The following is a 55,850-nucleotide window of genomic DNA, read 5'->3' as shown; positions in this document are numbered from 1 at the left end:
TAGCCATGCACGAGAATACAGCAGAGAAAACAGACTTAACTCACTCATCCGCAACCACTAGCCGCGCTCACTTTCAACGGCATTTCCGCCACGCTTGCCTTATACGTCTACAAGACGCCAAGACGGATTTCGTGGCTATCTGCTTACTGTTTGGGGCGTTAGGCTTGTAGCTCACGAATCGACTCCCCCACCCAGGGGATTACCCCCAGGATAGCTTAAGGGATTGGTTGGGACATAGCCCGACGGGTTATCTCCGCCGCAATTCCCAGATGAACTTCCTCCGCAACTCGCCGGGTTGGTCTACCGGTTACTCTCCTGCTAGCTTTCCCGGTTAGTCTGCCCGTTGCTCCACCGGTTCTCCTCCGGGTTGGTCGGACCGTTGCGGTCTGGCTAACTCCGCGGGTTGCCGTCCTCGTTGCTCTCCCGGTAGTTTCCCGGGTTGTCTCGGCCGTTGTCTTCTCGGTTGCTCTGGAGGTTGCTCCCTCTATTGCTCGGCCGACTCCGCTGTAAACGAGGGGTGGACCGCCAAGGTCTCCAAGTACGCCAAGGGTTCTGGAACCGGAAGAACGGGAATTGTCTTGAGCGATGGCCAATAGGGACAGTCCGCCGGAGCACTTCCGTCAAACTCAACGCCGTGCAGTCCCCGTCTTTCGCCTGGCTCGATCGGCAAGGCGGGCGGGGCTTCGCTGCAGGCCCCGCCCGCAGTTTCGTGAGGGTAAGCGCTAGTGTTTCCCGCAGCAACGATGTTGCCGCGTGCCGCGGAAGTCGTAGGTTATTCCTTCGCACAGGCTGCGCGCCAGGTCGCCGTAGGCCTCTTCTTTGTCCTGGGCGTTGAATGAGAAGTCGTCGCCGGATTTGTCGACGCCGGCAACCGTGCGTTCGTCCCGCGCGGAGTTGCTCCAGAGGGTTGCGCCGGTCGCGGTTTCGACCAGCTTGGCGGTCAGCCGGGCGTTGACCTTGGCCGCGACGCTGGCGTAGCCGGGGCCGAAGGCGCAGCTCGGGTTGACGCCGGATACGTCGAGTTCACCGGTGAAGACCGTCTTGAGGTTGTACTTGTCGCCGATAGCCTTGAATGCTTCCGGGCCGAGGCGGCTCTGACTGACCGCGGCGAGCACGGTCGCCTCGTCACCGAGTTCAACTATCTTGATGTCGGTCTGGTCCTCAGTGACCGCCTCGATGAATTTCTGGGTGACGAGTCCGGCCAGTTCGCCCTTGGTGCTGGTGGCGAACTGGATGAGGCCGATTACTTCACGCGGGTGCAGGTCGATGGCGGGCTGTACGTAGACCCGGGCGCACGCGGCGAAGAGCAGTACGGCGATGCAGACCAGCAAGCCGGAATGGAACCGTCCGGAGAGGATTAACCGCAGATTACGCAGATGACGCAGATGGTGTCCAGTCACGGAGAAAGCAGACATCCACAGATTACGCAGATTGGCCCCAGACGTAGAGCGGAAGGACAACCGTAGATTAGGCAGAATCGGTTTCATCTCAATCCTCCTTACTTCGGACAATACGGAGTTCACCATAAAGTCACCAAGGCGCCGAGAGCAGACCGCAGGAGGCGCTCCTCACCCCATACCCTCTCCTCGTCGAGGAGAGGGAGAGCGAAGCGAAGGTGAGGTGGTTCGCTGTTCTCAAGGCCTCGTTGCTTTCTCATCAACCGTGATGATTTGGTCGAGCTTCACGTTCTTGAGCACGACTGTGCTCTTTGGGCCGAATCGCACTTCGACCGTAACCGGCGATGCAACATTGGCGAAGCCGAAGTGTTGGACCAGCGAGTTTTCGCTCATGGTCCCTTTACCGCCTTCGACCTCGCGAATCTGACGGTTCTTGCCCTGTGTGACCGTCACCCGCGCGCCGATGCCGGCCCGGTTTGCCTTGTGTCCAATCACGCGCACTTCCAGCCAGTGGTTTCCATTCTGGGTGTCGTTGCGGAAGAGGCGGACGCCGGAGCCGGAGCCGACTACGAGGTCCATCTTGCCATCGTTGTTGAAGTCGGCAAAAGCGCAGCCCCAGCCGTTGAACACGCGCGTGCCGGAGTTCCAAGTCACGTCCGTGAAGTGAGGAGGGGAGTCGGGCTTGGCAGGAGTAGAGTCAGAAGAGGGTGAGTGAAGCTGGTTGAGGTAGAGGAACGAGCGGCGGCCTTCGTAGATTGAGGTGATGTACAGGTCAAGGTCGCCGTCGTTGTCCACGTCGGCCCACGCCGGGTCGGAGTGGGTCTCCTCGTAGCGGATGCCGGAGGCGGCGCGGACGTCCGTGAAGGGAGGAGAGAGGAGGGAGTGGAGAGGAGTTGAGGATCCCGAACCGGGGCCAGGGGCGGACGATCCGAGCTGGTTGTGGTATAGCATCGAGCGGTTGGAGAATTCGATGTAGCGCGGGTGGGCGAGGTTGCCGCAGAAGAGGTCGAGCCAGCCGTCGTTGTCGTAGTCGCCCCATTCCGAGCCGATGGTGTGGCCGTAAGCGCCGTTCACTTCGTCTCCGGCCACGCCGAGTTGGGCCGCGTCATCGGTGAAGGTGGAGTCGTGGTGGTTGACCCAGAGCAGGTTCTCGCAGAGCCGGTAGTCCGAGACGTAGCAATCCGGGTAGCCGTCGTTATTGTAGTCGCCCCAGTTGACGCCACGTCCGGCAAGGTCAATGCCGTAGGGCGGGATAATGCCTGCCTTCTTGGTGACGTCGGCGAAGTATCCGTGCTGGTTCTGGAATAGCTGGTCCGGATAGTACGTGTGCTTCTCCCAGTTTTCGTAATTGGCGCAGTAGAGGTCAACCCAGCCGTCGTTGTCGAAGTCGGCAAACCCGGCGCCTTCGGTCGGGTACATGTTGTCAGGTCCTCCCGCACGGTCGGAGAGTTCGACGAACTTGCCCGAGTCGTTCTTGTAGAACCGGGCACCGCCTTCTGCACCGGCTACGTAGAGGTCAAGCCAGCCGTCGTTGTTGAAGTCGGCGAACAGCCCGCCACGGCCGTTTGCTTTGCTTAGGCCCACGGAGTCGGTGACATTTGTGAACCCGCGGCCCGAGTCGTTGCGGAACAGGACGCAGCCGTTGAGGAGCAGGTCCTGATAGCCGTCGCTGTTGTAGTCGCCCCAAGCCACGCGCGACTCGTGGCGGTCTTTGAGCCCGAACGAGTCGGTAACGTCGGTGAATGATGGCCCCGTGAAGCGACAACCAACGAGGCGCCATTTCATGCGGCCGCGCCCGGAGTCAGCGCGCAGGGACCAGTAGTTGCGTGAGTCGCCGGCGTCCTGTGCTCTCGCGTAGGCGACCGAGGCCTCTGAACTGTCGCCTTGCGCTTCCTTGATTTCGCCTAGCAGGCAGTAGAACGGGCCGGGTGTGGCTTCCTGCTGAGGGTCCCAGCGAAACTCGCTTATGGCCTGTGTGACCGAGGTTTCGGCTTCAGCCAGCCTGCCCTGAAGCTTGAGGGCCTCGGCCAGCGCGAGCAGAGCGGAGCCGCGCAGGGGTGGGTATTCGATGTCCCACTGTTGCTGAGGCTTGTTGGGCGACTTGGTGGCTCTCGGTTGCCACTCGATGGCCTTGCGTGCACAGGATTCGGCTGCCTTGGGATCGAATCTGAGGCGGTCGAAGAGGGCAGCAGCGTAGCGGTAGCGGAACGGGTCAGTAGGGTCGTCTTGAATCATCTCATCGGCGTCGGCGCGGAGCCCGGCAGTGTCCTTGAGTCCGAACCGGGAGCTGAGCAGGAAGGTGTAGAAGGTCTGACGCCATTCGGTTCTGGGCAGCCGGTCAAGGAATCGGCGGATGATAGGGATCTTGAGCGTGTCGTTGGTCCAGACCGGTTCCAGCGAGTCGTAGAAGGCGTTGCCCGTAACTTCGTAGGCGCGCGGTGAGAAGGGAAACTGCTCCATCATGAGCCAGCCGACCTTCGGGGCAAGCGACGTGTCGGACAGGCTGAAGCCGTCCCACGCAAGGGTCAGCGAGCGAGCGGTGGTCTCGGCGAGGAACGCGGAAGCCTCTTGGGCGATTTGCCTCTTCGTGGCGGCGAGTTTGAGCGAGTCCTTCTGGTCTCGGTTGTACAGCGCGCCCCAGCGACCGTCAATGGCCGAGTCGCAATTCGGACTCTGCACAAGTACCCGGTTCCACCAGGCAAGGCTGGAGTCGAACTTGTGCCAGTGGTCGTACACCCGGGCGAGGTTGATCTCGTCCTCGACATCGGCCGGGTCGCGTGACAGACGTCGGTGATAGTACTGCACTGCCGAGTCGTAGTCGCGGCGAGCGAGGAATGCGTGCAGGTCCGGCTGCGGGACCACGCTCATTATCGCGGAGAGAAGCAGAATCGCGTTCATTTGTGCCTCCTGTCGATCCGGCTATCTCAGACTTGGTACGGAATGGGCCGATGAGTCGGCCGGCCTCAACGGGTATCCAAGCACGCTGTCGACCTCGCCGAACCAATCCGGTTCCTGCCGCTCAGCCGCGAGCCGCTCGATGCGGCGTTGCCGGGACAGGGAGTTGAAGTCGTCGGCAAAGGCAGCCGCGTTGGAACGCGAACCGTTGTAGAACCGCCAGAACAGCACGCCGATAATCACCGACGCGCTCACCCAGTCGCCGCTCTTGGCCGCGGCGGTGGCCCAGGCGAGCGAACCGGCGTTCACAGCGAAGGCCAGGAGCCCTTTCGCCGGTTGCCCGGCGTATACCTCACCGGAACCGGGCAGGAGCGTGGACATCGCTGCGGCGAGCGTGGAGTTGCGGCTCGGGCCATGGTCGGAGGACCGGATTACGCCGGCCACGTCCTGCATGCCGGCAAGGTCGTAGCTTCTTGCCGCGGATGCGACATCGCCTTCGTGCAATTGGAGCCAGCCCATTGCCGACTCAAGCTTAGCCCGCCGGGCCGAGTCGCGCGTGAAGACAAGGATGTCGGAGAGTTCGAAGGCGGCAAGGTCGTACCGCTTCGCGCGGGCGTAGTAGCCGGTCATTGCGGCATGGGTCGGTTCGGACAGTTCCGGGCTGCTGCGCGCCGCCTCCTGCAGTTCCTCGGCCGCGTCCGCCAGTTGAGACGCGGCTGCGAGGCTGAGTCCGAGCTTGAAATGCACTCGGCCGGCAAGGGCACTGTCGGATTCGTTGAGCCATGATAGGCGTTTGAACTCCTGCACGGCCACGTCGTTGAAGCCATGCTTGAGCAGCGAGTCTCCCAGGGCCATTTCAGCGATTGGCGATTGGTGATTGGCGATCGGCGATTGGGAGAAGAGGACGAGAAGCAGTATCATTGGCGGCCGGCGGTGGCTGTGTCACGAGGCACCGAGTCGAGTAGCGCCCGATAGTCCGGCTCCAGCGGGATGAGGCCAAACAGAGAGTCGGCGCGCTGGACGTAGCGGCGCTCCTGAAGCCGGTTGTAGTCGCGGGCCGCGATGTTTGCCCCGTAGACATTGCCCGCATAGAACAGAGCGGTGATGGCGCCGATGATGGATACCTTGACGTACGTCGGGTCATACTTGCCGTGTTCCTCAGCGAACCACCAGGTGACGATGCCGGCCCCGGCAACGGTCAGGAACGAGTATCCTCCGTCGCCGGCTCGGCCCGAGTAGATTTGTCCCACGCCCGGGATGACCGCAGAGAGCAGGGTGCTTACGAGTCGGGAGCGTCGTCGAATGGCGCGTCCATCCATTGAGGACAGTTCGTCCTCGGCCGCGGTCGATTGCCCCGCGCCACCAGCCGGCTTGAGCAGAGACGCGCCGTCGGCGAATCGGTGTTGCCGGAAGTATGTCCAGCCGGATAGGTCCCGGGCCTGTCGCGAGAGGGGAGAGGAAGTGATTGAATCGAGAACAGCGCGTGCTCCGGCATAGTCGGCCTCGGCGAAGCAGGCCCGGCCGAGCCCGTAGTACTTGAAGTCGTGTGATGATGGATATTCCAGGTCCTTGAAAGCGTGACGCGCCGCCGGAATGTCCCCGTCCCGCAGGTACGACTCAGCCGCCATGAGCCCGGCATAGGCGCTTACGCCGGGCGAGCCCGACGCGAATCTCACTCTCAGGTACTCTGCCGCAGCCAGCTGATAATCGCTTGAAGAGTACAGAAAGTCGGCGAAACTCAGGTTCGGAATCGGGGGCGTGTTTCTGCCTCCGGTGCTCTCTTGAGCGGAACCCGGCGACGCCGCCACCAGGAGCCCCGGCTCGTCGGCCGGCTTGCGCCATGCGAGGTGGTTCTCCACCGGGTCAGGGATTCTGCCGTTCACAACGCCGCCCGTGTAGTAATTCCCGTAGTACGCCCAGACTTCCGGGTTGTCGCGCATCAGGCGGTCGGCGCCTATGAATACGCCCGGAAAGAATCCCTGTGATTTGATTGCGGCTTTCATGAACTGCGAGCACGTGGGTTGGAAGTTGCAGACGTTCTGGCCCTGCAGCGGCGAGAGCACCGCCTTGTAGGCATTGATCATCCACTCGCCGGAGACCGATAGCGGGTCATAACGGGCGGCGCCGGTGCAGACCAGCCAGAGAACGACGAAGATGGTTCTTGCCAACTTGCGTCAGTATAGTCCCATGCCGCAACTAGTCAAACCCATGGCGACTTGATTCCGTGGCCGCCGGGGATACACTCAGACAGATGCGTCTCCTGCCGGGCCGGCTTCACCGAGTCATATGCGCTGCCTAGTCACCGGTGCCAACGGGATGCTTGGGACTGATCTGGTGCAATTTCTTCGCCACCAGAATGAGGAGGTCATCGGCTGGGATCTGCCCGAGCATGACGTCACCGACGTTGAGAAGACCATCAATGGCATTCACCAGGTTGGCCCCGACGTCGTGTTCCACCTCGCTGCACGGACTGACGTGGACGGCTGCGAGGACGATGCGGGCGGAGCGACCAGCGTCAACCTTCAAGGCACCTGGGCTGTGGCGCTTGGCGTTGAGGAGCTCAGCCGGAAAATGGTCTACCTTTCGACCGACTACGTCTTCGACGGCCGATCCAGGCGACCCTACCGCGAGAACGACGCCACCAACCCGCTCTCCATCTACGGCCGGACCAAGCTGATGGGCGAGAACGCGGTCACGCGGAGCTGTCGCCGCCATTTCATCGTACGCACGAGCTGGCTCTACGGCAGGTACGGCCGAAACTTCGTTGACACTATACGTGAGAAGTCGCAGCAAGTTCCAAGAATAGAAGTGGTTAGCGACCAAGTTGGGTCGCCGACCTATGCGCGTGACCTGTGCCGGCCATTGTGGGATCTTGCCCGTTCCAAGCACTTCGGTCTCTACCACGTGACAAACTCCGGCCAATGTTCCTGGTTCGAACTCGCGACGGAAGTGGTGAAGCTCTCGGGCGCAAAGTGTGAAGTCGTACCGATTGACACCGCCACGGCTGCCAGACGGGCGCCGCGGCCGGCATTCTCCGTGTTGGAGAATCGCAACTTCAAGCGCCGATTCGGGAGGGAACTGAGACCTTGGCAGGAGGCATTGGCAAACTACATCCAGGGCAAGGACGCAATCCCTTCTGCTTCCTTGCTTGCACCATCCGGTAGCTCGGGTCACAATGAAGGGTAAGTAGCCTGAGCTCGCGGACGACTGCATTTTCCCCGGTTGATGACAGTCCCTACTGGCGTATTCCGATGTTGGCGGAGGAGCACCGTAACATATCCGCCTCAGAGATCGAGTCACCATTCGCTTGACGTACCGGCCACTCGATGGGGTCGGACGCGCTGCATCGCGGAATTGACTGAGTTTCCTGACAACGTATAATTAGGCAAGATGGCTGAGCTAGTTCTATCGGTACCGTCAAGTAGTATCGGCGTCTCCGGTCCGTTGACATGAACTTGTCGTTCCTGCCAATACGCTGAACACGGCGAACATATGGGGCGCATATACGCTGTATGCGGTTGTTCTGGAGCCGGAAAGACGGCGTTCCTCCGGGCTCTTCAGAAGATGCGTCCACAGCGTCTACAACTCTTGTGCAGGACCACGTCTAGACCCAGACGGCCGAGAGAACGGGACGGAGTCGATTACCACTTCGTACCTAAGGCGGGCTTCCTGCGCAAGATACTGGCGGGCGACTTCGTACACATCGAGGAATATGAAGGGTACTACTTCGGGATCGATGCCCGCCACATCATAGAAGCCATACACTCGGTTGATGACGGGATCATCATGTCTGGCACATTCGGTGCCTCGAAGCTCAAGGCCACCTACGGCGCGAATATCGCGACGGTGTTTGTTCACACGGGGACGGTGGATGAGCTCTTTGATCCGAGATGCTTGGAGAGTGACTTCGCTCCGAACGTCGAACTCCGGCGAAGACTCCGAATGAAGGTGGCTGACCGGACGTTCAGCAGCCAAGAGTACGGAAGCGCGACTCCGTTGCAGTTCATCCGACGCCGGATGCAGCTGAACGTGCTCGACTTGGCCTTCATTAACGGTCGGCACAGGTCGGGTGAGCCGCTGACAGTAATCGAGAACACGCGTGATTGTTTGGACAGCGCGGTCGCGCAGTTTCTAGAGATGCGCGGTTCGTCACCGGTTTTTGTACCGCATCCATACGTCAATCCGAACCTGTGCTTTGTACTCATGCCCTTTCGACCGCAACTCAAGCCAGTCTACGACCACATGCGCAACGCGCTCCGGGAGGTCGGACTGGACGTGCTGAGGGCGGACGGCATATTCTCAAACAGGCCGGTCATGGATGACATTGTGCTCGCCCTGCGTAATGCAAGAATCGTCGTTGCGGATCTGACGCGTGGCAACCCGAACGTCTTCTACGAGACAGGAATATGCGTCGCGATGGGCAAGGAAGTAGTTCTCATCACGCAGGACGATGAGGTTCCGTTCGATCTCATGCACCTTCGGCACGTACTCTACAAGTCCACGCCCCAGGGCATGAGCGTGTTTGAGCGCAGGCTTGTTCAGACCGTCCTGACTGCGTTGGGCTTGGCTCATGACAAGGGCGGGGCAGCCGGGCAAGGTCCGCTGTGATGCCACATGCAGGATAAGCCTCGGCAACCAAGGCTGGCGGTTGACTGCATAGTCCTTGTGGACGGCAAGGCGCTCGTGATTCAGCGCAAGTATACGCCTCTTGGTTGGGCCCTTCCCGGTGGGTTTGTGGAATCTGGCGAGAGCGTCGAAGCCGCAGTTAGGCGGGAGGTCAAGGAGGAAACTGAGCTGGATCTTGAGAATCTGCGGCAGTTCCGTGTCTACTCAGCCCCGGGACGGGATCCGCGTGGGCATGTGGTGTCGGTCGTGTTCACAGCCCGCGGAATCGGGAAGCCCAGGGCTGGGGACGATGCCGACCGCTACCGCTTGATTGATCTAGACGCAATAACCGAAACCGAATTGGTCTTCGACCACGCGGAAATACTGAGAGACTTCCGGGAATCCGGCGCGCGATCCATGCCGGGACAGAAGGACATGACCGATTCCGCCGAGGAGTCGGACCGTGTCCCAGCCCCAAGCGTCGTCGCGATTCCTCGCCGATAGATGCCCCGCTAGGTCTCTCGTCTCGTAGCGGCGGGCTCGCCTGGACAGACACGGCCGACGGCCCGGCGACAAAGCACGCCTCCGAGCGCCCTTGGCATCGACCCGCAAGAAGTCATCGAAGTCGCCACGGAAGTTCTCCTGCAAGTCCCCTTACAGGTGGCGTCGCAAGTTGACCTGCGAGCCGTGATGCGATCCGGCTGGGAAGTCGTATTTGCAGTCGTGGAAAGGGCCTGACCGCAATTCGCCTTCCGAAGAGACTCGGTAGTCGCGGCGCAGACCGGCCGCGGAAACGCCGAGGAATTCCACCCGCCAGCCTCCATCAGAACCCCGCCGGGTGTCGCCCTGGTAACCACTCCGGGGACGGTTCCCAGGTTGATCGGCAGGACGTCTTCTTCGGTCTGCTTCCTTAGTGTTTCGTCCCCAACGTGTGGCGTTACATTGAGTCATGAGGTCAACACGGAGGAAGGGAGGATGCCACGGCAAATCGCACTTGGATAACCATGCTGCTCTGCGGAAGCCCGTGCCTTTGGCCGTGTCTGCGATGGCTGCCCATGGCGCGGCTGCCTCGCAGACACGGCTACAACCTTCTTCCACATCTTTCGATGATACTCTCGGCTGCCTCTGTGTACTATCTGCTGTCTGCTGTGTACCGAATGCTGTATGCCTTGTGCTTGCCTTCAAGCCATCCCGCTCGAATCTTCGTGAGTGCACTTGCCGCAGTCGCAAGAGCGGACACGAAGGGATGGGAGGAGAGATGGAAGGAGATCTGGTAGCTGTCCGGTTCCGGCCTCACGGTCCATTCCGCCGTGTCAGGTCTCCGGTTCTGCTCGGCAAGCTGCCATGTGGCACCGGCAAACCGAGGCCGGGTCGTTTCGGGAAATCGGCGAGTCGAATGGGCACGTGTTGTCGCTGGATACTCGCGCAGCCGACGCGCGTTCTCCCGCCGGCGACTGGTACCGCCACGGCTTCGCTCACGCGCGATTCTGGCAGCGCTTGACATGCGGTTCTGCGGGCGTATAGTCACTGCCGAAGGTGAATCAATTCCGTCATGACTTGAGGATTTGGAGTTTGGTAATGTGGAGCTTGTCTGAAAACCAGCCCGTCGCACGCAGACACTAGCGTCTGTTGTGATACTGTCTCGCGCTACACCCAAACAATTGTGGCCCGAAGCCCGTGTGAGCGAGTTTCGGGACTAGCTCTGTGTGCCCAGAAACCCCGAGGCTCTTGGGGACTGAGGGCCGGCTCCGGTCTAGCAGAGTCGATGAGAGGATTATGTTCCTCATGTCATCAATACAGATCGCTAGGATGAGTCTGTGCTGATCAAGGACATCCTACGGGACCCGATTGCGGCGAGGCGGTACATGGAACGATACGTGAATGATGGGTCGCCCAGCGGGTTTACATGGATGTACAACACGTCGGTTATGACTAATCCAAGGGGTCCGGCCACAGCCTTCAACCTCTACGCCGCGAAGTTCGCCAAGGACATGCTTTCCGATTACGGGGACATTCCCGGCTTCTTCGGCGACGCTGAAATCCTATTGCACCCCGACATGGCGGAGAACGAGTTGGTCACGTCCTGCTGTGAATCAATCCGTGTTTCAGATTTCTGCGTCTTGCCGACCTCCAGTTCAAGAACTGTCGAGATCCTCAACCCAGATCGGCCCGGGTACGTCAAGCTGAACTACAAGGGTCTGATAGGCAGGATTGACCGGCAGATCACGCGCAACCATGCGATTTCCAGTGTGGAACTTACAGAGATCATCAGGAAAGCCGTCCAGGCCAGCAAGCTGCCAAGGCAGTTTCTGTTCCTAGAAGAGCCCGGAGCCAGAGTCGTGTCATTGCCAACCAAGACAGGCAAGTATGAGTGGGGGATGGTGTACCGTGAGGCCACACCTTTCCCGCGTCCGAATAAGCTACACGTCGGCGTGCCTGCTTTCTCTCTGTTCTCAAAGGACATCAAGCACGAAGAGGACCCTCCGCTGCTGGTCCAACTCGTGAATTCGCAGAACAAGGCGCCCGACGATTACCTATTCGAGTCCATTATCTCACCACTCATTGTTTGCCACTTTGAGCTTCTCCTTAACTGCGCCTTGGAGCTCGAGTTCCACGCCCAGAATGCCCTGATAGGACTGAATTCAGACTGCATGGTGGTGGGGATAGTAATCCGTGATTTGGAGTCGGTCGACAAGGACCTGTCTTTGGCTGAGGACTTGCACATCAATGCTGAATTTCGCAGCGCTCCCTACAAGTGCATCCAGCGAGGGCAGTACAACTACAACATCAAGCACAGCTTCATGTTCGATTTCAAGCTAGGCGAGTACTTCATCACACCGTTGATCGAGGTCATTAGACAGCACTTCGGTGTGGACTCCAGCGCAATCATTGAGAGGACAAGAGAGCTCAGTCGCAGCTATATCAGCAGACTGCCGCCTTTCTTCTTTCCTGCAGACGGCAACTGGTACTGCTACGAGAACATCGTCTTGGATAGGACCAAGAAGCGGCCATATCTCGCAAGGGCAAACCCGAAGTACAGGTGACAAGTGATCATCCGCCCAAGATGAACGCAAAGGGTACGCGGTCAATGCCTGTCACCAGGCATGGCTGCGATCCGGACCGGATTTGACGGACTGGAGGGCCAAACATGCAGAGTCAGAGGCTTGTACTAAGGAACGGACTCGTTCGCGCCAGCGGAGATGTCCTAGGTCGTCGCTCGGTTGTATGCGAGAACGGTATCATCTCGGCCATTGTCGAGTCCAGCGATCCCTGCAAAACCTCGGGCTCAACAATTGACTGCTCTGATCTTGTCGTCATGCCCGGCTTCATCGAGCTTCACGTACACGGAGGCGGCGGAAGGGATTCGCGTGAGGGGACTGCGGACGCGATCAGGGTGATGGCGAGCACGTACGCGAGATTCGGCGTGACGTCACTGCTGATCACTCTCACGAACCTCGGCGATGAGAACCTAAGACTCAGTTGTCATTCGATAAATGAGGTCATGCAGGCCCCCACCACAGGCGCGAACATCCTCGGCATCCACATGGAGGGCCCGTTCCTGAATCTGAAGTACAAAGGAGGAATATACGGGAACGGCCTTTCTCTTCCTTCAACACAGGTCGTTGACAGATGCCTCGACTTTGCTGGTGGAGCCCTTAGGATAATGACCCTGGCGCCGGAGCTCAAAGGGAGCAACAAGGTTATCGACCGTCTTCTCCGCGCAGGCGTAGTCGTGTCTCTAGGGCACAGCGGTGCCACGTACGATCAGGCCGTGAATGCGATGGCCACGGGATGCAGACATGTGGCGCACCTATTCAATGGTATGGCGTCTATTACCGGAAGAGACCCGGGGCTCGCTGGAGCGGCACTTTGTGATGACAGATGCAGCGTCGAGGTCATCGCCGACGGCCATCATGTAGCAGCCGCCAACGTGCTTGGCATTATGCGTCTGAAACCACGTAGCAAGGTCTGCCTTGTGACGGACGCGTGCAAGGCGGCGGGCACTGACATGGATGGGTTCGACAACCCCAGCGGTTTCAGGGTGGAGATACGGGACGGGAGAACGTGGGGGCCCAAAGGAAAGCTCGTCGGCAGCGTGTTGACGCTCGACCAGGCAATCCGCAATGTTCTCTCATGGTCGAGCTTGAGCATGACTGACGTTCTTCCAATGGTGACAGCAAATCCGGCCAAAGAGCTGAATCTGTACCCCCAAAAGGGGGAGATCGCCGTTGGCTCTGATGCGGATATCGCAATCGTGGATGCTGACGGCCGAGTGGCCTATACTATCATCGGGGGAAGCGTGGCGTACGCAAGGGGAGGGGGGCAGGTAGAGAGGGGCTGTTGAGCGACCCCTGTTTGGGGCTGACCTGAGGCCGCATGCAGAAGCGGCCGTCAGCAACCGCTGCAGTAGCGTCACTTGCACCGGTGTCATTCTGACGGCTTCGTTGATGAAATGCGGAGAGCCGTTTCTACGACGGCCCACAGTCACTTCTTGGCGGCCGGACTCAGGACGGGATTCGCCGGTCGCGTGGGCTGACCGCTGGCGGCCTGCGGCCATACATTGCAGAATCAGGCCCGTGGACTGCGAATTGCTGGACTCTAGCCTCGGTCGTCGTCCCATTACAGTTTGACGAGTGTCAATTGCTCCGACTGGTCTGTGGTCAGCGGTTGGTTGCTAGCGGTCTGCGGTCGACTGTCTGTGTTCCGGAGAAATCACGCCGGATACGCGTCGAGCTGCATCGCCCACTTGCGGAGAGCTTCCATTCGCGTCTTGTCGTCCTCGGCCAGAACCAGAGGTCTCCCACGGCAGTCGATGATGACCCCCACGAGACCGCCCTCGACCTTCGCTTCATGTGCCTTGCCGGCCCCGGCACCGACGTCGAATCCGCGCTCGGGGCTGATGGTTGCCTGAGCGGATTCTCCCACACCCAACGGCAGGATGGCGATGTTGCCGAACTCAACCCGGGCCTCCATCTCTTTCCCATCCGCCTTGACCACCTTGACATGCACGCAACGGCCGCCGTCCTTGCCCTCACCGACCGGCGCGATGCAAGTGCCGAGGTGAATCAGGCAGTCCTTCTCGAAGACTTCGTAGGCCGCCTCAGGATGGACTTCGGTCAGTACGCCAAGGTGCGGCATCATGAAGATGGAGTCGACCGTCAGGCGCGTCACGCCCTCAGGCTGGAATGCGTCCATCGTCATCATCGCTGACTGGACCCGGCGCGGTGCGTGGGAGAGCGCGCCGCCGGAACCGACGACGAGGTTCAGGTCCATCATGCTTACGAGTGTCTCGCCGGTACGCGACTGCGCGAAGGCGTCGGAAATCGTTCGTTCCTGCTGCACGCCCTTGAGTCCGACCGCCATCGACTTGTGATGGACCAGGGCCAGCCTCAGCGCTTCGCGGGCAATGGCCTGCTCCAACTTCAGGTCTTCGAGGGTTGAAGGGATGGTGGTCGGTCGAATCATCTTGTTGCGGATGCGGTTGCGGACCTCGGCGGCCGACATTTCCATCGGCAGCCAGCGCATGATGTTCTTCTCGCCGGCCTCAGCCAGCACATTGGATATCGAATACGACATGCCGAGGTTGGCGGAAACCGTGCGATTGAATACGCCCTGGAACACGCTGAACACGTCGGTCGTGGCCCCGCCGATATCGACGCCGAGAACGGCGATGCCCTGGGACTTGCCGATGTTCTCAATCAGGAGCCCGACCGCGCCCGGGGTGGGCATGATGGGCACATCGGTCCATTCCATCAGCTTCCGGTAGCCGGGGGCGTGCGCCATGACGTGTTCCATGAACAGGTCGTGGATCTTGTTGCGCGCCGGCCGCAGGTTCTCCCGCTCGAGCACCGGCCGGATGTTCTCGACCACCTCGATGGCACTCTTGTCGCGCAGAGTCTTGAGCACCAACTCGCGTGCGTCCGTGTTGCCGGCGAAGATGACCGGCAGGTTGTAGCCGACGCCGAACCTCGGTTTGGGGTCGGCGGCAGCGATGAGCTCTGCCAGCTCGACGACGTGTGAGATGGTCCCGCCGTCGATGCCGCCGGAAAGGAGAATCATGTCCGGACGCAAGGTGCGGATGCGTTCAATCTTCTCGTGCGGGAGTCGACCGTCGTTCGACGCGATGACGTCCATCACGATGGCGCCCGCGCCTAGCGCAGCCCGCGCCGCACTCTCGCCGCTCATTGTCAAGACTACCCCGGCAACCATCATCTGCAGGCCGCCGCCGGCCGATGAGGTCGAGATGTAGACGTCGGTGCCTTCCTTGTCGCCCTTCTTCGGTTTGATGATGGTCTCGCCGTCCAGCAGCTTCACGCCGGAGAGCTCTTCGACTTCCATCACGGAGTTCAGCACGCCGCGGGTCACGTCCTCAAACGGCGCCTCCACCGTGGTCGGCGCCTCGCCGCGCGTACTGAGGCGGTACTCGGTGCCGCGCTTCTCAATCAGGATGGCTTTGGTGGTAGTCGATCCGCAGTCGGTAGCAAGAATCCTGGTAATCTTATCCTTTTCGATCACTTCTGCCATCCTCCAATTTCTCTATCTTCTGAATCAGCGCTTCGACATTCGCCCGGTCTTCCAGCAGGGCCGATACCTCATCGTACTGCCGGAACGGGAAGATTGTGGTTACTATCGGCTGAAGGAAGACCATCAACTGTGATCCGACGAACGACAGTGGTTTGCTGGATTCAAGCATCACCACCGCGACCGGCGTCAGCCTCAGGTCCACGACCTTCTGCGCTATCTTGGTCAGGATCTCATCACTTCGTTCGGCGGATATGTCGGAAGCGAACATAAGGCCTAAGCTCTCCAATTGACGTCCAGTTCGCGTGACGCCCTGGCTTCGTCCAGACGGCGCACCGGCGTGGTGACCGGGGCGTCGTGCAGGATAGCCGGATTGGTCCTGGCCTCGTCCGCAATCTGTTTCATCGCGGCGATGAAGCCATCGAGCGATTCCCGCGACTCGGTTTCGGTCGGCTCGATCATCAGGGCCTCGGGCACGATCAGCGGGAAGTAGATGGTCGGCGCGTGCATCCCATAGTCGAGCAGGCGCTTGGCAACGTCGAGCGTCTTGACACCATACTCGCGCAGGTTCGTGCCGGAGAAGACTACTTCGTGCAGGCTCCGATCCTTGTAGGGCAGGTCGTAGACGCCTTCCAGCTCCGCCCGGACGTAGTTGGCGTTCAAGACGGCGCTCTCGGCTGCATCCTTGAGCCCGGGAGCCCCGAGCATGCGGATGTAGGTGTAGGCACGCACGAGGACCGCGAACTGCCCGTTGAAACCCATGACGCGGCCGATGGAATCGGGCCGGTCATGGTCGAGGTAGAAGAGGGGTTCGGGTTCCGAACTAGAACCCTTGGACCCTTGAACCCCTGAACCCTTCCTTACCACTGGTTTGGGCAGGAACGGCTCGAGCGCCTTGGTGACCGCAACCGGGCCGGAGCCGGGGCCGCCGCCGCCGTGCGGGGTCGAAAACGTCTTGTGCAGGTTGATGTGCATCACGTCGAACCCGGCGTCGGCCGGACGGTGCACGCCGACATAGGCGTTGAGGTTGGCGCCGTCCAGGTAGACGAGCGAGCCCTGCTTGTGCATGATGTCGCAGATTCTCTTCGCCTGAGGCTCGAAGATGCCGAGTGTGTTCGGGTTGGTGACCATCAGGCAGGCGACGCAGCTGGAGCAGGCGCGCTCCAGCTCATCCGGGTCGATCTCGCCTTTGTCGTTCGACTTGATCTGGACCGCCTTGAATCCGGACAGGGTCACCGAGGCCGGATTGGTGCCGTGAGCCGAATCCGGCACGAGAACGACGTCGCGCGGTTCCCCCCGCTTCTCGAAGTACTTCCGCACCATCATGATGCCGGTCAACTCGCCGTGAGCGCCGGCCGCCGGCTGAAGGGTGACGGCATCGAATCCGGTAATCTCCTCAAGCATCCGGGCCAGCTCGTACATCAGGCGCAGCGCGCCCTGCGTGAGGGTCTCCGGTTCGAGCGGGTGAAGCCCGGTGAAGCCGGGCATGCGGGACGTCAGCTCGTTCACTTTCGGGTTGTACTTCATGGTGCACGAGCCGAGCGGGTAGAACCCCTTGTCCACGTGATGGTTCATGATTGACAACCGCGTGAAGTGCCGGGCAACGTCGACCTCGCTCAGCTCCGGCAGGTCGTTGTCCTTGCGGGCCGCGTCGCCGGCATCTACCGCCGGTACGTCAAGGCTGGGCAGGGACCATGCCTGCCGGCCCGGGCGTGATAGTTCGAACAGCGTCTTCTCGGGCATCAGTTCTTCCTCGCCGCGACAAACCGTGCGGCAGAACGGTCGTAAGTGCGTTCCACCTCCGGAGAGAACAGACATCCCGGGAGCTCGTCACTGACCCGGTGGAATGATATGCATTCGCAGCACTTCCCCTTGCGCGAACAGGGCTCGTAGGTGCAGGTGCAGCTCTGCCGGTTGGCCTTCAGGTTGCATTCCATCACTACCTCGCGAAATCCTGCCTGAGGAATTGGCAATAGGCGTCCATCTCAGCCTTGGTCCGCTTCTCGGTGACCGCCACGAGCAGCCGGTTCTTCCACTCGGGGTTGAACCGGTCGAGCGCAATCCCCGCGAGGAGCCCGCGTTTGACCCCGGCCTCGACCACGTCACAGGCCGGAACCGGCGTACGCACCACGAACTCCTTGAAGAATGGGCCAGAGGTTTCGGTGTCGAACCCGGGAACGTCGGCAATGCCCCGGGCAAGATAGTGCGCCTTCGCCATACACTGCCGCGCTACTTCGGCGATTCCGGTCTTGCCCATCGTGGCCAGGTAGACGTTCGCGGCCAGGGCACAGAGCGCCTGGTTCGTGCAGATGTTCGATGTTGCCCGCTCGCGCCGGATGTGCTGCTCGCGCGTCTGCAGCGCCAGAACGAAGCCGGGCTTGCCCTCGGTGTCCACCGTCCGCGCAACTATCCTGCCGGGCAGGTTACGGATGAGCTTCTTCTTCGCGCTCATCATGCCGAGGTTGGGGCCGCCGAAGCTCAACGGGATGCCGAGCGGCTGGCCCTCGCCGACGGCGATGTCGGCGCCATACGTCCCGGGCGGCTCCAGCGCCCCCAGCGATATCGGGTCAGCGGAAACGACCAGCAAGGCGCCCGCCTTATGTACGATCTCGGCGGCGCGTCGGACCGGCTCGAGATTGCCGAAGAAGTTCGGATGCTGGACTACCAGCGCGGCCACGTCCGGAGTGCACATCCGGGCCAGTGCGTCGAGGTCGGTCGTATTGCCGGACAGGGGCACAACGTCAATCGGGATGTTCAGGCCATGGGCATAGGTTCTGACCACCTCGACGTGGGTGGGATTGATGCCTGCCGCCACCAGGATTCTGGCCCGGTGGCTGATGTCACGCGCCATGTGAGCCGACTCCGCCAGCGCCGTCGCGCAGTCGTACATCGAGGCGTTGGCGACGTCCATGCCATAGAGACGGCAGACGAGCGACTGGAACTCGTAGATTGCCTGGAGCGTGCCCTGGCTGACCTCAGCCTGATAGGGCGTGTAGGCGGTGTAGAACTCGGCTCTCGACAGGACGGTGTCGATGATAGCCGGGATGTAGTGGTCGTAGGCCCCGCCGCCGGCGAAGCAGGTCAGTTGTCCGGAACCGACATTGGCCGCGGCAAGGCTGGAAAGCACGCAGACAGCCTCGGGCTCGGACAGGGGTTCGGGCAGATTGAGCGGCTGCTTGAGACGGATGTCCGCCGGGATGCCAGCAAAGAGCTCTTCGACCGAGCCGACGCCGATCCGGTCCAGCATCAGCTTGCGGTCTTCCTCGGTGTGGGGAGTGTAACGCACGGGCGGGATTTAGGATTCTAGATTTGAGACTCTAGATTCTCCGAACCGGAGCCCGTAAATCTGCAATCTGCAATCTAGAATCATCAATGGTTCTAGTGGTGCGCGGACTTCCGGGCCAGCTCTTCGTAGGCTGCGACGTCGAGCATGTTCTTCAGCTCGCTCGGGTCGGAGAGCTTGATCTTGGCCATCCAGCCGGCGCCGTACGGGTCCTGGTTCACGGTTGCCGGGGAGTCTTTCAAAGACTCGTTGGCCTCCAGGACCTGCCCGGAGACCGGCGAGTAGAGGTCGGAAACCGCTTTCACGGCCTCGATGGTGCCGATCGGCTCATCGCGCTTGATGGCCTTGCCGAGGGCGGTTATCTCGACGTAGACGATATCCGACAGCTCGCCCTGGGCGAAGTCGGTTATGCCGATGGTCGCTATATCGCCATCCAGCTTCAGCCACTCGTGGGTCTTGGCATACTTAAGATCGTTAGGGAAACTGGCCATCTATCCTCCTCTAATTGCGGAGACGGAAGGGACTAACCACCAAGGCACAAAGGCACAAAGAGGTCCCGAAATCCGGGTGGCTTCGTGTCTTGGTGTCTTTGTGGTAATCATCCTGTCTTAGTTCGGTTTCCGGGAGCCCTGCTTGTAGAACGGCGGCTTTACGATGAGCGCGGCGGCGTTGCGGCCGCGGATGTCAATCTGAACTTCGGTCCCTGCCTTGGTCAACTGGCGCTTCACATAGCCCAGAGCGATGCCCTTGTTCAGCGAAGGCGAGAGGGTGCCGCTGGTTACGGAGCCGACCGTCTGTCCCTGGGCCGTGATGTTGTAGTGCGGCCGGGCAATCGAGCGGTCCTGCATTTCCAGGCAGACCAGCCTGCGTGCCGGTTTCTCCTCTTCTATTCTCTTGAGCACATCGGAGCCGACAAAGCCCTCCGGCTTGTCCAAGGCTACGACCCAGCTCAAACCTGCCTCAATCGGGTTCGTGGTCTTGTCGATATCGTTGCCGTACAAGGCCATCTTCATCTCCATCCGGAGCGTATCGCGGGCGCCGAGCCCGATGGGTTCGATGGCGAACTCCTTGCCGGCCTCGAATATCGAGTCCCAAACCTCCAGCGCGCTCGCGGCCGGGAAGTACGCCTCGAATCCGTCCTCGCCCGTGTAGCCGGTCCGGGAAACGAGCGCCTTCACACCTGCGACCTCGCAGTGTGCGGCCCAGTAGAACCCGATGGGTGAGAGCGGGATGGAACATATCTTCTGCATGACCGCCTCGGCCTTAGGGCCCTGGATGGCCAGTTGGGCCTGGGTGTCGGTTATGTTGTCCATCCGGACATCGCCCGACAGATGCTCACGCAGCCAGGCAGTGTCCTTCTCGTTGTTCGCGCCGTTCACGACTAGAAAGTAGCAATCCGGCAACCGGTAAACCACCAGGTCGTCGACGATGCCTCCGTCCGGATAACAGAGGACCGAGTATTGAGCCTGGTAGACCGCCAGCTTGCTCGCGTCGTTCGTCGTCACCCGGTTGACGAAGGCGAGCGCGTCCTTGCCGCGGACTTCTATCCGGCCCATGTGGGAAACGTCGAACACACCGACAGTCGTGCGCACCCGGATGTGCTCTGGTATGATTCCGTGGAACTGGACCGGCAGGTCATACCCGGCAAAGTCGACCATCTTGCCGCCTGCCGCCAGATGCCGGTCATGGAACGGTGTCAATTTGAGCATGGGCGGCTATCTTATCCGAAGCAGCACCAGAGTCAAGAATCGTGGGCCGAAGCCGGCAGTTCGGACACTGTTTGCGGCCACGAGGCCGGGAGATTCCGGGGCCGGGACATCCCTGAATCCGAGATAGATGGCCACGAAGACACGAAAACGGAGTGAAGCGGACTCGTGGCATCCTGCACCCGTTCGTTTCGTGTCTTTCGTGCTTTCGTGGCTTCAATATCGGCTCTGTGGACATTCCGCCGCTTGACCCGAGGTCCAAGCGTGTTACACTGACCCTATGAACAGACCGGTGGCTGTTCTATTCGGTGCGCTCCTGGCCGCCGTCGCTCTGGCCGGAGTGCCGGGGTTCCAGGAGAGTCCCGCCGTGCAGGAGTCGCTGGCGCGGATGCCGGCGAGGTTCAGGGCGGAGTGGCTGCAGAAGCGTGGGCTGGATGCTTCGCGCTACACCGAGTATCACAAGCCGGAGTCGGCATCCACGGGGTTACGGCTTGTGGGCAAGTACGGCCGCGGCGAGTCGAATGAGGTGACCGGCAGAGGAAACCTCGTGGCGCTGACGCTCGGCAGCGAGGTCGCACTCCTCAACTTCGCCAAGCCTGACAGCCCGATTGTGCTTTCCGAGATACAACTCAACTTCATTCCAAGGCAGACAGCGCTGCATGACTCGTTCCTCTTGACCTGCGGGAACGGCATCGAGATATGGAACATCGCCGACTCGACGCATCCGGTCTACCGCAACGTCATTCCGTACGGGGTCGGTGACTTTGCCGTCTACGATACCTTTCTCTACTTTGCCAGTTACGGTACGTTCTATTCCTACAGCATCGGCAACACCGTGAATCCTCGCCTGCTCGGCACGTGCCAGGACAGCGGTTACGTCGCGACGGCGACGGCGACGGTTGCGGTAGCGAGAGAACTCAATGACGTGCTGGGGTTCATCGACGTGTCGAACCCGGCGGTTCCGAAGCGGGTCGGCACGTACGCGAATTATGCCCTTGCGGCTGATGCGCGGGGCAACATCTGCGTTGCCTCCATCTATTGGAGCACGCTCGACGACCACTTCCGATTCGATGTCCTAGACATCTCGGACCCGGCCAACGTCACGAGAATAGGCTCCATAGATAGCGTCGGCGGCTGGGGCGTTCACCTCAGCGGGCCGTTCGCGTTTGTTTCCGGGTATCAGAATCCGGCCTATGAGTTCACGATTGTGGACATTCAAGACTCAGCACATCCGCGCGTTGTCTCGTCCTGCGCGACGCCGGGCGACAACTATGCGGTATGGGCAGATTGGGCTTCCAACTGGGCCTACGTTGCTGACATGAAGGGGCTGGCGACAATAGACATGGCCAACATCAATGCCCCAGTCTACGATACGAGCGTCCTGAAGGCTGATGTTGCACAGGATGTCTCGCTGGATGGAGACAGGGCATACGTAGCTGACTATCAGGGCGGACTCAGAATCCTAGATGTGACTGACCCGGCGCGACCAGTCGAACTTGGGGGAATCGATTCCACAGTTTCGACCTGCTGGTCGGCGGCTGGTCGAGACAGCTTTGTGTTCGTTGGCTGGAATCCCAGTCCGTTCTTTCGTAGCATGCTCGTTAGCGACCCAACACGGCCCACGCAAGTCGGCAGCGGAGTTGTTCAAACCATCCCAGAGGACATGGTCTTGCGTGACACGTTTGTCTACCTGGTGGGCTACCTACGATTCAATGTCGTCAATGTCGCCCGCCCGCGCCAGCCGGTGCTGGTGGGGAGCTGCGTGTTGGGAGATGATTCCTACGGACTGAGTCTAGTCGACTCGCTTGCGTACGTTGCTAGTTACCCGTTTGCTATTATCAACGTAGCCGACCCGACTAACCCGGTTGTGGTCGACAGCATCTTGCATGGAGCGAACGGGGTGTTCGTGAAGGACACGCTGGCGTACTTGGCGGACGGTGGCCTCTACGTTTACAACGTTGCCAGGCCGACCATGCCCTTCCCAGTCGATTCGCTGTGCGGGGTGTTCAACGCATATGACGTCGTAGTGACGGACAGCCTGGCGTACGTCGCGTGTCAGGATGCTGTGCTTCTGCTAGACGTGTCGAGCCCGCACAACATGCGGGTCTTGGCGACTAGCCCTGTGGCGGATGTCGCGATGCGTCTGACCTATTCCGCGCCCTATGTGTATGCGTCGTGCTATGGCGCTGGCGTCTGGGTCTTCGAGTCCACGCAGGTCGCAGTCGCCGAGCCGAAGCAACTCGGATTGGCGCAGGCGCGGAAGGGGGCGAGCGTTGTGAGGGGAGTGCTGAATCTGGAAGTAGGCAGTAGACAGCATACAGCATACAGGGCCGAACTGCTGGACGTCAGCGGGCGGAAGGTGATGAACCTGAGAGCCGGCGCGAATGATGTGCGGGCGCTGGCTCCGGGCGTGTACTTTGTCCGTCAGGCGTCGGGCGTGAGGCGTCAAGCGTCCAGCGTCTCCAAGGTTGTCCTGACCAAGTAGGACAAACAGCTTCTCTCTTTCAGCCTGCCCGCACCCACGCGGGCAGCCTTCATGTTTGCGTGAGACTGAACGCGGACGATAGAAGGATACAACTGTCCCAAGTATTCATCGAGGTTTCGAAGAGCTCAGCCTACACGTCAGAAAGCTTCCAAGGACTGTCCCGCGGTCAAGCCGAGTGCCGCAGGGCCGTTGCGGCTGAAATCCGGCGCCGTGATAAGCACCCTCAGAAGCGTCGGGATAAGCACTCCCATGAGCGCCGGGATAAGCACCGTCATAAGCGTCTGGATAAGCGCCCCCATAAGCGTCGTGATAAGCGCTGTCACAAGCATCGTGACAAGCGCTGTCACAAGCATCGTGACAAGCGCTGTCATAAGCATCGTGACAAGCGCTGTCATAAGCGTCGTGACAAGCGCCGTCATAAGCATCGGGATAAGCGCCGACATAAGCATCGGGATAAGCGTCGGGATAAGCACCGCCATAAGCGCCGGGACAAGGTCCGGGGTAGACCTCCCCCCAACGACCCCTGGACGGGAAATGCGTGACTTACGTGATGTCATTCTGGCCGGAAATACCTGTCTTCCGGTCATCTTGGGCCGGATTTGGCGAGCCGAGGTGCGCATTTGGGGGTCTGGGAGGTCCACAATATGTGGTGAGGGCCGGACACCTGACCACAATTCTGCCGTCCACGCCTCGGCCCGGAGACTGCCTAAGGGGCTGCAGTAGCCGACACGTTGCCAGACACGTTTGAGCCCACAATCAGTCGAACTTTGACGCGAACATTGAGTCGAAGAATGTCGCGGATAATGACGGGGACAATGTCGCGAGCAGTTTCTCGGAGGATGCGCGATAGAATGCCGCGAACAATTCCCTATTCAGTTCCGGACGCAATTCGCTACGCAGTTGACGACATACTGACTGACGTAGTTCACCATACAGTTGACGATACCTTGGACGGAACTTTGGCCGGCACTTTCTGACCTGCAATGAGAGGTACGATGCGAGGCAGAGTCAGAGATACGTGTCGTCACAATCGAACCGTACGATTTGAGATTAGAAACCGCGGTGCAGGAAGCCGCGCCGCCGAGCGCCGGGGCGCGTCAATGACCACCTGCGATTGACTTGCCTGAAGGTTTCGGTATGATACCGCTCAGCTTTTAGACAATACTTCAGGAGGACCCCTTGAAAGAGTACACTGCGGAAAAGATCCGCAATCTAGGCTTCTTCGGCCATGCCAGTTCGGGCAAGACCTCGCTCTGCGAGGCGCTGCTGCTCGCAATGAAGCAGAACACCCGGCTCGGCTCGGTGGCCGAGGGGTCATCACTCCTGGACTACGACGAGGACGAGATCAGCCGCAAGATATCCATCAATCTGTCGCTCGGACACGGCGACTGGAAGGATACGCTCGTAAACCTCGTAGACACTCCGGGTTACGCGGACTTCTTCGGCAGTGTCGTATCCGGCGTGAGGGCGATAGATAACGGCATCGTTGTCGTCGACGCTTCTTCCGGAGTCGAGGTCGGCACCGAGATGACATGGCGCCGGCTCGACGATGCCAAGTTGCCCCGCGCGGTCTTCCTCAACAAGCTTACGAAGGAACACGCCAGCTTCGACACCTCGGCCGAGGACCTGCGCAAGGCCTTCGGTACGCGCGTCACGCCGGTATTCCTGCCGATCGGCAAGGAAGCCGGGCTGAGCGGCGTCGTCGACCTGTTGAACGACAAGGCGTACAGCTACAGCAACGGTGTGCGCAAGGAGATTCCCGTGCCGGCGGACATGGCCGACGCCATCAGCCAGTGGAAGGAGAAGCTGGTTGAGGCCGCGGCCGAGGTCGATGAAACCCTGATGGAGAAGTTCATCGAGGGCGGCAGCATCGCGCCGGATGAAATGCGCGCCGCGGTCCGGAAGGGCATCAAGGCCGGCGTCGTCTATCCGCTGGTCTGCGGAGACGCGCTTGCCCAGATCGGCGCCGACGTGCTGCTCGACCTGGCGGTGGACGTGCTGCCCGGCCCGCTCGACATGCCGCCTCAGGCCGCGACCAAGCCCGAGTCGGGCGAGGCGCTCGAGATTAAGCCGGATGAGAACGGACCGGTTTGCGCCTTCATATTCAAGACCATTTCCGAGGCCCACGTCGGCGACATGAGCCTGGTCCGCGTGTTCCGCGGCAGGCTGGAAACCGGCGGCGTTGTCCTGAATGCCACGACCGAGCGTGAGGAGAAGGTCAACCAGATGTACGTGGTGAAGGGCAAGGAGCGGATCGAGGTCAACAAACTGACTACCGGTATGATCGGCGCGCTGGTAAAGCTGAAGGAAACTCACACCGGCGACACGCTCTGTGACCGGCGCCAGCCGGCGAAGCTTCCGCCCGTCGCCTTCCCCAAGCCTTGCATTTCCGTCGCTATCGTCCCGCACACCAAGGGCGACGAGGAGCGCGTGTCGACCGGCCTCTCCCGGCTGCGCGAGGAGGACCCGACGTTCTCGTACGAGTTCAACGCCGAGATCGCGCAGCAGCTCATCAACGGCATGGGCGAGCTGCACCTCGACGTACTGGTCGCCCGGCTCAAGCGCCGGTTCGACGTCACGGTCGACCTGGTTAAGCCCCGCATTCCCTACCGCGAGACCATCACCAAGAAGTGCGAGGCCCAGGGACGGCATAAGAAGCAGACCGGAGGCCGCGGCCAGTTCGGCGACTGCTGGCTCAGGCTGGAGCCGGTGACGCGCGGTACCGGGTTCGAGTTCGTGAGCGAGATCAAGGGCGGCTCGATTCCGACCAAGTTCATCCCGCCGATTGAAAAGGGCATCGTCGAGACGATGGAGAAGGGCGTGCTGGCCGGGTACCACATGATGGACATCCGGGCGGTCGTCTTCGACGGCTCCTACCACGACGTTGACTCCTCCGATATCGCCTTCAAGCTGGCCGGCTCGCTTGCATTCCGGAACTGCTGCGAAAAGGCCGGGCTCGTGCTGCTGGAACCGATCATGAACGTCGAGGTGACGGTCCCCGACCAGTTCACCGGCGACGTGATGGGCGACATGAACGCCCGGCGCGGCCGCATCATGGGCATGGAAGTGCAGGGCAACCTGCAGGTCATCAAGGCCCAGGCCCCAATGGCCGAGATGTACAAGTACTCGAACAGCCTCCGCTCGATGACCCAGGGGCGCGGATTCTTCACGATGGAGTTCTCGCACTACGAAGAGGCTCCGCGCGAGACGACGCAGAAGGTAATCGAAGAGTCCAAGCGCGAAAAAGAAGCCGCTCAGAAATAGCCAAGTCGAGGTGTTCTCTTGAGTACGACAAACAGCAAGCGGTTGGTGGTCTATTATTCCCGAGGCGGTACGACGCGACAAGTGGCGGAGTTAATAGCCGCCAAGTTGAAGTGCGACATCGAGGGCATCCAGGACGTGCGCAGCCGCAAGGGACTCTTTGGCTGGTTGCGCTCCGGGCGCGAGGCCATGCGCAAGACCCTGCCTGAAATCCGGCCGACCGCCAAAGACCCGGGGCAGTACGACGTGGTAGTGCTGGGCACGCCGGTCTGGGCGAGTTCGATGGCGAGCCCGCTGAGGACTTACCTCACGCAGAACAAGGGTAAGTTCAAGCGGGTTGCGTTCTTCGTGACCTTTGGCGGCAGCGGCACAGAGGGCACTCTGCAGGGAATGACTGAGCTGTGCGGACAGCAGCCGGTGGCGACGCAGGCCCTCAGGAATGCCGAGGTCAAAGGCGGGCGTCACACGGCCGCGGTCGAAACGTTCGTCTCCGGAATCTAGCCCCCGCCTCAAAACCGCCTGACGCATTTGCCCGCCGGGCTCCATGCCCGGCGGGTTCCGCTTGTCGTGCCGGCAGCGGACATCAACGACTGGCTGATCGGTACGGAGTTGCAGAAGTCACTTGCGCGGGGCCGGACCCCTTGTGTCTGCGGGGCGGACATGGGGTCATTCCACTGCGCTTGTGGCGCGGTTGACACGCGGCGAGCGGTGCCTAAAATATCAATGATGGCCAACGGCGCAGATGGGTCCGGCCGGGTCCGGAACCTCGTCGCGCATGGCCTTTTTCTGTTGATGCCCTTCCTGCTGCTGTGGGTACCTTGCGTCCGAGGGCAGGAGGTCGACCCGTGGCGGTTCGCGGAAGAGGACATGGATGGCCCCGAGTTGACATGGTGGGCCGCCACACTGGAGTGGGGTGCAGGGACCGCGGTCGGGACCGGCGTCGGCGTCCTGAAGGACCACGTCGGCAATCTCCAGATTCCCCTTACTCACACCGGCCTCGACGCTCTCATCGGCTCCGTGAATCTCGTCACCTTGATAGCTGTCAGTACTCCGTTTGCCTGCGCGGCGGGGTGCGATGCCGTCGGCCTGGCTGTGGGGCAGGAACGTGTCCTCTGGTTCGGGTTTGCCGTGGGGGGCATCGCGGAGGTCGCGGCCGAGCCCCTTGGTGAATACACATATGCCCGGACCGGGAATACGGTGTTGCGACGGCTGGTGCCGGCCGCAGTTGGCAGCGTCGGGGCAGTGCTTGGATACAATGGACTGGTCTGGCTGCAGGGCTGGCGGTGGCCGTCGATGTCGCTATCGGTCGGGAACAGCGAAGTCACGAACGAAGCGCTCTCAACTGGTGACATGTCGGAGAGGCGGTCAACCCGGTGGCGAACGATGCCGATTGAAGCGGCCTGCGGCACTGCGTTGGGTGCTGCCGGAGGTCTGATCCTGCCCCGTTGGTTGCACCACAAGGCCGATTCCCTCGGTCAGAAATCCTCCGACGACCGGACGGCCGACCGACTCATGGATATCGGTGTTATCTATCCGGTTGCGTGCATGATCGGCATAGATGCCTCCGCCCTGATAATGCACCGCCAGAACGAGTTCTGGATCGGCTACCTCGGCGCGGCCCTGGGAACTGCCGCCGTGGTCGGCGTCGGCGCTCTCACCGGGTTCAGCAAGCAACTGGATGACAATCCGTTCGCGCGGCTCATCCCGGCGGTTGCCGCCGGCGTCGTCGGGACAATCGGCTACAACTACACCGACTTTGACGACGAGTTGTCGGATGGACGTCAACGGTTCGCGGGCCCGGCCCTGGCCTACATCGGTCCGGACTGCGCCGGCGGCGGGACGGGCGTCAACTTCAACCTGCGTCTCCTCACAGTCCGATTCTAGCATCACGGACAGGCGGCCTGAGCCGCCGACCGCCTTGCTGCGACACCGGCGCTACTTGATTACGACGAGTTTCGCGGGCTTGCTGTTCTGCGTCTGGGGCAGTGCGAAGTAGACGCCGGCGGCGAGACCGGTGATGTCGTTGCTGCCGGGAACGAGTGTCCGGACGCAGCGGCCGGCCGAGTTCACGATTCGAGTCGGGTCGCCGCCTCGCAGGTAGACGGTGCCTTTGAACAACGCCCCGCCGGTCTTCGCGGTCATCGGACTCGCGGGCAACTGGTCACCGACCACGGTGATGAAGTTACACTGCGAGTTTACAAAGACCAGTTCGCCGGTGTGAGAAGCAGAGAAGCCGCAGGGCCAGGCGCGGATCGGGATTTCCGCCACGACCGACTCACGTATCGGGTCGATGGCCGCGATGGAACCGGCCTCGCTCATGGTACAGAAGATGTGGCCGCTGGCGGCATTGTACCAGAGATTGTCCGGTTGGTAGCCTACCTGGATGGTTGCCACGACCTTCCGCGTCGCGCAGTCCACGGCCGCGACTTTGTCAGTCCCCACCGCGCAGTAGACGCGGTCGTCGGCCGGGTCGAGACAGAAGCTGCCAAGGTGCCCGCTGCCTGCCACGATAGCTGCCACGACGCTATCCTTGATTCCATCGAATACCATGAGCTTGTCTCCCAGCGAAACATAAACCTCAGAGCGGCCGGGATTAGTGCACATGGCAGCCGCAGGGCACGGCAGACTGATATTCGCCACAATCGAGTCGCGATAGCAGTCGATTACCGACAGTATGCAATCCCACCGTGTGTTTGACACGTAGAGCCGTCCGGCGGCCGAGTCGAGGCAGGCACATCCCGGCGAGCCGGCCAGGATGACATGACCCTTGACCGTGCAGTTGGTCTGGTCGACAATGGCGACCGCCGAGTCACAGTCGTTCAGGCAGTAGATTCTGGCGCGCTCCTCGTCGACCACGAGGTGGGTCAGGCCCCCCTGTCCAACCGGTCCGAGTGAAAGTCGTCCGACCAGCGAATCGGTCTTGGTGTCGAAGACCAGCAGCGATTCCTGGTCGCTTTCCGGACTGGCGTACAGCCTGCTGCCCCCGAGGCCGAAGCAGAGCGACCAGAGCGTATTGAAGGTACCAAGGCGTGACACCAGGGCCCCGCTCAGCGGGTCGAGGGCCAACAGCCCGCCGCGGAAACAACTGACGTAGAGCTTGTTCGTTCTTGGCGAGGCAGCGACAGCGGTCGACCAGTCAGTGAGCGCGACCGTCGCCAGGAGGCTGTCACTTGCCGTACTCAGCACCAAGACGTCCAGATTGACGTCGTCGGCGCACATGAGTTTGCGCTCGCGCGTGCTCGCGGCGAGCGCGACCGGGTCATCACCCGCGCGCACGTGGTCGAGTGTTCTTGCCCTGACGTCGCACGAGGTCACGAGGCCGCCCTCTTCGTCCCAGTCAACGCAATAGACCTTGCCGACAAACGGGTCGGCACACAGTCCGCAGGCGTACGAAGGAGCCTGTGAAACCATCGGTATCCGGTCGACAAGGGAATCTCTGCCGCAGTCAAATACCATCAGGTCGCCGCTCTCGGCGTCGAGCGTATACACCTGGTCGAGCGACGGGTTGTAGACCAGTGCGCCCGCGCAGCACCCCTCGGTGTCCGGCACCAGACGCTTGCGCACGGAGTCGCCGGCCACGTCGATGACCCAGAGCGTCTCATCCGAGCCGACGTATACCCGGTTCTCCTTCGGGCTCCATTCGACCCCCAGCGATCCCAACTCAGACGAGCCGGAAGCCGGCATGATAACGCTGTCTCTTCTCGAGTCGATTATCGCGGGGCCGCAGTCGGTGCAGCAATAGATTCGCGAGGCACCTGGGACGCAGCAGAAAGCCCCGGTGCCTGCCCCGCCAACGTCGATGGTCGTAAGCTCCTTGTCGGTGCTGCCGTCCAGCACCGTGATGCCGTTGTCGCCGCCGCAGTAGACCTTGTTCAGCAGCGTGTCGAAGCCGAAGCAGCAGGGGTCCCCTCCACACCCGACGTAGGTCAATATCCGATTGGTATGTCCATCAATCACGGCGACGCTGTCCTTGAACGTGCCGATGTAGACCTTGCCCGTCTTCGGGTTGCAGCCGACCGCGGTGACATCGAAGTCGAGGTGCAACAGCGCAACCTTCGCGAAGGTCGTCCCGTCGATTGCGAGGACCATTGAATCGCCGTCGCTGGCAAAGTAGAACTGGTTGTTGACCGGGTTGTAGGTCACCATGTTCGCGCCGCCGTCGTTGAAGAACGTATCCGGCAGCGGAATGACCTTGTGCAGCGACTGGCCGATACAGGGTGAGGACACGACCAGTGCCAGGCAGATAGCTGTGACCAGAACGGGTATTCGCATTACTCTTCCTCCTGTGACTGATCTGTGGACCTCATGAGACGCGAACATGATAAGTTCGCGGACGGAGGTGTCAAGGGACGGGAGGGGCGAGGTACGGCCGGGATATCGCTTGAAAGACGCGTTCCGCGAAGACAGTCGCCCCGGTGTCGGCAGCGGGTTATGCGGTGGGGCGGATTCCGGGCTGGGCGAGGCCGACTGAGCAACTCCCTTCGTCGAGATTCGCGGTCCTCCGCACCGGCTGGGCCTGGGTACGGGAAGGAGCCGGCCGCGGAGGCCGAATGAGCGCGACCGCGGCGAAGAAGCAGAGGAGGGGCTCGATTGGGGCGCGGAATCGGGCGTCACCGACCGTGCCGGTCACAAGCGTGAAGTAGAGAATCGGCAGGAGGAGCCAGAGCAGGCCGCGGGTGCGCCGCAGGAAGAGGCTTACAAGCCCGAACATGATGAGAATGAAGTTGAACAAGGCCGCAAGTGCCAGGACCGCGAGGATGAACGTCGAGGCACCGCTTAGCCGCACCTGCCATGCGGTCCGGAACGCCTGAATGACCTTCCCTTTGGCAAGCAGGCCGAGCGACGACTGAAACAGGTTGGCGCTGCCCTGCGCGGGCAGACCCCCGGCGTGAATCAGCAGCGGGCCCATGCTGATCGGACTCACGAAATCTTCGGCCACTCCCATCAGCCACACCGAAGCCGCGAGCGCGGGTCTGCGGAGCAGATGCGGCCGGGCAACCGCGGCCAGCTTCTGCCACATGGTCGCCTCGTCGTTCGTGTCAATCTGCCCGAACTGTCTTACCGCCTGCGCCATCATTGAGTCGCGTGCCTGCGCGATAGTCGTGCCGTTCTCCGCAGCCAGCACAGTCGCGGCGTCGTATAAGTAGACGTTGTGCTCCGACGCGGTGGAGATGATGTAGCGGCCGGTGCGGACGCCGTTGCGGATGACCCAGGGTAAGATGGTCACGGAGGTAACAGCGAGGAGGAGCACCGCGTTGCTGATTCCCGTGACCCACTTCCTCCTGCGCGCCGCCAGCCAGAAGATGTAGACCGCAAGCAGTAGAGGAAAAAAGGTGGCGATCGGGCGGGTGAGAATGAGGAGACCCGTGCAGATGCCCGCGGCGATGATGTCAGCGGCACGTCCGGTACTGCGGAAGCGGTTGAACAGCAGGACAAAGATGAGGAGCAGCGGGATGAACAGGGCCTCGGAAATCAGCTTGGACGATAGGAATGCGAGGTTCGGGCTGAGCCCGACGAGCAGCGCGGCCAGAGCGGCCGGAACCGGCCCAAGCTCAAGCTCAAGCCCAAGCCGCCACGTGAGCCAGACGGTGAGCATTGAAAGTAGAAACTGCAGGATCAGGCTGAAGAGGATGAAGCGAGGCAGACGAAGCGGGTATAGTCCGCGGCGGGGGCCCAGGGAAGCCGGCTGGTTGATGATGTATGGGATTGTCAGCAGCAGCGGGTAGGCGGGCGTGCGGAAGAGTTCGGGACGCCACGGCGGCGCGACATCGCGGCTAAAGGTGTGATGGGCCACGAGGTTCCGGGCAAGGGCGATGTATTCGCCGCTGTCCCCGATTGATGCCACTGCTTTGGTTTCGACCGGGACGCGCGGCAGGAGTATGAACGCGAGTCGGGTCAGAATGACGAGGAGTAGCGCCATGAAGAGGAAGTCGGATGCCTGACGATGGACATCAAGCTCAGAGCTGTCGACCGGAGGGAGCGGGTCGGCTGCAGCCACGCGCTTGCGGTCCGGGCCCGGAGTCGCGTTCATTGCGATTTGGTTTGCGCCTGGTGCGGCCGGGTCAGAGCCACGGCCGCGATGATGCAGAGGAGCGGCTCGATGGGGACGCGGAATCGGGCTTCACCAACCGGGCCGGTGGAGAGCACGAAGTAGAGTATCGGCAGGAGCAGCCAGAGCAAGCGACGCGAGCGCCGCAGGAACACGCCTATCGCGAAGGCAATGAGAAGTGTCGCGTGGAAGAGCACGGCGCAGAGCAGGATGCCAACGGCCGGCGCCGGCATCGAGGCGAGCCGGTCCCTCCAGATGAGCGCGAGGGCCTGTCCGATTCTGCCGCGAGCCACGAACTGGACTGTTCGCTGTGCGACGTGCCGCTCTCCGGTCGTGTCTGTCTGCGGGTTCGCTCCGGCGAACACGCGCAGGGACCGAACGCTGAGCGGCATCAGTAGTCCGCCCGCGCTGCCGGCTGCGTGTATTTTGACGGCCAGAAGCGGTCGGGCCGAAATCTGCTGCCGACCTGCTTTGGCCATCGACGCCCAGTACGAAACCTGCGCATTGGTATCGAGCGGACCGAACCGCGCCTGTGCCCGGGCTGCCAGCGAGTCGCGCGCGTCATCTACCGATATCAGCCTGTCGGCGGCAAGGGTCAGCGCGCCGCTGTACTCGCAGATGTTGTAGTCGAACGCGGTTGAGATTGTGTACTTCCCGCCGGCGTGTCGATTGCGGATGACCCAGGGCAGGACGACGAGAGAAGTGCAGGCGAGGAACAGAACGGAGTTCCCAATTGCCAATCTCCAATTCCTGACGAAAGCAGGGGAGGTTCCGAGAACAGTCCCTTGGATGGCGGAAAACGAGTGACAGTCCCTCGGAGCGCTTGCGTCGGACTCAGCGCGGGACAGTCCCTGTTTTCCGCCGGGAGTCGCCACTTTCATGATACGTAGCCAGAGGATGCAGATGGCGAGGAGTAACGGCAAGAAGACGGCGATGGGACGGGTCAGGATGAGCAGGCCGCAGCAGATACCTGAGGCTGCATGTTCCTGCCAGCGGTGAAGAACTCGGAACCGGTTGATGAGCAGCAGCGTCGTAAGCAGCAGCAGGGCGGAGAGCGTCTCCGTCGTGAGTTTGATCGAGTAGAAGACAAGGTTCGGGCTCAGTGCGACCAGCAGCGCGGCAAGCGAGGCCGCAGCCGGCGCAAGCCCAAGCTCAAGCGCAAGCCTCCGTGTCAGCCAGATGGTAGCAAGGGAAAGCAACAACTGGAGCAGCAATGGCCAGACCAGCGACGAGCCGAGGACGGCCAGGGGCAGGGCGAGGAACATGGGGTAGACGGGCGTGCGAAGGACGTCGGGTCGGTACGGCGGCATCGAATCCTGAGAGAAGCCATGACCGTGGACGATGTTGCCGGCGAGCCGCACATACTCGGGCGAGTCACCGGTCGGCTCAAGCACCTTGGTCGCGAAAGAGGCGGTAGGGGCCAGCAGCAGGCAGAGACGCAGCGCGAGACCGGCCAGCAAAGCTGCGAGGAGCAGCCGGCTAGCTGATTTCATACCAGGGCCGGCGCACCCGGTTCCGCACGGCCAGCCCCAGTATGAGACCGGCAACGAATCCGCCGATGTGGGCAAAGTAGGCCACACCGCCGCCCATGCCCGGCGCCGAACTGCATCCGTACAGCACCTGGAACAGAATCCAGAACCCGAGCAGAAGCGGGGCCGGCAGGTAGATGAGGCGGATAAAGAAGAATATAGGGATCAGGGTCAGGACCCGCGCCCGCGGGTAGAGCACGAAGTACGCGCCCATCACTCCGGATATCGCGCCCGATGCGCCGATGGTCGGGACCGACGAGCCGGGCATGAGCACAATCTGGAGCAGGCTTCCGGCCACGCCGGTAAGCAGGTAGACGATCAGGAACCAAAAGTGGCCGAAAGCATCCTCGACATTGTCGCCGAATATCCAGAGGTAGAGCATGTTGCCGATGATGTGGAAGAAGCCGCCGTGGAGGAACATCGATGTGAAGAGGGTGTAGAGGCGATGACCCGACACGATGACCGCGGGCACCATTCCGTAGGTGCGAACGATCAGGTCGCCGGCAGCCGGGTCCTTGAACTCGGTGAGCGTCTGTCGTATGAATACGAGGGTGCAGACTGCTATCAGCCCCCATGTGACGTATGGCCGCTTCTCGGAGCGGATGTCGTCGCGGAGGGGGATCATGGGCGAGCCGGGGCTACCAGCACGACCGCCATTGCCGCGATGCTCTTGGCCTTGAGAGCCAGGAGCGTGCCTTCGGTGGTCTTGGCCTTCAGGCCAATGTTGCCGGCCGGTACGGAGAGCATGCGGGCGATGCTTTCGCGTATCGCGTCGGAGTGCGGAGACAGCTTGGGCCGGTCGCAGACGAGAACGCAGTCAGCATTGACGAGCCGATACCCTCTAGCCTTCACGCGCCGATATGCCTCCCTGAGCATCAACTCGCTGGCCGCATCCTTCCACTTCGCGTCCGTATCCGGGAAAAGGGTGCCAATGTCGGGCAACGCCAGCGCTCCGAGCAGGGCGTCGGTCAGGGCGTGCAGGAGCACGTCGGCATCGGAGTGGCCGGCAAGGCCTTGCTCCGACGGAACGTGGACGCCGCCGAGCATCAGCGGACGGCCCCGCACCATTTCGTGGGCGTCGAAGCCGAGGCCCATGCGGAATGGCGAGTGGCCAGACGCGGTCCGTGCTGAACGTCGTGTTGGTGTGGGGCTCAAGTGGCCACATTGTAGCGTCGGCGCAAGGTGAATCAAGCGACGGGCAAGTGTCCAGTGACCAGTTTCCAGTGTTCAGTCTCAAGGTGGCCTGATCAGTCTACCGGCAACTGGTACCTGGTAACCGGAAACCCATCCGCTCGCCGCGCCTTGGTTGACACTCGCACGAGTCGCGCTATGATTGCCCCGTGATAAACGTCACGGTAAGTGGCGAGGCTCGGCAACTTGAGCCGGGTGTTGCCGTCGGCCAGGTCCTTGCCGACCCGAACGCGGTAGCGGCCAGGGTTGACGGCCGGCTTGTGGATCTGACCTTCCGTCTCGAACAAGACGCCCGGGTCGAACCGGTGGCCTACGACTCGGAAGAGGGGCGCGAGGTCTACTGGCATTCCGCGTCCCACCTGATGGCGCAGGCGGTGAAGCAGCTCTATCCGAGTGCCAAGGTCACCATCGGTCCGGCAGTCCCCGAAGGTTTCTACTACGACTTCGACGTGGAGAAGCCGTTCACCGAGACTGACCTTGCGAAGATCGAAGAGCGGATGTACGAACTCGCCAAGCAGAAGATTCCCATTGTCCACAAGTTCCTGCCGCGCAAGGATGCGATTGATCTCTTCAAGACCCGAGACGAATCGTACAAGCTGGAGCTGATTGAAGGCATACCCGACGAGAGCATCTCGGTATACGAGCAAGGCGATTTCGTGGACCTGTGCCGGGGCCCGCACGTCACCAGCACCGGCAAGATAAAGGCCGTGAAGCTGCTCTCGGTTGCAGGCGCATACTGGCATGCTGACGAGAAGAACCGAATGCTGTCGCGCGTTTACGGCGTGGCCTTTCCGTCGAAGGAAATGCTCAAGGAGTATCTCGACCGGCTGGAAGAGGCCAAGCGACGGGACCATCGCAAGCTCGGACCCGCGCTCGACCTGTTCAGCTTCCACGAGGAGGCCGGAGCCGGTCTGGCGTTCTGGCACCCCAAGGGTGCGACCGTCCGCCGCCTGATCCAGCAATACTGGGAGAAGGAGCACCTCGCCGCCGGATACCAGCTCGTCCTCACTCCGCACATCGCCCGCGCCGGCCTGTGGCGGACATCGGGCCACCTCGACTACTATGCCGAGAACATGTACGTGCTCGACGTCGAGGAAGAGCAATACGTGCTGAAGCCGATGAACTGCCCCGGTCACATGCTCATCTACCGCACCAAGGTGCACTCCTACCGCGACCTGCCCCTGCGCATGGGCGAATGGGGCACGGTCTACCGCCGCGAGCGGTCAGGCGTGCTCCATGGCATGATGCGGGTGCGCGGGTTCACCCAGGACGACGCGCACATCTTCTGCACGCCCGAGCAGGTCGAGGACGAGGTCTTCGGCGTGGTCAGCCTCTCGGTGAAGATGCTTCGGGCGTTCGGCTTCGAGAAGTTCAAGGTCGACCTGTCGGTGCGTGACCCTAAGCACCTGGACAAGTACCTCGGCACCGACGAGCAATGGAACCTGGGCGAGCAGTCGCTCATCCGTGCGCTCGATCGCGTCGGCCTGCCCTACAAACGGGCCGAGGGCGAGGCGGTCTTCTACGGTCCCAAGATTGACATCAAGCTGCTCGACTCGCTCGGCCGCGAATGGCAGTGCCCGACCTGCCAGTTCGACTTCAACGAGGGCGTCCGTTTCAACCTCAACTACATGGGCCAGGACGGGCAGCACCACCCCGTGTACCTCGTGCACCGCACCATCCTCGGCGGCATTGAGCGCTTCATGGGGATACTGGTCGAGCACTTTGGCGGCGCGTTCCCGGTCTGGCTCGCGCCGGTACAGGCGCGCGTGCTGTCGGTGACCGACACCGAAATCGGCTATGCGCGCGAGGTGGGGCAGAAGCTCGAAGCCGCCGGGATAAGAGTTGAAATCGATCTGAAGTCTGATAAGATAAACCTCAAAGTCAGTGAAGCCGAACGCCAAAAGATCCCCTTCATGCTCGTAGTGGGCGGCCGCGAGGCCGCGCAGGGCACCGTGTCGGTTCGCCGTCACGGCAAGGGCAATCTCGGTGCGGTTTCAGTCGAGGCGGCGCTCGCCCAAATCAAGGAGGAAAACAACGTACCCGGGTAAAGTTGCTCGCGACGCTTTCAAAGACAGGCCCAGAGTAAACGAACAGATACGCGTACCATATGTCAAGGTCATCGGCTCCGACAAAAAGCTCATCGGCATCCTGCCGACCCGCGACGCCGTCGGTCTGGCGCGCCGGCAGGGCCTCGACCTGGTCGTCCTCGTGCCGACCGAGGAACCACCGGTCGCAGGCATCGTCGACTTCGGCCGATACCTCTACGAACAGAAGGTCCGGCTGCGCGAATCCAAGAAGAAGCAGCATGCCACCGAGGTCAGGGAAATGCGCATGAAGATGAAGATCGGACCCGGTGACTACGAAGTGAAGATCCGCAAGATGCGCGAGTTCCTCGCCGACAAGGACCGCATTCGGATTACGCTGTTCGTCCGCGGCCGCGAAATCGTTCACGCCGACCTCGGCATGAAACTGATGGACCGCCTGAGCCAGGACCTGTCTGACGTCGCCCGCGTGGAAGCGCCACCCCGACTGCAGACCGAAGGAAGAAAATCAATCCAGATGATGCTGGTGCCAAAATGAAGCAGAAGACCAAGTCCCTCAGTTCGCTGAAGAAGCGCATCAAGCGCACCGCCGGAGGCAAGTTCCTGTACCGGAACTCCAACCGGAGCCACAACAACTCATCCAAGAGCAAGCGGAGAAAGCGCGGCTTGAACGTGCCGACAGTCCTGGACGGCGAAAGGGCCAGGCGGCTAAGCGAGCTTGTTCCCTACAAATAAGGAGACAGGATGCCGAGAGTAAAGAACGGCCCGTATACCAAGCAGCGCCGCAAGAAGTGGCTCAAAGATGCGAGAGGCTACTGGGGCGGCAGGTCCAGGCTTTTCCGGACCGCACATCAGGCGGTAGTCCATGCCGGCGTTTCCGGCTACAAAGAGCGCCGGCGCAAGAAGCGTACGTTCCGGTCGCTCGCGATTATCCGGCTGGGCGCCGCGCTGAAACCGCTGGAGCTCAGCTACTCCAAGTTCATCCACGGCCTCAAACTCGCCGGGATTACAATGGACCGGTTCGTGCTGTCGGAGATGGCAATCGATGCGCCCGAGGACTTCGCCGGCGTAGTGACCGTGGCGAAGGAATCGCTGGCCGCCGAGGCGGCGACCCGGGCGATGGCTAAGGCCGAAGCCTAGTCCGGCTCGATCCAATTGCGCGGGCGCGTCATTGACGCGCCCGCTGGCATTGACGCCCGGCCGCGCCAGTCCCGCCGCCCGGGAACTCGACGCACAACATCGCCCCGCCCGCCAATCCGCAATCTGCAATCATCAATCTCGAATCTGAAATACCCTTGAAGGCTCGCCAGAAAGCTCGACTCAGAGTTCGTCGGAAAGTACCTTAGAAAGCAAACTCGAAAGCGTACTTCATAGCATCTTCCATTGCTCAGTTCAAAGCTCATCACATCGCATCGTTCATCGATCATCTCAAAGCTCAGCGCATCGCTTCTCACATCGCTTGCTACAAAGCTCTATAGAAAGCTCGCGGCAAAGCTCGTCTGAAAGCTCCCTTCAAACCTGCTTCTTAACCTCAGTCTTAACCTTAGGCTATTCCTTCTCCGAAGGCTAGCCCCCAGGCGACCCCTATATGCGGACTCTCCGCGACCCGACAGTGTTTAACCGACCGAGAGCAATTGAGTTACGCTCGGTTGTCGAGTGTCACGAGACCCTCAGTTCTTTCTGCCCTCTCTGTGGCCCCGGAGTCCCTCCGCTCATTGTTCCACGTCCCCAGTTTTGACTTTTGGCCCTTGGCCTCTGCCTTCTGACTTCGCCCGCGCCGTCGCGTCCCAACTCCTTCTCCTGCTGAGAGTTCTGGTCTCTGAATTCTGGACTCTGAACTGTCCGGTCTTCAGTATCCCCTGGACGGTAGGGGAAGCTGCGGCCCCCGGTGCAGGCCTCGCTCCCGGACTCGCTGCAGGCACCGCAACGGCGCAAGGAACGACCGCCGCTCAATCCTCCTGAACGACCTCTGGCGCCGCTCTCGCTACATCAGCCGCTCGTCCAACCGCAACAACACCCGCAACAGGCATGGGTCCGCCGCCTTGAACAGCCCTCGCTTCTCCACTCGCTACAGCCGCCGCACCAGCCTCCGCTGCGGCTACCGCAACAGCCACCGCAACAGCGCCCGCTCCGGTGCCTGCAACAGCCCGGTGAACAGCAGCCGCTCCGGCCCTCGTTCCCGCATCCGCAGCAGCCTCCGCAACAGCACCCGCTCCTGCCCGCGCACCGGCCCTCAGTTCTTCACTTGCGCGCCCCGCGTGCATCGTGGTCCTTCGCCTTCCCTTGGACTTTCGTAGTTGGCCACTCGCACGCTGCTCCTGGATCCCCGTGGCTAGGTCCTCGACATCATGTTCTAGCCGCGCCATCTGACCCGTTGTGCTCACGCCCGGCCGACCCTTCGACCAGTTTCCCGGTCCCACTTTCGCACGCGCCTCCGTCTGCTTGACTTCACTTCCCACGCGCCTACAATTCTGCGTGGAACCTCAAACCCACCTGGCCTTGGCAGGTGAGATGAGACTGAAACTCGGAAATCGCGACGCACGCACTATCCGCGACGCGGACGAGCGCGGCACGGTGATGGTCTTCACCGGCCCCCGCCTGTTTCACCATTGGGGGATGGCAGCGCGCCATGTCGCCGTGTGGCGTGGCGTTCTGGGGATACTGATGCTGGCTGGCCTCTCCTCAGCCAGGCTCATGCCTGCTGATATCAATCTCCTTTGGGAGCACAAACTGCTCGCAGTCTTCCCGATTGATGTCAACGGTGATTCCGTCGACGAGCTTCTCACGCTTGCCAGCGATTTCTACGTCGTTGCGTACGACCAGAACTTCGACGTCGCATCTGGGTCGCGCGTCTTCAAGGAGGGGACCCTGTCACGAGGAGCTTCGGCTGGCGGGATCAACGGAGACACTGTGTGGGTGAGCTACGACCGCGGAGACTCCGCTTTCGTCTACGACCTCTGGCCGAGGCGCGAAATCTCCGTTGCGGGCGGTCGCAGCCTAGTAGCCCCCGACTGGTGGGATGGGGCCATCCGCCAAGTCGAACTACATGATCTGGGTGGGGACGGCAGGAAAGAACTGGTCGTCTCCGTCGCGGTAGGATTCGACCTCCAGCCCAGAGGGATCTTCGCCATTGACTGGGCAACGGGCAAACGCCTCTGGTACTACGAGATGGGCCCGAACCCGAGCAACTTTCTTGTCGGAGATGTCGATAATGACGGGAAGCCTGAAGTTATCGTCGGTTCGTTGGCACCGGGGAACCGGCCGCCCGGGTATGACCCGCCAGACACGCTTACATACGTCGCTTGCGTTGGCGGCGATGGCCGCGAGAAGTGGCGGCGGGACATCGGTTCCTACGGTCAGGAGGCCCAGGTTGCGTGGTTCGGCAAGACGGCGGCTGGCACTCCACAAGTCCTCGTAGTCGAGCGCGGTTGTGCGATCCCTGGCGCACAGCCCGACAGTCTGTTTGTCCTGGATGCCTCCAACGGGGGATGCGTTCTCTCGGCTCAGTACGGACAACTCAATGCATCATGCGTGGGTTTTTCCGATCGGGCGGGCCAGCCGAGGCTCGCCCTGACCGGCAGAGACGATACTATGAGGATTCTGGACAACAAACTAAGGCTGGTCAGGGAGATCCCACTGACCGGCGGTTACGGTACTGCCGTCTATGTGGGCAGGTTCACGGACAGCCTCCACGACCAACTGCTGGTCCAAGTCTCCAACGGGCGAGCAATCATTTTCGACTCCAAGTGGCGGCCGATAGCTGAATCACTCGTCGGCGACGGCGATCTCCGAGTTCTGCGCCACAAGCGCAGATCTGTCCTTCTAGCCGGCCCGACCAGCGATCAGACCAGGACGTACCGGCTATACGAAATCCGAGTCAGCCCGGTTCTGTCACGAAGGGTAGCATTGGGGTGGTTTCTTTCCATCCTTACGGCAGCTCTCATGGTTCCCATTCTGGTCTCCTTCGCCTACCGATACCGGCATCTGCGCGACATCCGCACGATTATCCGAGGCCTCACCGGCGCGGCCGGGGTCCTCGAACTCGACCGTCGGGGTAACGTGCGGCGTTCGAACCCAAGGGGACGTGAGCTTCTCTTGGCTGCCGGTGCGACTGAGAGCACTCCACTTTCAGGTTCTCTTGCCTCACTCGCTAGCTCCACTGCAGAAGGTAGAGCGGCACGCGAACTGCCACTGTCGCTGTCCACCGGGCAAACAGTCCTCGCCCGGGCAACACCGGTGGAGTCCGGCACCCTGCTAACGCTCGAGGACATCTCCGCAGTCGAGTACATGAAACGCGTGACATCCTGGGCGCCGGCCGCCCAGAAGTTGGCGCACGACATCAAGAACCCGCTCACCGCGATGGCGCTGACTCTCCAACGACTCGACAAGTACCGCACACCCGAGACCGAACGATACTACACGAGCCTAAGAGACGAGATTGACCGGCTGAAGAAGATGGCGGACGGATTCATGCGACTGAGCAAGTTGGAACCGCCGAAGCTTGTCTCGACCGCCATCAACGAGGTCGTTCGTCAGTGTGCAAGCAAGTTTGAGGGCGTCAGACCTGCGGACGTTGAGCTAAGGTACGACCTGGCCGAAGGCCTGCCGTTGGTGGCACTGGACCGCGACCAGATGGCTGTAGCCTGCTCCAACATCATCGAAAACGCCATCTCGGCAATCGTTGATTCGGGAACCATCACCATTCGTACATCGTACATCGTTGAGGGCAAGAAGGTGGAGGCAGTGGTGCAGGACACCGGCAAGGGAATCCCTGAGCGCTATCTCGACGAGGTCTGCGAGCCGTTCTTCGCGCTCAAGCCCGGCGGAACCGGGCTGGGAATGGCCATCACCAAGCGCATCATTGAGGACCACAAGGGCACGATCAGGGTAGAGAGCAAAGAAGGTGCAGGTACGACCGTGACAATCACGCTGCCGGCAGGATAGCGGACTACTGCGAATGAGAGATGCTTCGACTTCGCTCAGCATGACATGTCCAACCGCGCCAGCCTGTCATTCCGAGCGAGTCCGACGGGTCGAGGCATCTCGTGCCTCTGCACGGCCCGTTTGGAGGCCGTCAGCCGTGAGCCGTGAACCGTCGGCTGTTCTGGGCATGGAAGGTGCATGAAACCAGCGAGAGTGAAGCCGCGAATCCTCGTCGTTGACGACGACGCCAGCATCCGGTCGCTGATGAGCGAGATGCTGGAAGACCAGGGGTTTGAGGTCCTTGCAGCGCCGGACGGAACCGAGGCCCTGCGGCGCATCCGTGAGAATGACCTGAATCTGGTCATTCTGGACTACTGGCTGCCCGACTTCGACGGCCTGAAGGTCTTGCACGAGGCCCGCAAGATCAGCCCAACGCTGCCGGTATTGATGATGTCCGGCTACGGGACCATCAAGCTGGCCGTGCAGGCGACAAAGGAGGGCGCGTATGACTTCATCGAGAAACCGCCCGATGTTGACCGCGTGACCGTCGCAATCAAGAACGCCCTTGAAAAGGACCTGCTCAGGCGAGAAGTCGCCACGCTCAAGGCCGAGACTCTGGCGAAGTACCAGATGGTCGGCACGTCTCCTGCCATGCAGCGACTGTACGAGATGATTGACCGCGTAGCGCCATCCAAGGCCAGCGTCCTGATACTGGGCGAGAGCGGCACGGGGAAAGAGCTTGCCGCTCACGCGGTCCATCAGAAGAGCGCTGTGGCCGGCGGGCCGTTCGTTCGCCTCAACTGCGCCGCGATTCCACACGAACTCATCGAGAGCGAGCTATTCGGTCACGAGAAAGGCGCTTTCACCGGCGCAGTCGCCCAGAAGCCGGGCAAGCTGGAGCTGGCCGACAAGGGCACGGTATTGCTTGATGAGATTGGCGACATGGACTTCCATGTTCAGGCCAAGCTGCTTCGCTTCCTGCAGGAAGGGGAGTTTGAGCGCGTCGGCGGCATAAAGACGCTCAAGGTGGACGTGCGCACTTTCGCAGCCACGAACAAGAACCTGGAAGAGGAAATCAAGGCAAAGCGCTTCCGCGAGGACTTGTTCTACCGTTTGAACGTTGTGACTCTCAGGGTTCCCCCGCTCCGTGAGAGGACAGAGGACATCCCGGCTCTGGCAGAGCACTTCCTTGGCAAGTACTGCGCCGAGCATGGCGTCCCGTTGAAGGCGCTGACAGATGACGCTATTGACCTTCTCGCGGCGCAACCTTGGCCCGGCAATGTCCGGGAGTTCGGCAACGTCATCCAGCGGCTCGTTGTCCTTCTTCCCCAACAGACGCTCTCAGCGCATGACATCAGACCTCTAGTAACCGCCGAAACCGGTTCTGAGCAGTCGGCATCGGACGGCCAGTCGCTCAAGTCGGCTCGCGACGATTTCGAGCGAAAGCACATTCTCAAGGTGCTGGCTGACTGCCAAGGGAACATAACCGAAGCCGCCCGTATCCTTGAGATAGACAGAACCACGCTGTACCGAACCTTGGAACGCCTCGGCGTTAGTACGGCCAGCAGCTAACAGCCGACAGCTCACAGCCAGCCGCTTTCCGCCTACGACCGATTCCGTCTCGTCACTCCGGCCCCTTCCATCACGTAATTCCGACCGTAGTGGAGGAATCTCTCGGCGCGCTCCACCTGTTGCGTCCACGCAACACCAGCCGTTGCGTCCACGGAACACAAACACGCCACTACGCCCGAACGCAGTCCGCTCCATCTAGCCTAACCCTCTGAAACAGCAGCGCCAATTACCGCTGGCACGCTTGCTGCTCTGGTATGGTTCGATGATGCATGTCAAACCAGACTTCGGCAATGGTCGCGAGTCCGTGCTTCATCCGGCTGCACCGAGCCGAAGGCGAAGTCGAACGCCGTGGTGCGCGGCGGGAACAAGGAGCAAGCATGAGAAACGCGGTTGAGAAACAACGCCACCAGTCCGGCTCGCGGGCACTGATCCCGCTGACGGCAGTAGTCGGTGCACTGGTGGCACTCGCGTTGGCGATTCCAGGACTCGCCAATGCCAGCACGTGGCCGACAGGTATAGGAGCAAACCTCGTAGGCAACACGTACTACCTGCACGCTCAGATTACGACGAACAACTGGTGGTCGGAATACTACCATGCAACTGTGACGATTTCGTACCGCGACTACCACAGGGACGTTGTTACCTATGATGAACAAGCGAACGCGCGGGCTGGAGTAAACCAAACGTATAGTTGGTCTATCAATTGTGGGGCTGTGTCCACTGATGACGCCGATAACGCCAGTGCCACGATTCGGGTTGAGGACAGCCATGGCACCGTAAACACATTGACTTGGTGGCCGCGGCACGACGACGATCCGAACTTCAAATGACCATCCTCTGCGGACCGCCTGACGTCAGGATGAAGCCACAGTAGATCCGTAGCAGCATAGGTGCATCGGGGCTGTTGAAAAACCCCATCTTGGAGCCGACCTGAGGCTTCACGCAGGAGCGGCCGTCCGCAACCGCCGCAGTAGAGCTACTTCCACTGGCTTCATTCTGCCCGCCACGCTGACGGAACGTAGTGAGGCCCTCTTTCAACAGCCCCACATCTACCACCATTCTGGGAATCTCGCGTAAGGAGTGAGCAAACCTCTGTCGAGATGGCGGAGTGAAACCGTGCTTGTGACGACGTAGGCTCCCCTATGACCGGAGTGACCCGCGGAACATGTGGTTGGCCCAAGTCCCTCTATCGGAGATGACAGGTCCAGAGGACATGGAGGAGTTACGCGAACTGGGAGGCATCGGGGACGCTAAACGTTTCGCATCATCGGGGCACGTCGGGGATCCTCCACAAGATAGGGTCCCGGCGCATATCAAGTAGAGCAACGGTTGGAGCCCCGCCGGGCACGTGCTTTTATCTCCCCACTGACCACCACTGACGGCCCACAGCTCACAGCCGACGGCTGATCGCCTCCCGCCTGCTCGGAAGCCCGAGCCCGCGGTGCCATTCCGACCGCAGTGGAGAGGTCTCTCTGCCTTCGCCGCATGTTGCGTCCACGCAACAGCCACCGTGGCGCCCCGCAACACGAGCGATCCCTCACGTCGAACTTCAGCCTGCTCTAGCCAGCCTAGCCCCTGAAATAGCAGCGCCAGCCGCCTCTGGCACGCATGCTGCACTCACCTGTCCCGATGATGCATGTCAAACCAGACTCCGGCATAAGTCGCGAGCCCACGCTTCATCCGGCGGCACCGAGCCGGAGACGAGAACTCGCATCCCTGGTGCGCTGAATGGGATGCTCACAGGAGGAGATGAAATGTCTCACTGCAATCGCCTAACAACGAGGACCTATGCTCAGTCCGTGGCAGTTGCGGCACTGCTCGTCGCAATCAGTGCATTCGCGTCACTGGTGCAGGCGCAGTACTATCCTCACGGCAACTCGTATCAGAACAACTGCTCCTACCCGACTCGCTGCCTCCCTCAGTCTCCCTACTATTCGAATCCGAGTCCGACCGTGAACGGCCACAGCTCCGCAACCGGCTTGAGCAACTACCAGGGGTCCACGTCGGGTGACCAGGTCGAGCGCACGGTCGGCGCGTGCTACGGTGCTGGTCCCATTGGAGTGTGCGTTGACAACCAAGGCACTCTGTCAGTTGACGCCGGTGAGCTGGCTCGGGGAGAGGTTTACGTCGGCCAGTCGAGCGGTGCCTGCTTCGGCGGCGGCGTCAGTGGCAGACTCGGGCCGGTGGGGGTTGAGGCCTCCGCCACGAAGTGCCTTGACAGCCGGCGCGGTTTGACTGACCAGCTGTCATTCCAGGCCGGCCCAATCCAGTACACAGAAACAAGGCCCGTGCATCCGCGGTAGTAGGGCGCGCCCGATTCGTGCGGTCGGGGCGGGCTTGCGCCCGCCCTGACACTTGCAAACTCAGGATTGGCGACATCACGGAGACGCGTGAACTCGTCGAGATTGTCCAATGACGAATCGAGGAGCGGCTCTGCAGCCGCCTCTCTCATACCGCCCGACGTGCTTTGTTGCTGTTGCGTGCCCGCCACAACCCCGTTGCGCCCGCGCAACACGAAAACCCCTTGCACGCGGCCGCAGCTTGCTTCGCCCTGTCCAACCTACTGAAACAACGGCGCTAACCACCTCTGGCACGCTTGCTGCCTTTGTCTATTGCGATGACGCATGACAAACCAGACTCCGGCATAAGTCGTGAGTCCATAGTTCTCGGGAAGGTAGAAGAAACCAGAGGAGGATTCGTGAACAGCGTGAAGAGGACCGTATTCGCAATCGTGATCGGCCTCGCCATGGCGGCGTCAGCGCAAGCAGGACTCTTGGGAGACCTTGGCCAGGTCATCGACGGTTCGGGCGGAAACATCGGACAGGCCACGCTCCATCGGTTGCAGCGTGAGGCTGCATATCAGGTTCTGCGCGGCATCCTGCGCGGCAACGGCTGCAGAGGTGCCGACGACTACGTGAGTTGCATCAGGGCGCTGGTGGAAAACCACGACCGTGGCGCCGCGACTGCAGCGTTCTTAGCCGGTCTTGAGCGTGACGGCTCAGACCAGGCGCGTAACATCCTGAAGGTTCTCTACGTGGCCGCAGTCACCATCAGGCTAACCAATTCCGAGGTGGCTGACGAGGTCGTGTCGTTCGTCGAATACGTCAATGCTCGGGAAGACTTCTCGAGGAAGACAGACGACCCGCAGACTGACTATCGCCATCGCGGCTCTGATGCTGCGCCCGCAGCAGCAGTGGTCGCCCCGCAGGGCAACCCGACCAGAGAGGTCGCTCTCCGAGGGTCCAGCGAGCTCTGGGACCACGCCGGTTCGGGCGGTGCGAGAACGGACATGGCACCTAGTTTCGAACGGCCGGCAGGCACAAGGTTCACCAACAGCCCGCCGTGTAGAGACGAGAACGAGCCCGCGCCGAATGTCGTCCGCGCGCGGAGCCCGGAGGACAGAAACCCGTGCCAGTGCCCTTACACGCCCGGCGAACAGCAGCCAATGTCCGGGGCCGTCTACATCGGTCAGTCCGGGCTTGGCGGATTGCTGGCACCGACAACCGCAGGCGTGATGGGTCAGTTAAGCGAGGCGTCCGATGCGCGATGCAATGGCCAGACCGACTGACGCACGCTCGGTTCTCTGGGCGTGCTTGTCCGTGAAGACAGCGGAGCGGACTTTGGAGGGAGCAGGCACTGCCGACTGCCTTGTCCATGAGGGCGTCTGTTTCCTGGATCGGCTCAGACTGGTTCGTGGCTCCAACAATGTGCCCACCTTTGTCTGCCCCGTCCTTGACAGCGGGACGTTGGATTTTACAATTGCCGGGTTGATTGGCCGAGTAAGGGTCCGGGTGCAATGCCCGGATGGGCACACGATGCCGCAGCGGTATCGTTTTCTGAACGTCTGGATCCCTGTTGAGAAAACACGCGCCCGGGAGGGCGCACGGCGGCACTAGCCGAGGCAGGAACTGAACGGCTGTACAGTGCAGCAGCCAATCGTAACTGGGAGGCGCGTTCGTTGAAGACCGTAGGTGTGTTTACAATGGAGCTGCTCAATTAGTCAAATGGGAAAGCCCGGCTGGTGACGTCGGCACCATGGTCTGGCCGTCACCAAGCAAAGAGAATTCGCGCTTCAGACAGCCAAGACATATCAATAAGCGAGGAGGAAATGTGAAAGCGGACAAAACTCTCAGGCAGCCCAACCTCGGGCGACTCGTCCTATGCCTGGCACTGCTTCTGCTGGCATCAACCCAGATAGGTTGCCCCGCCCCGGTCATCGCGCCTGTGACAAGGATAGACTCAATCTACGTGCCAGTGGCCGGAGAGAGGTTGGAATGGGATCACTCCAATGTGAAAGAAGTGGTTCAAATGACGTCTACTTCTAATGGTGACGAGCGACAGGCTTGCGTTTCTCCAGACGGCAAGTACGTGGCCTTCGTTTCCCGTCCTGCGGTAACGAGGTCTGGCGAGGAAGCCACCAATGACGTATATGTCATGAACGCGGATGACGGCAGCAACCGGCGCCAGATCACAAACACGGAAGGCGACCAGGATGCCTATTATCCGTACTGGTGGAAGGGGAACCGACTGTTGTACGCCCGCTACGACGGGTCTCCGTATTATACCCGGAGTCTCTACTGGCAGGACTTCCCTTCCAAACAGATGGAAGGATACGCCATAATCAAGAGAGAGAACCAGTTCTGGGTGGGCGACGCCTCTATCTGGAGCGGCTTCCCCTCTCCTGATGGCAAGTTCATCGCTGTGTGTATGGAGACGCCGAAGAGCCGAAAGACGAGGATTGTCAAGACCGACGTCTTCCGCCGTCAACCGCAGTTGGAAAACCCGCAGATAGTTATCTTTAACGTGGACACGAAACTGGCCGAGTACTTCGCATCGGGCTCCGATCCTGCCTGGTCACCTGACGGAAAGAGCGTTGCGTACTCCCAGCGACGCGGTGACAACTCCTTCATAATGGTCAAAGACATAGAGTCGAAGGACGAGCGTCAGATAACAAATGGAACTGATTGCGTTGACTGGATGCCGTGCTGGTCGCCGTCGGGCAATGCCATTGCTTTTGCCTCGTGGAGAGACAAGGACTGGAATATCTACAAGATCGATGCCGACGGCAGGAGTCTCATGAAGCTGACTACCTCCAAGGGAACTGAGTGGGACCCGTCGTGGGGCCCGGGAGGTTACATCTACTTCTCTTTTCTAAGAAAGGGAAACGGACAGGACTGGGACATATGGCGCCTGCAACTTCAACCCAAGTAGTCCGAGAGGATGGACCTGATTCCAGGAGTAAAGGGAGGTAGAGAGTGCCCAAACTTATAGTTCAACTCAAGCACAAGACCGTCCAGGAACTGGACATGACGAGTGACATGGTGGTTCTGATCGGCAGAGGAGACGAGAGTGCCATCAAGCTTGACGATAGTCTCGTCTCTCGTGAGCACGCCCAGATCAGGGAGGATACCGGACGCTATCTCGTTTCCGACCTGGGCAGCGCCAACGGTACATTCGTCGGAGCGAGGAAGATAACTCAGGACTACGAACTGAAAGACGGCGATGTCATCAGGATAAGCCCGTACACGATTTCTTTTGGCTTAGCAGCCTTTGAACGACCAACCCAGGTAGGAAGAATGGAAAATCTTGAAAAACCGACCGAGGTGTTCACCTTCACCGGTACGCCGCGCGTGCTGGTTCGTAGCGGCGAGGAGGTGGGCAAGTCCTATGATCTCACCAACAACCCGCTTATCGGCCGCGACGCTGACTGCGACATCACGCTGAACGAGGCGACGGTCTCGCGCAAGCACGCCCGAATCCAGTTCATCGAGAACAAGCTAACTGTCGTTGACGTGGGGAGCAGGAGCGGCACCCGCGTGAACGGAAAGCTGATCGACAAGCCGACGCAGCTAAAGGACGGCGATCGGATCCAGCTTGGGGAGGCTAGCTTAGAGATCGAGTGGAAAGGAGGGGGGGGGGCGACAAAGGCTGAAGCCGAGAAGGCAACCGTTCCCTTCTTCAGGCCCGACATTGCTCCTGTCAAGAAGGAGGGACAGCCGTGGAAGTGGGCGGTGGGTGTCGCGGCGGCTATCATAGTTGTCGCGGGGGCCTACCTTGCATTTCATCGCCAGACGGGTCCGACGACCGGGGGAGGCAAGACCAGCGTCCTTGCCAGCGAATTGGTCAAGCAGTCCATGGAAGCACTTGGTCAAAACGACAATGAGAAGGCGGTTCAGTTCGCAGACCTGGCGTGGAGTAAGGATTCCACCAGCGGGAGCGTTCGTGACCAGGTCGTGACGGCGCACAAGGCCGCGGCGTTCGCGCTCGAAAATCAAGGAAACCCGGATAAGGCCAAGATGCACTGGTCAAGGGTTCGGGCTCTGAAGCCTGACGATCCGGACGCCATGAAGCGCGTCGGCACAGGAACTACCTCTACGCGAGAGAATCCAGTGGCGGAAAAGGAACAGCCGACTGTCAACCCTTCGAAAAAGCCTGAGCCCATTACTTCTGTTACACCATATGACAAGGCCCTCGCGACCTATCGCCTCGGGAGCTTGGAGGATGCGCAGCAGATGGCCGCTGCGATTCCCGCTGGCGATCCTAAGGCGACGGAACTCGCAGCTTGGATAGACCTTTGGCAGCAGGCCCGGTATCGTTCGGGACCAGACGTGTCGGACTTGCCCGGAGCGGCAAAGCTGTACGGTGATTTGCTGCAGAGGGATCCGGCCAACTCGCTCGCCCGAGCTGAGTCTTCCAAGCTGAGCGCTTCAAGTTGGGACAGTCAGAAGGCGAAGGACTTGGACAAGCAAGCGCAGGATTACTACGGTCGCTGCAAGGACTATGGCGACGAGGAGTCCTGTCCCAAGGCCAAGGCGCTGTACGACCAGATAGTCAAGATGGGCCCGCCGCCTGCCAGCGCAGACACGGCGGACGCGACCATCTACAACCGCGCCAAGCAGCGTCTTGCCGAGTTATCCTGACGGCTTCGGCGTGCGGACACTAAGCAGCAACAGGAGCATGAATGCGGGTCTACGTCGGCAGCGGTTCTGATCAAGGCCGGGTAAAGAGGTCAAACCAGGACGCTGTCGGCGTAGACTTGGCAAGCGGACTCTTTCTGATCGCCGACGGCGTAGGCGGACACATTGGAGGCGATGTCGCCAGTGGTATCGTTCTGTTGCTGGCAAAGGAGTGGGTCGTTGCTGCCAAGCCGGCATACCAGGACAGGAAGGCAGCGCTGTTGGGCGCCATCCGAGAGGCCAATTCCCGCATCTTCCAGATAGCCGTGTCCGAGAACAAGCGAGGAATGTCGTCCACTGTCACGGCCTTCCTCATCGGCTCCGGGCGATACTTCGTGGCTCAGGTCGGTGACTCGCGGGCCTATCTCATCAGGGGCAATGAGATAGGCCAGGTGACGAAAGACCACTCTCAAGTTCAGCAACTGGTGGATAGCGGAATCATCACCTCTGAAGAAGCACGTCGCCACGAAAACCGCAACGTCATAACTCGCGCAGTAGGACTCGATTCCGATGTGGAGATCGACACCTTCGAGGGCGAATTCAGGGAGACGGATGCGATTCTAGCATGCTCCGATGGACTGTGGGAGGAGGTCACCGACAAGGAGATTCTGGCTACCGTCCTAAGCAGCGTGGACGGCCAGCAAGCGTGCAACTCCCTTATCGAGCAGGCTAACGCGAGGGGCGGCCATGACAACATCTCGGTTATCTTGGCTCAGTCAACCCCGACGATGAGAGGGGCCGTGCCGCGGGGGTCAGTCCCAATACTGGGGCGCAGTGCTCCAAGGGTGTTGACCCGGAAGAAGGTGCTGATAGGAGCGGCGGCCGTGGCCTTGGTGGCGGGGGTGGTTCCATTGGTGCTGCGATTCCTGACTCCTTATCCTCCTCCCTCGATGTGGGCCACCTTCGCGACAACGCCAAACACCCTGTACGTATCGTCAACTGTGGGCGGCGCCCGGGTGGACCGTCAACTGAGAAGCGGCGATTCGCTCCTTCTCCGTCCAGGTGACAAGCTGCGCTTCAAGCGAGAAGGCTTCACTGAGACCACGCTGGTCGTGGAGGGGCTCGCGCGTAGATACTACAGAGTAGAACTGGCGAGTCGCGTTGGTGCTGCGGTTGTTGGTTCTGACTCCGGTTCTCCTGCCAGGGAGGTCGATACTGTACGCAAACAGCCAGCGAGACCGCAACCGTCCAGTGCCAAGGTTACGGTCATATTCATGCCGGGTGGTGCAGGTAGAGACATCCGAGGTGCCGAAGTATTCTTGGACGATTCGTCGCGGGGGTGTGTGCCATTTAGGGCCACGCTGGAGCGCAACCGACAATACAAGGCCGTGGTTAAGTTCAATGACGGTACAAGTTCGAAACCACGAGAACTCACGGAGATAAGTCGAGACCCATCGCAGAGTGTGTTCAGGTATTGGGGAAAGGACTTCAGTTTCTGATGTCGGTCGCGGCTGGCTGCGGTCGTATCGGGAAGTACACACTTCTGGAGGAAATCAACAGCGGCATAATGAGCAGGCTCTACAAGGCGCATGATCCTTCCGAGAACCGCACCGTCGCGCTCAAGACGTTAAAGAAGGAGTACGCCGAGGACGAGGAGGTAGTGGAACGTTTCAAGCGAGAGGCCAAGACCACCAGGGCGCTGGAACACCCCAACATCATCAAGATCCATGATGTGGGATTCGAGGACGAGCAGCACTACTTCACAATGGAGTACATCACTGGTCCTACCCTGAGGAAACTCCTGTCCTCGGAAGGTGCACTGTCGGTCGAAAAGGCGTTCGTCGTTTCCAAGATGGTGTGCCTCGGGCTTCACTACGCGCACTGTGCGCATGTGATCCACCGCGACATCAAGCCTTCCAACATCGCCATCGACGAGAACGGCAACGTCATCATCCTCGACTTCGGCATCGCCAAGGTGACGTATCTGGCCCGATTGACTCGGCCCGGACTGCTCATCGGGACCCCGGAGTATATGTCGCCTGAACAGATAAGGGGGACGACACCCGACGGCAGAGCCGACCTTTACTCGCTTGGGATCGTTCTCTACGAGCTTCTTACAGGGACCGTGCCGTTCCGCGGCAACACCCACATCGAGATTGCCGAGAAGATAGTGCGGGACCAGCCGCGCCGGCCAAGTGAACTCAACAGAGAGCTGCCAAAGGAAGTGGACGAAATCGTGCTCAAGGCCATCGAAAAGGACAGGACAAAGCGATTCACGTCCGGTCTGGAGATGGCGAACGCGATGAATCACACGCTGGGATTGCCCGAGGAGGATGCAAATGACATGCCGAGTCCGGGGATGGTCCAGGAAGAGGCCAGAGCTACGAAGGCTTCTGAACCTTCTGACCGCACGGGCAGGGCGTCATCTGTAGGAGGGAGGACCATTATGTCGTTCCTCGCCAGGAAGGAGTTCTGGATTCCGCCGGCCGTGGCAATTGGCCTGGTGTGCTTGCTGTTGATTGTCTCGCGCCCGGGCCTGGTCCTGTCTGTTGCGCCCTGGCTACTGATACCGGTGGGCATAGCACTGCTGGTATGGGTCCTGCGCGGGACTTCGAGCAAGACGGGGCGCGAGAAGTTCTCTTCCGCAGAACTGCTCTTGTCCAGCGGGGGAGAGATAATCCAGGCTTTCCCCATCGCTGGCCATGTCGCCACAATCGGTCGCGACCAGCCGGACGGGATAGAGATATTCAAAGATTCCATATCACGTTCGCACGCCCAGGTCGTCAATCAGGACGGCGTCTTCTGGGTCTGCGATCTCAACAGCACCAATGGGACATTCTTGAACAGCCGGAGAATCGACAAACACGTCCTCAGAGACGGAGACGCAATTGGCGTCGGGGGAGAGACACTGGTGTTCAAGGGCGTCAAAGAAAGCGGGAGGTAAGAGTGCGTGTCAAGAAGAAGACGGCTGCGGTGTCCATGTCGCTGTCTGGTGTCCTTATGTTGCTGACGGTCTTCGGCGCGGGTGCTGCCAATGCGCAAGGGTGGCGACAGATTTCATCCGGCACTGCCAAGTATGACAGCGCCGACTTTGAGGGTGCCATCCGCTGCTTCCAGCAGGCTCTAAGCGATGGTGTCACATACAGGGAGTCCGTCAATGTCTACTGCTACCTGGGCGCATGCAGCGCAAAGTTGAACGAGCCGGCGGCGAGAGATGCTTACTTCGTGAAGGTCCTGTCGCGGGACGCGACAGCGCAGCTCCCGAGCAGACTCGTTACCGAGTTCTCGGGCGATTTCGAGAAGACCCGCGACAACCTGGCGATGGCGAACCGCCGCCAGCTCACGGTGACGAGTGAGCCCGTGGGTGCCCGGATCATGCTTGGCGGGTCTGACGTCGGGGTGACACCAAAGACCTTTCCGCTGACGGTCGGTGAGAACTACAGCGTTGCAGTCGGTGAGTACGGCTACAAGACTTGGTCAACGTCAATCCATCTCGACCGAGACACGTCCTTAACATTCAAGCTGCTGAAGGAACCCGACACCGTGTGGACGGAGAAGAGAGTGTATCTGACGCCGAAGACAGGCGTTCGCACCTACATGATCGGGGTGGCAGCCGGAGCCGGCCTGGGGCTGGTATCGTATCTCGCCTCAGCCTGGTCGGATGACCAGGCAAGGGTCAACCTTAGAAGCTACGCGTCGGCTGGCGACACGGCGAGTGCCCGGGAGTACTTCGACAGAGTCCAGAATTACCACACAGCAGGCAACGTTCTATTCTATGCGTCATATCCGTTGATGGCTGTTGGCTTCTTTGCCGGGCTGAGACTGGCACAAAGGTTCCTGCCGGAATACACGGTTGGACTGGACGAATCCAGACCGACTAGTATCTACTGCTCGCTGGACAAGAACTTGAACCTGACTCTGGGAGTAAGGAGGAGCATATGGTAAGGCGAATTGTAGCAGCGCTCGCCGGGTTGTTGGCGATCATCCTGATGAACTGCGATACAAAAACGCTGAACTACCCACCCAAGCTGAATGTTGTTCACGCTGTTTCGGACGCGGCACTGGTCATCAGTGTCGTCCCCGACACCGTGTATGTCAGCAAGAACGGGCATCGTACCTTCGACCTTGCCGCTATCGTAAGGGATACCGTCGACAAGAATACTCCGATTGCGTGGTCGTTGTCGCCGGGCCCGCTGATCACCGTCGACTTGAACAGCAGCATGGCGGACGTGGGACCGGTGCCCAACCAGGTGTGCACAAGTTATGTGGTCTTCACCGCCACCGACGCAATGGGGGCAAGCAACAGCAAGACGTGCGTTGTGTCGGTCTTCGACGAGTTCGGGGTTACTGCAGGTGCGGACACGATTGTCGTGAACACGAACGATTCGGCATACGTGGACATCACCTGCAAGTACAGACCTATTCTCGCTTCCCTGCTTGCATGGGGTGACACAATCCTCTGCGACACGGCCAAGCTGAGACCTTGCTCGTGGAGCGGTTCGCCTGAGAGCGGTGGTATCAAGGTGCGTGCAAAGGGCGGTATCTGCACGACCGCGGTGCAGTTCTTCGTCCATGACCCGGTGAACCATGTCGATTTCACACACAGCGTTCCAGTAAGAGTCAGGTAGATGCCGGTCCACTCGCTGGCAGTCGGCCAGAAACTCTCGAACGGCAAGTACGAGGTCACCGAGTTCATCGGCCGTGGAGGCATGGCCGAGGTCTTCAAGGGGATCGACGTCAACCTGAAGCGTAAAGTCGCAATAAAGGTGCTCGACCCGGAATTCGCGAACAATCCCTACTGGGTCCGGAGGTTCAGAGACGAGGCAGAAACCGCCGCCAACCTCGAGCATCCCAACATTGTCACGATCTACGAAATCCAGCAACATGAGAACCTGCACTACTGCGTAATGCAGTACCTGCCGCAGGGGCTTGTCTCGGTTCTTAAGCAGACGAAGCGTGCGCTGACTCCAGTCGAGGCTATCACGATACTGGAACCCATCGCCGAGGCGCTCGCATTCGTGCATAAGCGCGGCGTTGTCCACCGGGACATCAAGCCCGGCAATATCATGCTGGACGAACACGGCGCGCCGGTCCTAACCGACTTCGGCATAGCGATGCGCGACAATAGTACTCGTCTAGAGGGTCACGCGACCACCGGGACGCCTGAGTATATGTCTCCTGAGCAGATCAGGGGTGAGGCCAGCATCGATGGCCGGTCGGACGTCTACTCTCTGGGCGTAGTTCTGTATGAATTGCTGACGGGAAATGTTCCTTATCACAGCGAGGACCCGCAGGCGGTCTTCTATCAGCAGGTCCACGAGCCTCTTCCGGGGCAGCCGCTCAAAGACCACCAGGTGCCCAAGAGGGTTAAGGACATCCTTTGTCGATGCCTTGAAAAGGACGCCAGGGACCGGTACCAGTCGGCCGACACTCTGGTGGAAGCGTTCAACGACGTCCTGAGAAACCCGCCGACGTTGAGGGCCGCAGGTGTGAA

42 protein-coding genes are annotated in these 55,850 nt (G+C 60.7%); 25 read left to right on the top strand and 17 right to left on the bottom strand.

Going from position 1 to position 55,850, the window contains the following annotated elements; translation table 11 throughout:
- Positions 1 to 722: 722 nt before the first annotated feature.
- From VMH22_09285 to yidD, 4 genes are all read right to left on the bottom strand, one after another.
- Positions 723 to 1,487, bottom strand: a complete 765-nt coding sequence (locus tag VMH22_09285) for a hypothetical protein (GenBank protein ID HTW91889.1) — start codon at positions 1,485 to 1,487, stop codon at positions 723 to 725.
- A 147-nt stretch (positions 1,488 to 1,634) separates the two neighbouring features.
- Positions 1,635 to 4,295 carry a CRTAC1 family protein gene (locus tag VMH22_09280; protein ID HTW91888.1) on the bottom strand — a complete coding sequence of 887 codons (2,661 nt, stop codon included), beginning with the start codon at positions 4,293 to 4,295 and terminating at the stop codon, positions 1,635 to 1,637.
- Between the two features lie 21 nt (positions 4,296 to 4,316).
- Positions 4,317 to 5,213, bottom strand: coding sequence for a hypothetical protein (locus VMH22_09275; GenBank protein ID HTW91887.1), 897 nt, complete (start codon positions 5,211 to 5,213; stop codon positions 4,317 to 4,319).
- On the bottom strand, positions 5,210 to 6,460 hold the full coding sequence (gene yidD, locus VMH22_09270) for a membrane protein insertion efficiency factor YidD (GenBank protein HTW91886.1): 1,251 nt from the start codon (positions 6,458 to 6,460) through the stop codon (positions 5,210 to 5,212). Before yidD ends, VMH22_09275 begins: the two co-directional genes overlap by 4 nt.
- 118 nt (positions 6,461 to 6,578) lie before the next feature.
- Here yidD and rfbD point away from each other — a divergent pair, with 118 nt between their 5' ends.
- The 5 genes from rfbD (at position 6,579) to nagA (ending at position 13,242) form a co-directional block, all read left to right on the top strand.
- Positions 6,579 to 7,478, top strand: a complete 900-nt coding sequence (gene rfbD, locus VMH22_09265) for a dTDP-4-dehydrorhamnose reductase (protein HTW91885.1) — start codon at positions 6,579 to 6,581, stop codon at positions 7,476 to 7,478.
- Positions 7,479 to 7,784: 306 nt separating this feature from the next.
- A complete protein-coding gene (locus tag VMH22_09260; protein HTW91884.1) occupies positions 7,785 to 8,900 on the top strand; it encodes a hypothetical protein in 1,116 nt (371 codons plus the stop codon).
- A gap of 6 nt (positions 8,901 to 8,906) precedes the next feature.
- Complete coding sequence (locus VMH22_09255) at positions 8,907 to 9,401, top strand: NUDIX hydrolase (protein HTW91883.1); 495 nt, start codon at positions 8,907 to 8,909, stop codon at positions 9,399 to 9,401.
- Positions 9,402 to 10,714: 1,313 nt separating this feature from the next.
- On the top strand, positions 10,715 to 11,941 hold the full coding sequence (locus VMH22_09250; GenBank protein ID HTW91882.1) for a hypothetical protein: 1,227 nt from the start codon (positions 10,715 to 10,717) through the stop codon (positions 11,939 to 11,941).
- 104 nt (positions 11,942 to 12,045) lie between these two features.
- Positions 12,046 to 13,242: an N-acetylglucosamine-6-phosphate deacetylase gene (gene nagA, locus VMH22_09245; protein HTW91881.1), complete on the top strand. Its 1,197-nt coding sequence runs from the start codon at positions 12,046 to 12,048 to the stop codon at positions 13,240 to 13,242.
- Between the two features lie 368 nt (positions 13,243 to 13,610).
- Here nagA and VMH22_09240 read toward each other — a convergent pair whose 3' ends face one another.
- The 7 genes from VMH22_09240 to gcvT all read right to left on the bottom strand — a co-directional run bounded on the left by VMH22_09240 (position 13,611) and on the right by gcvT (position 20,411).
- Positions 13,611 to 15,422 (bottom strand): glutamate mutase L, encoded by a 1,812-nt coding sequence (locus VMH22_09240; protein ID HTW91880.1) that lies wholly within the window; start codon positions 15,420 to 15,422, stop codon positions 13,611 to 13,613.
- Positions 15,397 to 15,690: a hypothetical protein gene (locus tag VMH22_09235; GenBank protein HTW91879.1), complete on the bottom strand. Its 294-nt coding sequence runs from the start codon at positions 15,688 to 15,690 to the stop codon at positions 15,397 to 15,399. The genes VMH22_09240 and VMH22_09235 overlap by 26 nt, the downstream gene beginning before the upstream one ends.
- A gap of 5 nt (positions 15,691 to 15,695) precedes the next feature.
- Entirely contained in the window at positions 15,696 to 17,162 is a 1,467-nt protein-coding gene (gene gcvPB / locus VMH22_09230; protein ID HTW91878.1) for an aminomethyl-transferring glycine dehydrogenase subunit GcvPB, read from the bottom strand.
- Positions 17,162 to 17,356, bottom strand: coding sequence for a DUF6485 family protein (locus tag VMH22_09225; protein HTW91877.1), 195 nt, complete (start codon positions 17,354 to 17,356; stop codon positions 17,162 to 17,164). Before VMH22_09225 ends, gcvPB begins: the two co-directional genes overlap by 1 nt.
- A 2-nt stretch (positions 17,357 to 17,358) precedes the next feature.
- The gene (gene gcvPA / locus VMH22_09220) at positions 17,359 to 18,705 is read right to left on the bottom strand and encodes an aminomethyl-transferring glycine dehydrogenase subunit GcvPA (protein ID HTW91876.1); all 1,347 of its coding nucleotides are present in this window, start codon (positions 18,703 to 18,705) and stop codon (positions 17,359 to 17,361) included.
- A 92-nt stretch (positions 18,706 to 18,797) separates the two neighbouring features.
- Positions 18,798 to 19,193 carry a glycine cleavage system protein GcvH gene (gcvH, locus tag VMH22_09215; protein HTW91875.1) on the bottom strand — a complete coding sequence of 132 codons (396 nt, stop codon included), beginning with the start codon at positions 19,191 to 19,193 and terminating at the stop codon, positions 18,798 to 18,800.
- A gap of 117 nt (positions 19,194 to 19,310) precedes the next feature.
- Positions 19,311 to 20,411 carry a glycine cleavage system aminomethyltransferase GcvT gene (gene gcvT / locus VMH22_09210; protein HTW91874.1) on the bottom strand — a complete coding sequence of 367 codons (1,101 nt, stop codon included), beginning with the start codon at positions 20,409 to 20,411 and terminating at the stop codon, positions 19,311 to 19,313.
- Positions 20,412 to 20,688: 277 nt separating this feature from the next.
- Between gcvT and VMH22_09205 the strand changes: the two genes are divergently transcribed.
- Positions 20,689 to 22,893 (top strand): hypothetical protein, encoded by a 2,205-nt coding sequence (locus tag VMH22_09205; GenBank protein HTW91873.1) that lies wholly within the window; start codon positions 20,689 to 20,691, stop codon positions 22,891 to 22,893.
- Positions 22,894 to 23,030: 137 nt separating this feature from the next.
- Here VMH22_09205 and VMH22_09200 read toward each other — a convergent pair whose 3' ends face one another.
- Positions 23,031 to 23,372, bottom strand: coding sequence for a hypothetical protein (locus VMH22_09200; protein ID HTW91872.1), 342 nt, complete (start codon positions 23,370 to 23,372; stop codon positions 23,031 to 23,033).
- A gap of 700 nt (positions 23,373 to 24,072) precedes the next feature.
- Here VMH22_09200 and fusA point away from each other — a divergent pair.
- The 3 genes from fusA (at position 24,073) to VMH22_09185 (ending at position 28,038) form a co-directional block, all read left to right on the top strand.
- Positions 24,073 to 26,157: an elongation factor G gene (fusA, locus tag VMH22_09195; protein ID HTW91871.1), complete on the top strand. Its 2,085-nt coding sequence runs from the start codon at positions 24,073 to 24,075 to the stop codon at positions 26,155 to 26,157.
- Positions 26,158 to 26,175: 18 nt separating this feature from the next.
- Positions 26,176 to 26,655, top strand: coding sequence for a flavodoxin (locus tag VMH22_09190; GenBank protein ID HTW91870.1), 480 nt, complete (start codon positions 26,176 to 26,178; stop codon positions 26,653 to 26,655).
- A gap of 207 nt (positions 26,656 to 26,862) precedes the next feature.
- Positions 26,863 to 28,038: a hypothetical protein gene (locus VMH22_09185; GenBank protein HTW91869.1), complete on the top strand. Its 1,176-nt coding sequence runs from the start codon at positions 26,863 to 26,865 to the stop codon at positions 28,036 to 28,038.
- Positions 28,039 to 28,089: 51 nt separating this feature from the next.
- On the opposite strand, the gene VMH22_09180 is transcribed toward VMH22_09185, so the two are convergent.
- The 5 genes from VMH22_09180 to ispF all read right to left on the bottom strand — a co-directional run bounded on the left by VMH22_09180 (position 28,090) and on the right by ispF (position 34,827).
- The gene (locus VMH22_09180; protein ID HTW91868.1) at positions 28,090 to 30,426 is read right to left on the bottom strand and encodes a hypothetical protein; all 2,337 of its coding nucleotides are present in this window, start codon (positions 30,424 to 30,426) and stop codon (positions 28,090 to 28,092) included.
- A gap of 157 nt (positions 30,427 to 30,583) precedes the next feature.
- Positions 30,584 to 32,185 carry a glycosyltransferase family 39 protein gene (locus VMH22_09175; GenBank protein HTW91867.1) on the bottom strand — a complete coding sequence of 534 codons (1,602 nt, stop codon included), beginning with the start codon at positions 32,183 to 32,185 and terminating at the stop codon, positions 30,584 to 30,586.
- Entirely contained in the window at positions 32,182 to 33,696 is a 1,515-nt protein-coding gene (locus VMH22_09170; GenBank protein HTW91866.1) for a glycosyltransferase family 39 protein, read from the bottom strand. Before VMH22_09170 ends, VMH22_09175 begins: the two co-directional genes overlap by 4 nt.
- On the bottom strand, positions 33,683 to 34,357 hold the full coding sequence (locus VMH22_09165; protein ID HTW91865.1) for a rhomboid family intramembrane serine protease: 675 nt from the start codon (positions 34,355 to 34,357) through the stop codon (positions 33,683 to 33,685). The genes VMH22_09170 and VMH22_09165 overlap by 14 nt, the downstream gene beginning before the upstream one ends.
- Positions 34,354 to 34,827 carry a 2-C-methyl-D-erythritol 2,4-cyclodiphosphate synthase gene (gene ispF / locus VMH22_09160; GenBank protein HTW91864.1) on the bottom strand — a complete coding sequence of 158 codons (474 nt, stop codon included), beginning with the start codon at positions 34,825 to 34,827 and terminating at the stop codon, positions 34,354 to 34,356. Before ispF ends, VMH22_09165 begins: the two co-directional genes overlap by 4 nt.
- Positions 34,828 to 35,072: 245 nt before the next feature.
- Between ispF and thrS the strand changes: the two genes are divergently transcribed.
- The 16 genes from thrS to VMH22_09080 form a co-directional block, all read left to right on the top strand.
- A complete protein-coding gene (gene thrS / locus VMH22_09155) occupies positions 35,073 to 36,971 on the top strand; it encodes a threonine--tRNA ligase (protein HTW91863.1) in 1,899 nt (632 codons plus the stop codon).
- Positions 36,910 to 37,503: a translation initiation factor IF-3 gene (gene infC / locus VMH22_09150; GenBank protein ID HTW91862.1), complete on the top strand. Its 594-nt coding sequence runs from the start codon at positions 36,910 to 36,912 to the stop codon at positions 37,501 to 37,503. The genes thrS and infC overlap by 62 nt, the downstream gene beginning before the upstream one ends.
- Positions 37,500 to 37,700: a 50S ribosomal protein L35 gene (locus VMH22_09145; protein HTW91861.1), complete on the top strand. Its 201-nt coding sequence runs from the start codon at positions 37,500 to 37,502 to the stop codon at positions 37,698 to 37,700. Before infC ends, VMH22_09145 begins: the two co-directional genes overlap by 4 nt.
- Positions 37,701 to 37,709: 9 nt before the next feature.
- Positions 37,710 to 38,105: a 50S ribosomal protein L20 gene (gene rplT / locus VMH22_09140; GenBank protein ID HTW91860.1), complete on the top strand. Its 396-nt coding sequence runs from the start codon at positions 37,710 to 37,712 to the stop codon at positions 38,103 to 38,105.
- Between the two features lie 1,335 nt (positions 38,106 to 39,440).
- Entirely contained in the window at positions 39,441 to 41,909 is a 2,469-nt protein-coding gene (locus tag VMH22_09135; GenBank protein ID HTW91859.1) for an ATP-binding protein, read from the top strand.
- Positions 41,910 to 42,086: 177 nt separating this feature from the next.
- Positions 42,087 to 43,460, top strand: a complete 1,374-nt coding sequence (locus tag VMH22_09130; GenBank protein HTW91858.1) for a sigma-54 dependent transcriptional regulator — start codon at positions 42,087 to 42,089, stop codon at positions 43,458 to 43,460.
- Positions 43,461 to 43,837: 377 nt separating this feature from the next.
- Positions 43,838 to 44,290, top strand: coding sequence for a hypothetical protein (locus VMH22_09125; protein HTW91857.1), 453 nt, complete (start codon positions 43,838 to 43,840; stop codon positions 44,288 to 44,290).
- Between the two features lie 924 nt (positions 44,291 to 45,214).
- Complete coding sequence (locus VMH22_09120) at positions 45,215 to 45,763, top strand: hypothetical protein (GenBank protein ID HTW91856.1); 549 nt, start codon at positions 45,215 to 45,217, stop codon at positions 45,761 to 45,763.
- Between the two features lie 395 nt (positions 45,764 to 46,158).
- Complete coding sequence (locus VMH22_09115; GenBank protein HTW91855.1) at positions 46,159 to 47,028, top strand: hypothetical protein; 870 nt, start codon at positions 46,159 to 46,161, stop codon at positions 47,026 to 47,028.
- Between the two features lie 542 nt (positions 47,029 to 47,570).
- Positions 47,571 to 48,671, top strand: a complete 1,101-nt coding sequence (locus VMH22_09110) for a hypothetical protein (protein ID HTW91854.1) — start codon at positions 47,571 to 47,573, stop codon at positions 48,669 to 48,671.
- 44 nt (positions 48,672 to 48,715) lie between these two features.
- Entirely contained in the window at positions 48,716 to 50,380 is a 1,665-nt protein-coding gene (locus tag VMH22_09105) for an FHA domain-containing protein (GenBank protein ID HTW91853.1), read from the top strand.
- A 41-nt stretch (positions 50,381 to 50,421) separates the two neighbouring features.
- Complete coding sequence (locus tag VMH22_09100) at positions 50,422 to 51,855, top strand: Stp1/IreP family PP2C-type Ser/Thr phosphatase (protein HTW91852.1); 1,434 nt, start codon at positions 50,422 to 50,424, stop codon at positions 51,853 to 51,855.
- Entirely contained in the window at positions 51,855 to 53,300 is a 1,446-nt protein-coding gene (locus VMH22_09095) for an FHA domain-containing serine/threonine-protein kinase (GenBank protein ID HTW91851.1), read from the top strand. The genes VMH22_09100 and VMH22_09095 overlap by 1 nt, the downstream gene beginning before the upstream one ends.
- A 2-nt stretch (positions 53,301 to 53,302) precedes the next feature.
- A complete protein-coding gene (locus VMH22_09090) occupies positions 53,303 to 54,301 on the top strand; it encodes a PEGA domain-containing protein (protein HTW91850.1) in 999 nt (332 codons plus the stop codon).
- Positions 54,295 to 54,984: a hypothetical protein gene (locus tag VMH22_09085; protein HTW91849.1), complete on the top strand. Its 690-nt coding sequence runs from the start codon at positions 54,295 to 54,297 to the stop codon at positions 54,982 to 54,984. The genes VMH22_09090 and VMH22_09085 overlap by 7 nt, the downstream gene beginning before the upstream one ends.
- Positions 54,985 to 55,850: serine/threonine-protein kinase (locus VMH22_09080; GenBank protein ID HTW91848.1), on the top strand; the 866-nt coding region annotated here is incomplete at its 3' end. It abuts the gene before it with no gap.

Source organism: bacterium (assembly GCA_035505375.1).
Lineage (GTDB): Bacteria > Hydrothermota > Tepidihabitantia > Tepidihabitantales > Tepidihabitantaceae > UBA2258.
Note: the sequence above shows the minus strand (reverse complement) of the source record. Positions and strands in the feature narration are given on the sequence as shown.

Bases quoted from the DNA above. Each gene is read 5' to 3' on its own strand.
- VMH22_09280 (HTW91888.1), bottom strand. From the start codon at position 4,295: ATGAACGCGATTCTGCTTCTCTCCGCGATAATGAGCGTGGTCCCGCAG.
- gcvPB (HTW91878.1), bottom strand. From the start codon at position 17,162: ATGCCCGAGAAGACGCTGTTCGAACTATCACGCCCGGGCCGGCAGGCA.
- VMH22_09125 (HTW91857.1), top strand. From the start codon at position 43,838: ATGAGAAACGCGGTTGAGAAACAACGCCACCAGTCCGGCTCGCGGGCA.
- rfbD (HTW91885.1), top strand. From the start codon at position 6,579: ATGCGCTGCCTAGTCACCGGTGCCAACGGGATGCTTGGGACTGATCTG.
- VMH22_09235 (HTW91879.1), bottom strand. From the start codon at position 15,690: ATGTTCGCTTCCGACATATCCGCCGAACGAAGTGATGAGATCCTGACC.
- VMH22_09275 (HTW91887.1), bottom strand. From the start codon at position 5,213: ATGATACTGCTTCTCGTCCTCTTCTCCCAATCGCCGATCGCCAATCAC.
- VMH22_09175 (HTW91867.1), bottom strand. From the start codon at position 32,185: ATGAACGCGACTCCGGGCCCGGACCGCAAGCGCGTGGCTGCAGCCGAC.
- VMH22_09200 (HTW91872.1), bottom strand. From the start codon at position 23,372: ATGGCGGTGCTTATCCCGACGCTTATCCCGATGCTTATGTCGGCGCTT.
- VMH22_09165 (HTW91865.1), bottom strand. From the start codon at position 34,357: ATGATCCCCCTCCGCGACGACATCCGCTCCGAGAAGCGGCCATACGTC.
- ispF (HTW91864.1), bottom strand. From the start codon at position 34,827: ATGGGCCTCGGCTTCGACGCCCACGAAATGGTGCGGGGCCGTCCGCTG.
- VMH22_09095 (HTW91851.1), top strand. From the start codon at position 51,855: ATGTCGGTCGCGGCTGGCTGCGGTCGTATCGGGAAGTACACACTTCTG.
- VMH22_09255 (HTW91883.1), top strand. From the start codon at position 8,907: ATGCAGGATAAGCCTCGGCAACCAAGGCTGGCGGTTGACTGCATAGTC.
- VMH22_09120 (HTW91856.1), top strand. From the start codon at position 45,215: ATGTCTCACTGCAATCGCCTAACAACGAGGACCTATGCTCAGTCCGTG.
- nagA (HTW91881.1), top strand. From the start codon at position 12,046: ATGCAGAGTCAGAGGCTTGTACTAAGGAACGGACTCGTTCGCGCCAGC.
- gcvT (HTW91874.1), bottom strand. From the start codon at position 20,411: ATGCTCAAATTGACACCGTTCCATGACCGGCATCTGGCGGCAGGCGGC.
- VMH22_09100 (HTW91852.1), top strand. From the start codon at position 50,422: ATGCGGGTCTACGTCGGCAGCGGTTCTGATCAAGGCCGGGTAAAGAGG.
- VMH22_09205 (HTW91873.1), top strand. From the start codon at position 20,689: ATGAACAGACCGGTGGCTGTTCTATTCGGTGCGCTCCTGGCCGCCGTC.
- gcvH (HTW91875.1), bottom strand. From the start codon at position 19,193: ATGGCCAGTTTCCCTAACGATCTTAAGTATGCCAAGACCCACGAGTGG.
- rplT (HTW91860.1), top strand. From the start codon at position 37,710: ATGCCGAGAGTAAAGAACGGCCCGTATACCAAGCAGCGCCGCAAGAAG.
- VMH22_09180 (HTW91868.1), bottom strand. From the start codon at position 30,426: ATGCGAATACCCGTTCTGGTCACAGCTATCTGCCTGGCACTGGTCGTG.
- VMH22_09085 (HTW91849.1), top strand. From the start codon at position 54,295: ATGGTAAGGCGAATTGTAGCAGCGCTCGCCGGGTTGTTGGCGATCATC.
- VMH22_09130 (HTW91858.1), top strand. From the start codon at position 42,087: ATGAAACCAGCGAGAGTGAAGCCGCGAATCCTCGTCGTTGACGACGAC.
- VMH22_09260 (HTW91884.1), top strand. From the start codon at position 7,785: ATGGGGCGCATATACGCTGTATGCGGTTGTTCTGGAGCCGGAAAGACG.
- VMH22_09145 (HTW91861.1), top strand. From the start codon at position 37,500: ATGAAGCAGAAGACCAAGTCCCTCAGTTCGCTGAAGAAGCGCATCAAG.
- VMH22_09285 (HTW91889.1), bottom strand. From the start codon at position 1,487: ATGAAACCGATTCTGCCTAATCTACGGTTGTCCTTCCGCTCTACGTCT.
- VMH22_09225 (HTW91877.1), bottom strand. From the start codon at position 17,356: ATGGAATGCAACCTGAAGGCCAACCGGCAGAGCTGCACCTGCACCTAC.
- VMH22_09170 (HTW91866.1), bottom strand. From the start codon at position 33,696: ATGAAATCAGCTAGCCGGCTGCTCCTCGCAGCTTTGCTGGCCGGTCTC.
- VMH22_09240 (HTW91880.1), bottom strand. From the start codon at position 15,422: ATGGCAGAAGTGATCGAAAAGGATAAGATTACCAGGATTCTTGCTACC.